Consider the following 55,072-nt stretch of genomic DNA (forward strand, 5'->3'; position numbering starts at 1 on the left):
TTTAAAGGACTTACCATCGACAGTAGCATCAATCATTTAGGATTTACCTCCCCTCGCTTGCAACCTCCGCACCAGGTTATCTCGTTCGGTCCAGAAAACCTTTGCTGCCGATTCGTCTTCAATATAAGTATCGCCAGTTTTTATTACGAACTGGTTGCTGATTTGCTGCGGATTTGAACCGCCCGAAGCCATTGGCATAGAGAAGTCTGGCATGGAGAAATTAAGCGCTGGCATTTTGAAATTGATAATTTTGAACAAGTTGCTTTGCTGTTGATCATTTAGATACATTTCTCCAGCCCGAGCTATTACTGGAACCTCTGCACCTCGGTCCCCTTCGACAACGCCACCTGAATGGAATTTTTGAAGCTTTCCTGTATCCTTTTTAATGCCATACTTATTCCGCAGAGCAGCATTTTCCTCATGCAGTTTTGCTTTGTCGGCGGTGCCTGCCGAGTACCATTTATCTATGTTGGAATTGTATCGTGCCAGATCGCTGTCCTTTTCAGAGATTGAGGAACCTGTATCCAAAGAAGCAGACAACGAGGTTGCATTAATCTCGGCCATCTTCATCTGATAGTCAGCGATAAACTGATCTAATTGTCGCAAAATTTCCGCGTTCTTCTCAGATTCCTTACTGATTTGCGTGTTTTTTAGATCTTCGGCCTTGGATTCAACACCATCTGAATACTCATCATATCTCTCGGCTAGCTGATCATAATGCTGCTTGGCAGCTTCAATCTGGTCATTGTAATCCTTTTCTCGCTCAGTCTTCTCATCTTGAAGCTTTTTCTTTTGATCCTCCAAGCCACGCTTCGCCAGCGCCCGGTTATGTTCCCGTTGCATATCCTCAATGTCTTTTTCAGTCTGCTTACGTTCGGCAATGCCTTCAGGACCGACAGCAGATTGTAACAGGGCAAGACGAGCTTGCTTCTCCGCCATAGCACGATCATAATCCTCGTCTTCATTAGCTGTCTGCATTTTGGCAAGCAAGTCGTCTATGGCCTTAATTTTAGCGTCCTGAGCCTCGATAAAAGCATCCCGTTCTGCCTCGATACGCTTTACTTCCTCATCCCGAGTCTTTTCAAGCGCTTCCTTTTCCTTCTTGGCAGCTTCAGCAGTAGCCTTCCTCTGGTCCTCCAATAGTTGCTTCTTCAAATCATGGACCTGTACATCAATCTCTATCCGCTGTTCTGATCCTTCTTTATAAAGAGCCTGCATTTTTGTCCATAAATTGAGCTGATCGGAAACAGATACGGCTTCCATACTCTTTTGGTAATTGATTCTTTTTTGGAAGTCGGATAGGAACTCATCTTCCAGAGCTTTACGTTTCTCATAAATCTTCTGTTGCAATTCAAAACTTTGTTCGGCGGTACGATCCTTTGCTTTACTCATACGCATATAAGCGTCATATTCCATTTTGAGGATATCAATTTGGGTTTGCCCTGCCATTTCCATTTTGGAAGTTTCTTTATCAATCCATTTTTCCGAGTTTTGGTATCGAAGCTCGTTATACTTCACGGTCAGATCATAAATTTGCTTTTGGATTTCACGCCTATTTGCTGGTAGCAAGTAAGATTTAGATTGTTCCTTCTTGTAAAAATCCAGGCTGGTTTTAACCATCTCGATTTCCTGTTTATTGGCCTGCCGCATGCGCTCGGTTCTTCGTTCAAGATTCTCGACATCTTCCTGAAATCTGGAATCATTCAGTTTATGAACATCTCGACTCCATTGCTTCATTGCGTCCTTATCTTCCGATAGGTACTGCTTATGTCGCTGAGCCAATCGTTTGTATCCAGCAATTTGCTGGTCTACAGACCATTCATTTCGTTCAGCGATGTACTTAAAATTATCAAGTTCGTTATCATAACTATCTTTTCGTGCCGCAGATGCGTCCTTAGCTGCTTTTTTAGCTGCACGTTCCGCATCGCTCTTTCCTTTTTTGCCCCCGCTTCCCTTCGATTTTTTTGAACCAGAAGAACTCACACCAAATTTAGGATCATTATATAGCTTGGTTAAAGCATTAATCTGAGTGTCATACTGTTTCATATCTTTCTCGTATCCGCTATATATCTCGCCTATATCTTTTTTGCTTTGCTCCATGTTTTTCTTATCTTGGTTTAACTGGTTCTGAAAAGGAGTACTTAGGAAAGATTTTACTCCAGTCATATTGTTTAGTTCTTTTTGTTTATTAAAAACGTCTAGTGAACTTTGAGCCATAACTCCATTCAATCTAGCTTTTAACTCAGCAAGACTTTTAATCGCTCCAGCCTCTTTGATGTAAACTGCGATACGATCATCAGACTCAAGTTTTGTACTTAAACTGGACGCTTTTTCAGACTTTAGATCATCTATAGCCTTTTGTATTTTAGCTTTACGAACAACTTCGAGTGCATTCTTTTCGAAAGCCCATCCCTCAGATGTTTTGTAAATCTCCGAAGCTAATTGAGGGTATTTGATGATTAACTCTGCCGCAGCTTCGGCGTTCATGGACTGTTTATTGGCAAGATCATTTAAAACAGTGTTCATCTCAGAAATAGCCTTGCCGTTACCCTGAATCTGCTCTCTTAAATCGGCAAGAGCTTCCTCCTGTGATTTAACGCTTTCGGTTGCTGTTCCAGCTTTCCCAGCAAATTGGTCAGTTTCAATAGTTGCTTGGCCTAAAGCTACTCCTACTTCTGTTACAGATAAAGTGAGTTTGTTATTCTCTTGTTCTAACGTTTTTATTTTTTCTTCTAACTTCGCAGCATCTTCCTTAAATTCGCCTGTCCCTAAAAAATTTCCAATTGGATTAGCAATGATCTTTTTTACTCGTTCCAGTTCTTTTGTAGCTTCTGTGATTTCATTTATTTTTTGTTTTTGTTGTTCGATTAATTGCGCTTGCTGATCTTTCAATACATTTTTCCGGGCTTCATTCTGCTTCTCGATGAGTTTGTTCAAGGCATCAACTTGCACCTGCACAGCTTCATCGGTATAACCAGCAGCTTCAAGTTGTTTGGCTCCCTCTTTTCCAAGAGTGATGACCAGCGCTTTAGAAACCTCTTCGAGTTGTTTTTTTACTTTTGTTTCCTTTTCTACTGAACCACTGCTTTGTTTTAACGACTGTTCAAGAGAACGATGTGCATTAGCCAATTTCGGTAACAATTCTATCTGTCGTTGGTACTGGCTAACCATTTGTTGTGATGCTGATTCCTGATCCTTTAAGTTTTGAATCCGATCCCTCGCAGCCTTTTCTTCCTTACCACTATTCATCGCTACAAGCGCTATTGCGCCAACAAGTAAGCTCAATCCTGCTGTAGCGGCTGCTGTTGTGACGGTTGCCGTTGCTTGGGCGACAGACAATGATTTCGTAGCAACTGTAGCTCCCTCGGTTGCTACCGTTAAAGCTCCTTGTGCTACTGTAGCTCCTTCGGTAGCGGCAACTCTCTGAACTGTTGAAAGAGTTGCTCCTTGTGAGGAAACAATATTAACGTTGTTAGCTATCGTATTAGCGCCGATAGCAGCGGTTTCCGCTGCCTTCGCTGTGGTTAACACTTTCACAGCAGCAATTACATTCATGATCGGACCGCTTAGAGCTTTATAAGCAAGCAGTAGCCCACCGATAGCAGCCGTTCCCTCAAACACGCCAGAAGGTACTTTTGTAAGCCCGATCAGCAATTGGTCAATAGTGTCCAGTACATTCTTGATCATGCGCCGTAGTCCATCATCACCAGCGTTATTGAATATTTCCAGTAAAGAAGCCTTAGTTTGCGCCGCTTTACGCTGAATGGTATCCATCTGGACTTTAAGATACTCCATTGTGGAGCCTGTAGATCCGATGGATGCTGCTGTACCGAGCAAAATGTCCCCAGCATTCAGAGAAGCGGCTAATTTAGCGTATTGGTACACACCGCGCGAGATATCTGCATAGGACTTTGTGAGGTCATAATTCTTGTCAATCACTTTCGTCGACAAGTCCAACAAAATATCTTCGGCTTTTCTCCATTGCTCTGTGCCATTTACAACTTCTTTTGTTTGAACGCCTAATCTTTCAATCTCTGCAACCGCTTTATTTGTGCGGATCGTACCCAGTACCGTCTTCCACATGTTGCCCAGGTTCTCTCCGCTCAGTGCCGTATTACGTACACCGGCTGAAATAAGACCATTCATGAAGTCAAAACTTACGCCTGTTTCGGCGGCGATCTTACCTGTACGCTCGAAGGCTGCTCCCAGGTCCCTAGCCGGTGCCATGGTATCATGGGCAACCTTTGACCAAGAATCCAAAACACGTCCACCAAGTACCATGGCATCATTGCTGTCCTTAATCTGTACACCGTACTGAGCAAAGGTAGACTCCATAGATTTCGTAGCGTCTTCCAAGGATACAAGGTCAACGGTGCTGAGCATTGTGGATTTACGCACCATTTCCTGAACAACGCCTGCATCCTTATACATCCGACCCCAAAGTCGAGCCGATTCGGTAACGTCCATGATTTCAGATCCAAGATCATGAGCCGTCCGGATAAACTTGGTTGTCTCGTCGTGCAGCTTCTCGGTGTTCATAACCATTTCCTTGGTGCCTTCGTTGTACTCAAGGAAATAATGTTCATTCGTTTGCACGTAGCCTGCCATATTGGATTCAATTCCGACTAATCCCTGTTCAAGGGCTTCCTGTGTTTTATGCATAGCTGCATACGCTGTATTAAATACCAGGGCATGTGTAGCCATATCTCCTACTCGGCTAATCCAGTTAGGAGTTGTATTAAAAGTCTGCTTCATTTGCGCTTCGGTTTGGCTCAAAGAGCGCCGGATCTTCTGTTCTTCCTGAATGACTTTCTCACGGACTTGTGCCTCTTTTTGCTCCCTGGCACGTAATGCATTCACCCAAAACTTTTCGTAGTCCTGTGCGTTCTTACGTGCCTGCTGTGCTTCTTTCTCTGCCAGTTGAGATATCTTCATCCGTATGGACTGTTCTTCCATTAAGACACGTTCACGCGTCCTGTCGTCAGTCCCAGCCCCTGAAACCTTTGCCGATCTCTGACCCGTCAATGAAGCTTTATTCTGCAAAGCCTCCATACGCTTCAGGTGTTCACGTTCCTGCTGCTCTATCGCGTCTTCGCGCTTTTTGACAATGGCTTGTTGCGCCCTAAGCTTCTCATCAGTGATTTTATTAACCTGATCTAATTGATTCTTTCGGGCTGTATTCAATTCGGCTTGCGCGGTTCGCTGTTTAACAAGAGCTTCGGATTCAGCAAGGATCTTCTTTCTTCTATCTTCTGCGCTCAAAGCGAACTTATCTGCGCTGCTGGCTAAAGATTTAAAATTCTTCTCGCTAAGCCCCAGTTCGGAATTTAGAACTTTAAAGGATTCTGCATTCGCCCTTGCCCCGTTATCTATAGCCTTGAAAGCAGGCAAAATCTTGGTTGTATCCAAGCTTATCCGCGCGCCCACTACATCTTTACTCAAATCTGCCACTTTGCTCACCTCTCATATGGTTCAGGAAACTTTTCCTGCCCTGAATACAGAAAAAGAGGCATCCTGCATAATTGCGGATGCCTCTTAAAACAATGATATTTTACTTGGCGAAGAAACCAAGATCAGATAACGTCTTGACCTTCTTTGGCTTTTTGTTTTCCACATTGCCACCGTGAAGAATAATTTCAAATTCCCGGTTTCTGTTCTTGGCTTTCATGAGCGCTCTAATCTTTGGTATGGTCATATTAGGCCATTCTGAATCAGAAATACCATTACTCACGCATAAAGCCCAAAGTTCTATCCAGTCCGTTTCCTGATCATCCTCAGGAATCTCTTGGTCTTCTTCGTCGTCAGGCTCATAATCTTCATCAGGCGGAAACGACTCCTTATAGAAATCGTTCCAAGAGTCCGTCCAACTTCTTAATGCCCTCTTCGTCTACTTTCTCGTATTCTTCCTCCGCCAGTCCTTCTACCAACACAAGATTAAAGGCTTCCTTATGCAATGCCTCAACTTTAGGCCAATCGACCTCGGCCCGTTCTTTTGTAGCTTCCCATTTCTCACGACCGATTGAAAAAGAAAATTTATATTCATTTCCGCTCATGAGTTGTCGTACTTGACGGATCAAAGCGATAGTTCCGATTTTTACATGCTTTACAATTCCTTCACCAAGCGTGATTTCATCTCCGATATTAAGCGTTTTATCCAACTGTTTGTCTGTACTCATTAAATTTCCTCCTCAATGTATGTAACCCCCCTACCTTTAGCGGTAGAGGGCTATGTTTTTTTATTTAGATACCAAAGATCAATTCAGCAGCATATCCTTCTGGATTATCAGGGGTGATGTCCGGTTCCATGATTTCCAACGCCAATGAGTTACTAGTTGGTTTTTTACGTTCTTGAGATACGTCCAATGTACCTCCGCCTAGCGCTTTCCAAATTGTCAATTGGCAAGGTACCTCCCCGCCATTTCGGTCATCAGTCAATGAGAAACGGTGAACAAATTTAAACGGCTTCGGACGGCGCTTACCACTCAATCCGCTTCGTGTGCCATTCTCTTTTGTCCATTTAAATGTAATAATAATCAACTTGTTGTCATTCGCTGTGTCGGATGTGATCTTACCGTCGGCAGAAATAACGTACTGCTCTGCTGTTGGTGTGGTTGCCACACGCGTTAGTTCCGTAAGTTTTCCTGTATCTGTATCTTTCAAGTAAACTTTTTCGCTAAGGGAAACTAAAGTCCCGCCGAATTTCGAAAGAGCTTTGATCTTATAACCGTTCGTTACATCTAAGAATCCTTGCTCTGTCTCATCAAACGTAACTGCTCCCTTTTCTGACTCTGCGCCCTGAGACAATTCAGCCAAAATATCTGAGTAACGGGGAATTTCGATACTGGCTTTGTCAGCCAGATCCTTCGCTGTGTAGTGGAATGCATAGCCACTATCTCCACCCATGACTTTGTCCCAATCAAATTGGAGTTGAAGCGTTACCTTTGTGATTTTGTCATCCAAAAATTTAAGTTTTCCTCCCGGCTCGTACACCTGGATAGTGCCTACTCCATCAAAAACTAATGGTTCCATGATTCATCCTCCTCATTTGTGAAAACAAAAAATAACCAGCCAGATTATTTGACCAGTTCCCATAAGCGGTTATCTATTTCGTTGATGCGCCGATATTCATCGGTGTCGCTGTAACCCTGAATCTGCTCCAAGTTACCCATGATGCCCAGTTTTTTAGCAAGGTTGACCTTCTCCGAAATTAGTTTGTCCAACTCTGGCAATGGTTTTTCGATATTAACCTGCGCTACCGCTGGTTGTTGAGCTACTTCATCAGCCATTATTCTCACCTCAATTCATTCTCAAGTAATCAACATCAAAAATTGCCTTATAGCCCTTTGCACCCTGTATGCCTGTTGCAAAATCAGAGTCATAAGCCAGCACACAAAGATAAGACATAAATTCCTGTGCAAACAACCTTTTCTCGTGCAAAGTTTTGAATGCTCTTTCGAATAGAAGCTTTGCTTCATATGCCGTCTTACCATAAAAGTCGATACAGAACTTACCTTCGAATACCAATGGATTAGCTGCGTATCGTCCCGGCATAACGTATTGACAAATATGTGGAACGGTATCCTTGCTGACTGTTATCTCAGGTTCCATGCCTTTCGTAAATCGCTTCACGACCTCGGCAGATGGCGAAGAAGGAGTAAGCTTCAGCATGGACATAAGCTCTGTATCTGCCTTCAAAGCACTCTGAACAGCGTCAATTAACTGTAAGCTCACTCCTTAACCTCCTTGAAGTATCTGTGATACGGAAACTCAGTTATGACATGGCTAATACCGTCCAAGATACGCTTGCGGTTGGATTGGATTGCAATACGCAGGAAGTAGGTCGGCGGTGTAGCTTTGAATGACGCATCAATATCGCCGCGTTCCGCCAACTCCTCTAAATCCACTCCAGCATAGCCCCCGCCTGATTCCTTCACGGTGCCGTCAATTGCCAGGTACTTTCCACGGGAACGACCTACAATAATACGATCACCTTTGGACCTCAGACGGTTCCACGCTTCGCTGTTCATGTAGGTTATAAGACCAGGGTTTTGACTACTGTCTGCCATCTTGGAGCCTTTGCCAAACTGTTCAAGCCATGCTTGCCAATAATCCGCGGTGATATCTCCTGAAATCATTTGATTAGCAAGCACGAACATGTGCATCTCTAAATGATCCCGTACTGCTGGATAATACCGAATACCGCTTTTAGCTGCCAGCATGACCAGTTTCGTTAGTCCAGTGATTTCTACAACCAACTTATTCTCCAAATCCTTGGTTGCCCGAGCCGCATCATAGCCCGTAATCATATCCGGTCCTCAGATAGTTGCACATGCAGCAGATTTGGATACTTAATCCTATCAACTACATCTACCTGGTATGTCTTCCCGCCCATTACGATTCGGTCAGGAATGGAAGTACTTGTCTCCTCTGGCCTCTTTACATCAACAATCGTTTGCATCTGCAAAACAAAAACGGTACTCGGTAGTAATCCCGGTTCCTGCTGCCGCAGTTGTGCTGTGACGTACTGTGCGAAGCAAACAACATTAGCAGCGACCGATGTAAATTCAGCATCGCCCACCGGATTATCGTTTGCATCGTATGCTTGCTGGTATCTCTGAACCTCGATTAAAGCGTTCGTTTTAATCAGAGAGCAGTACTTGTCCTTCTCAGTTGTTGTACGTAGAGTCTGTACCAAATACGACGATTCGTTCTGAACTATATCTCCCGGCTTTACAAATGATTTCGAAGAAAACAAACCATTATACATATACTCTTTTCCGATAACCGTTGTGGCTTTCGTTTCCCTAGACAGTATAACGACATCGGGCTCACCACTGACAGTACAAGGTGAATGCCTATGAGCGAAGTCTTTAAACATCAGTGACACCGCCTTTCTCTCGCCCGGGTCGGCCCAGCTACACTGAGTACCGGAACATCTGTCCCATGCTGTACTGTTGATATGGACTCGATAAACTCAAAGGCTTCATCAACAAGCTGAACAGCGTACTTTTTCCAATCAACAATCTGATTTTCAAAAAAGAAGTCAAAGTCCTTTTTAGACTTCTTGATTCTCGCTGTCATAGAAGGGGCCAGTATGGCAGCAACCATACAAACGGCTGCTGCATACACATAAGTTTGATCATCACCAGTTAACTCAGCAAAATTAGGAACGGCTTTTACAATCCTCGATTCTCCAATGGGTAAAACAGAAAGAGCGTCTATGTCAGCATCGGATATTACATCCTCACCAACTCCTAAACGCCCTCTAATTTCCTCATGATATGTTTCAGTAATGAGTATCTTATTTGCCATCTGCTGCACCGCCAGCAGCACTGATAGCCTGTTTCAATTCTTCAATACTCATTTTGGTGTATCCAGGTATTTTCAATTCCTTAGCTGAGGCTTTCAATTCTTTCAATTCACCGTCGGACTGAAGAATATCAATTTGCTCAAGTAATTCAGCTTCTCGCGCTTTGGACTGTTCTAATTCAGCCTGAAGTTGCAACTCTCGTTCTGAAGGTGAACCGTCGACAGCCCCGTTACCATCTACAATTTCCGCAAGCAATTGTCCGGTTGCCGCATTGCGAATTTTTTTCTTTGCGATATCTACAAGACCGTCAGGGGCATCTGTTACGATGTCCCCGGCATTGTATTGCCCAACAGCATCAACTAATACTTTTACAGTTGTCATAAATTGAGTTCTCCCCCTTACGCCACTGTAGCGAAGATATGCCAGTTGACGTATTTCAGTCGCGGCAGAACAGTAGCACCGTTAATCACTTGCCATTGATCGGGGTCACCTTGAATTAGCTTGGTGAGAGCAAACTTCCCTGTATGGCCCGTGAAAATGTCTTCATAGTTATTCGGGCTTGTAACAAGATCCATAATGGAGCCTGTCATGCCTTGACCGATGATAATTACGGCATTGTCAGGAATGAAAGGATAGAACGTTCCGGTATCGTCAATGTAGCCACCATCGTACACTTCGTACTGAAGGCCACTCAAGTTTTGGCTGACAATTTCAGAAAGTGAGCCATCCGTTACAACATCCTTGCCATATGTGTATCTGATCAATTCGCGAATTTTCTCATTTTGCTTCATGTAGCTGTCTACCTTTTTATTTGCCAGAATCTTAACTCCTCTTGCACCACTTCCCCGGAATAGAAGGAGCCACTCATCCAAGTTTTTCAGCGGATCAGCGGTTGCCGTATTGCTCCAGAGCACATCTGCCGTTGGCTTGTTAGTGGCAGGGACGCCGTAATCAATCGTTCTGGCAGGTTTGTTTGCAGTTGCTGGAACGATAAGATTGCCGGTCAGGGACTGCCAACGCATCCACTCAAAACGTGTCTCAAGCCTCATGTTCAAGTTGACCAATTGATCCACCATATACTCCTCTGCCCACTGTTGCTGCAAGTTATTACCTGGCTTTCTCAAAGTGGCAATCTTTTCACGATCAATAATGGACTTTTCTCTCCATTCTTGGTTCGTAAAATTCATATGTTTCACCACAGGAGACGTATGAATTGGTGAAGGATCATTCAGCCCGGTAGCAGGTGTCATCCCCGTGTCATCATAAGTAATGTCATATTCGATGGTGAGTCCAAGTTCAGGTTTGAAGTCAGCGCCATTTGTCAGTAGTTGAGCCCCGCGAAAACTGTTAATATCCGTCCGAATGTTCTGAACGACTTCCGTAAGGAAATATGGATCAAGTACGTTTGCCATTTATGTTTATCCCCCTTATACAAAGTAGCAAAGCTTCAGCGCTGTCTTAGCCGCTGCATCAATGCCTGTCAATTTAGATTCATGGAAAATGCCAGCGATCCACGCCGAAGCGCCAACATCTGAGATTGTTGTATCATGGTCGTTATCCAAAATGCACAAGGCTACTTCGGAACCATTGGTTGCCGATGCGCTATACGCCACCGCTTTATCCTTATCCGCCCCAGCCGCTGTTATTTTGCCGATAACTGTCCCTTTTTTCAGGATTCCTTGTCCTTGTTTCAGCAAAATACCTCCGGGAAGCTTTGCCTGAAGATCGGTAGATGCAAGAACCTCTGTAAACTCTTGAGTAATAACCTGACCGGGACCAGGAGCGCCATTATACTGAGATTGCATCATAATTATTTATCCTCCTTCAACAGATTACCCCTGCCTGTATTCTTAAGTGCCGCCCGAGCTTCTTCACGAGCTAATACTTTAAGTTGTTCTGGCGTTTTCTCGCCACCATCATTTTGTGAGTTAGTTGGTGGTGTTCCATTCAGTGCTCCCTCAGGAAGGTTTACATCGTCACCTTGTGTATGGCGACCACCGCCACCCAAAGCAGCTTGTGCCTGCGCCTCATACGTTGCGCCGATCTTTTCAATTTCAGATACTGGCAGATGAGATAATGCCGTTTTCATGGCTTCTACATTAAAAGCTTCACCAAGAGCACGGACACCAGCTCCACATGCTTGTTCAGTAACTTTGATCTTGTATGTCACTCCATCAGCAGCCTGAGCGCTCAACGATGTGAGTTTGCTCAAGATGTCAGTATCGTTTTCCACACTTAGCGCTGCCCGGATTTGTCCAAGTACATTATTAGCCGCTGCCAACGCAGTTGCTTGGGTTTGCGCTGCTACTAAAGCAGCTTTTTGTTCTTCGTTCATAGTGTCATCTCCTTGGGCCAATGTCTCGGCCTGTTCTTTTGTTTGATGCTGTTTAGATACAAAAGCAGACATGCCACCTTTGTTGCTAAAAAAATAAAAGATGCGTCCATCGCCATCAAGCGACTTCGCATCTAAAGGTAACGGTTCGTATTCAGTTTGTTTCGGCTGTTCAGATTCACCATGTTGTTTCATTGAGAGAGATTCACGTGTAATTCCAGCTCCTTCGTAACCTCCATCAAACACGATAGAGTTCTCCATGATGTATCCGTCATCAGCTAGAACAAGACATTCTTTGTCGTCATACATTTGTCCACGGATGTGAGAGCATGCTGAAGGTCCGTAGTAGTCACCCCCACAAATACCACAAATATGTTTCGTTGTTACAAATCCTGCCGAGGTGTCAAATATAGTTCCTGAATCAATACCGGTAGCCAGTTGATCCGTTGAGATTCCATTGGCCTCTAACCCTTTTGCCATATAATGATCACCGTAGAGTTCCAGTTCCCCTCCCTCTTCGATAATTCGACTGTCAAAAGTTCTGCCATATGGGAAAGATAAGGCTTCCCACTTCTGCCACGGATGGTCAACCAGCAAGGCGACTCCTTCTTTAACCTGATCTGCCATTTTGCGTAGAAAGTTTGGGGTAATTTTCATTTTGTACTTATCAATACGCTTGGTTCCTATGATTCTTGCTTGAAACACATGAGTTTGTTCATCGGTTAAAGGGACCAATGCTTTTTGATTGATTTTCGCCAATTGTTCGGGTGTAGGTTTAGCCATTTTTTTATTCACCTCCCTCCGATGGAGTATTTTCTTCATTCGAATCAGATTCATGCTTCTTTACAAGCAAAGGAAGTAATTCAGCAGGTATTTTGGCATTAATACCAAGTGTCCAACGTATTTCCTCAGCAGCTTCCAACGGTGTGATGTAGAAATTCTTCTCCGCTGTGATGTAGTTGTCGATCTTTGAACGTCGGTCACGTTCAATCTCATTTTCTGAGCGTAGATCAATAGGGAGATAGTCAGCTTCAACTTTTGTTTGAGTCCCCTTTACTCTTGCAGACAACGAAAAAGACCGCTGCCAGAAACGTTTGGTTACGCTCCGCGCGGACTCTACATTTTTGATATATATTTGAGTGTCAATCGAACTGTATGTTTCGGTTGATCCTTGATGCCTGGAAAGGATGGTGAGCAGCGTCTTGAGTGAAGTCGCCATTTGGGTATCAATAATGTCGATGAGCTTTTTAATATCAATCATCGGCCCTGAATTACCGCCTTTGAGATATTCGACTTTTACACTATCCCAGTGGACAAGGGCATCGTCTGGATTGAGTGAGTTGAAATGGTTTATCATCTCTTCCATTCGCTCTTTAAGCCATTTCTGTTGACCATCGGGATTACTTTTCAAGTTGTTTGGCATGTTCTTCAGCATGATTTCTTCCAGCATAGAGATATCAAGCCTTGGATAGCCTTGGTTATGCACTACTGCTTTCAGGTCAGCCAACACTTGAAGATGAAAGAACACTACTTGCAACACTGGAAGCATGGGCGTTCGTCCATAAGGATCATCGACCATCGGATCGAACTCTTCATAGATGAACGTTGGTGTGTCAATCTTCTTGTAATTACCGAACCACTCCTCATTCGCGTTCCTTCGCGGGTTCTTCACGTATTGCCACGGTGTAAGGCGATTAGTCTCCGGCTCCCTACGAAACCAAATTAAAGCCGGATCAACTGGAACAATATCAATCACATCATTGCACTGTTCATTCAAGACTACCTCTCCAGCACACGCACCACGGACCATAATCATCATCCGCTGGATCGTGTCCAGTTTATCTAATGAGCGTCCGTGCTGGTATCCCGGCGAAGGTAGCGGTGTGTTTAGCATAGCTTTGAGTTCGTCCAGTACCCGTTGTCCACCCTTATCTGCATTCCCGTTTGGCTTCTTAGCTGTAAATGTTAATTCGGTATCTCCCATACGTAAGTATGTGTATAGGGCATAGGAAACGTCTGGATGGACAGATATCAATAGCTCAAGTAATTCCTCTGCGGTGTAACTCTGTAGTTTAGTAAGGTCAATATTGTGGACCTGTTGATACTTTTTAGGCAACCAATTAAATATCCCCCACGGGTTGGAGTTCTTGGGAACTGTCGTTCTGCCTATACCCATCATCTGCCGCTTTACCGTTGCCGGAAGAACTGCATTCGCAAATGAATATATGGCTTTATGATACCATTTCAAGATTTCACCGCCTTTCTTGGCAAACTTCTATGAATACAGGATAACACCTGTTTTATTCGGATTTACTACTGATTTTCGACCACTTAAACATCTTCTTTCAATCCCGCAATAAAAAAGAAGGTAGGAAAAGTTTCCTGACCTTCTTAATGTTCATATTTCTATGTCTGAATAATATCATTGGTTTCATTCGGTGTTACTACGGTTTTTAGCTAACATCCAAGTTTAAAATTAGACTCTTTTTAGTTAAGTGTTTTCTTCCAGAACCATCATCTACACCAGCATCTAGATGTACTTTTCCGTTATATCCGTTAGTAAACAATGTCTCTTTTAACTCATTCAATCCAATCCAAATAGTACAACTACTGCCTGCTTCAAGTTTATGTGGATAACTAACATTAGATTGTGGTCGAGGAAAAACTAGTGTTTTATTATCTGGAAGAATCAGATAAGGTATGTTTATTACAACGTGTTGGTATCCGGGATTGGAGACTGTAACAATTACCGCGGCATCGCTTAACCCATTATAGGTATCAAGAAAACCGTAAGAAAATGCGAGGCTAACTTTTCTCGATTTTTCATTTTTATTCACAATAAATGTAACTGTAGACATAAAGGCGGCATATATTGCAACTACGGCAGTAACTATTTGTGTCCATGGAATACTATTTTCCAAGTATATCTACCTCCCTACTTTCTTCTACCGTTACTTGTCCCAGAATTCAAAGCTACTACAGCAATCAAAGCTATGATTGCGAGGACAAACAACAAGTAAACTCCGTAATAAAGAAAGTACAATGAAGCTAAACCTGTTAACAGTCCAACAATTATGATGAATACTCTATATAAATTCGAATATTCTGCTTCATTCGATATGGCGGAAACCAGACCTATAAAACAACCAACAAGAAGCATTAGTCCGGTGATTAAGGACAATGCAGTAGCCCTCAAGTAAGCTGCTGTATCAGTGAAGTAATATTTCCCCAATTCCAAAAATGTTTCAGGCTTAGGGAGATTCAATATCATTTCCCACGAAAAATACCCAGCTGTTAAAGCCGTTGCAATAAATAACCAATAAGTCCACCTGATTTCATGTTCAATCGCTTGATAGTATATTGATTTTAATATAAAAATCTCCTCCACCATATAGAATGTATGTTCTTAATACCTTTATATCACTCGTTGTTATATGTTGTCAATTTGTGTAGTTACGTGTTTGAAAATGTTCCTCGAAAACTTAGCACTTTATGAGGACAAAAGAAAAAGCACCCATCATGGTGCTTAATAATATTCTTGCCTTTCAACTTCAACTTCGATTTTAAACAATGCCACTAAGTTGGATATTGCTTCAAATACCGCTAGAATAATAACGAAACATTGAGACAATGAAAGAGATTCAGGCATTCCTGGTACTAACTTTCCATCCTGATAGGTCAAAAAATACGCGCCTAGAGCAAGCCCGGTGTACCCTAAGAATTTTAAAAAAATCAGGGCTTTATCAAATAGATCACTTCTCACCTTGAAGATGTACCTCAGAATTATCGCACTAATTAAAACAAATCCGAGAACTTTAAAACTCTGGAATAGCATACCATTAAATTCATTAATGGGAATTTGTTGTCCTTCCATTTCTTCTTCCCCTCCTAAGCATCAAATTTCGACATTCAGGAAGAATTATCCTCTTTAACACATGGGCGTGGCCGTAAGCAAAACTGCGCTATCCCATCCCATCTACCCCAAACACAACCTTTGCATTTTTTCGGCTGTTTTGGTGGGCCTTTCATGTGTAGCAAAATTCCTTTCTTCTGCTTCAAACCAAAATTCCTTTCAAAAGGCAATAAAAAAAGCCACCCAAATGAGTGACTTGTATCTGCCTATGTTATTTACAGCACCAAATTGACACAGGCGCTTATTTAAAACCCGAAAAAATAAACAGCGATAAGACCTATTCCCGCAAGCGGGATGCAAAACGCTGCGCTGTTGCATAAAAGCATTTGTACTTAGTAACTAAAGAAGAAGAACAAGACCATTTTACTGATTACCGAAAATGGCCGTCAAAGAACTAAGACCGAACAATACCGGAAAATGGGCAATTAAACCATTATAAGCTGGCTTTTGCTCACTTTCTCGATATTACTCGCTATTAAGTAAAAATAAAGTCTTAGACTGCCACTGTTATCATCCAACTAACGTTCTTCGTTAGCGTAACGCATTACTTGACCAAATTCGATATGTTGCCGGTCAGTAACCTACGTTTTCGTATGATTACTCAGCATAGTGATGTGTAGCTGCACTAACATATCAACAGTCTCTTAATCAAAAGCTTCTTCAAGTGCAGCAGTATCTTCGAAGATTTGAAAAAACCTTATCTTCTCCTGTTCTACTTCGCAAATAATTGCCCAATCACTCTCGAACACTTTCCCGGTTACATTGACTTTGATGCGGAAATTCCCCCATGCACACGCTGCTTCCTGATTACCGATGAGTTTGTGAAGGACAAAACTCTCTATTTGTTCTGCTTCTTCTAATAAGCTTAAATAATTTCTTACACCTTCTTTTCCATGAAATGTGCCGTATAAAGGAATTCTATTAGAAGGCTCTTTTTTAAGAATAATAAATTTCGCTTCATCATGAACCAATTCGATCACTTTATCAATCTGTTTGCTTCCTAATGCTTGAAAGTAATTTGTTAGCACCTGTTGAGCACTTTGCATTTCTACTAATCTCCCTTCGAATAGGCGGAATAAGCTTTGCACAATCCAATAATAACATATTTTATCTACCATCGTGTCCGTTGGCTTAACGCCGCCGCTGCCAGTCTAGAACTATATTTTCACGGTCAAACACTTTATTTCCATCAAACACTCGTCCCAGACAATTCTCTCACCTAGTTTATCCTCATCACCGGACTTCATGGTTTCTCAGCACGTATCACAAAAGGAAGCACCGAATGTGGTGTGAAATTCTGGATTCGGATCATTGCAGATCAAACATTTACCTTTTATAAAGCGTTTCGTTTTTCCTGTTTTCTGATCGTGGAACAAGGTCAATCCCTCCCAACAGAAAGAAAGTAATAAAAAAACACAAGCATCGCGCTTGTGTTTTAATGCAGCATATCAGATTACTCTTGAATTTTTTTTGCAATTTCCATCAATTCGTCAAGAGTGGAATTGAAAGAAGAAACAGTATAGAAGTGGTCTTTCGTAATCAAATGAACAACCCTTCTTTCTTGCCCGTCAACATAAGCTACAGTATGATTGTTGATTTTAGTCAACTCAACTTTTTCCATATTATATGTTTTTTTCACATAATCAATAGTAGTCTGTTCATCCATTTGGGATTCTGCTTGAGTAACCATAATTTCAGTGCCGTCACTGCCACGATATGACTGCCTGATTACCAAACCATCCTCGCCTTTCAAAGCTGTTGTGTTTAATGGCTTCAAGCTGTGCTTTTCAAGCGTTGCAATTCTAAGCGAGGCTCCCTGCGCTAGATTAGGAATATGGATATCTTCTGCCGGTACATCAGATATATTTATGAGACCTTTGATATCAACTCCTGTCTCTTCTGGTGTTTCAGTCGGCGCTTGCACTGTTGAAGCATCAATCGCTTCTGCTTTCGTTTCAACCGGAATCTGTGCAGGCGTTTCTGATTCGGCAGCATATGAATTATATGCATATGCACCACCACCTATTACGAGTGCACCACCTAATGCTACAGCAACTAATTGTTTCTTCAATTTAAACCCCTCCTATTAATCGTAAAATACTGTGCCTTCAGTAATGGCCTTATTATTGGATTTGTACAAAACAGAGTATCTCAGACCTCTATTATTATCGTTTCTCCCATAAAACACGTAATAAGTCGAACTGTCAGACGAAGATAAGGTGAAAGATCTTCCCGGAACTTCAATAGAAACATTATAGGTCATTCTATTCCAAGTCCCCGAACCAGCTGTTCCGTCTGCCGGCAGCCCTTTATTTCTTTGGAAATTTTGGAGCCCTGTTTTCACACCGCTTCCAAAGCTCCCATCAATCTTTCCCACGTCACCCTTTTGTCCATAGGCCCATAAATTTGCTTGCAGCGCTCTCACATATCCCCCACTGTCACCTTGGCGCAATGTAGGGAAACCAGTAAAACCATCGTAAGCATAACTGGCACTTGCTATGCTTGCAAGCCCGAGACTACCTACTAACGCCACAGATGCAACAGCTAGAGACATTACAGATTTAAGGTTTCTTTTCAATACAATTCCCTCCATTAATCAAGCTGATTATGTAAGACTACGGTTTATGTACTTGTGACTAATAAAGCATGTTCAAAAACAGCTATTATAAATTAAATAGATGTTTTTCCCATTTGTTTGTCTCCTCTTACATTATAAGTTTCTAATTGTAATTTTTCAACAAAAACATGGGCAATCCTACCAGTCTATTATGAGGCACGCTGCGGAATTGAACCGCGCAAGGGTTCTGTCCGGGTCTGTATGACGTTTCCGCCGGATATCTGTTGCCTTGCCGCCTGAGCGTGCCATGAATAATGTGGGCGGGGGCCACTCTCCCCCTGCATACAAACTTTGTTATTTACTCCCTTTGTTTGCGTAATGGGATTATCCGTGTCTCTCTTTCGCCACCACATTAAAAATAAAGAGGAAATCAAAAAGGCCGGCACATTGGCCGACCTGATCACCGAGGCTGGAAAGCTGCGGTTCGTTCCTTATTTGATTTTCCATGATACAAATTTACCACATAAAAAGTCCAATGAACGGCAACAAAGCGGCAAGATTCCAGCAAAAAACCGGAACCCCTTTTTACACGACTGAGCTGGTTGGAACTGAGCTCTTAATAAAAACGGTTAAACGGAGCATCCCGGCGAGTGTGTCCAGAGCTGCCTGTTTGATCTCTCTTAACCGGCGATCACTCATGTGCAGTTCCCCGGCAATGATATAGTCAAATTCGCCCTCGTCGTCCAGGTAGCTCCGTCGAATAACCTCCCGCTGAATGCTGGACAGCTTGCTCATCGCCAGTTCCAGCAGCTTATCCTTTGCTTTTAAGCTCCGCCTCTTTATCTACGTTATAAGTGGCAATGTCCTCCGTCTGCTTGCTGATCGCATTGGTGGATTGATGCTCTCTATAAGTATATAACTACGTAATCGCCGCCTTGCGTCGAACAAAATTAATCTGCTGATACCACTGAACTATCTCGAAATATCCTTCCACCACGAGGTTTATTAATTATCATTAATTATTTTTTTACTGCTACACTACCTATTGAAGGAAGCATAATATGTGTATCTGGTTCCATTAAATATTCTCCAAATGTCAAAACAAAAGCGTCAGCTCTGTCTGGTGATTTGAGCCCACGCTTTTTCATATCCTTCTTACTTTCAAGCAGCATTTTACCCTTACTGGTCATGTTCCATTTACGTGCTGTAAGTTGGGTTATAAGAACATCGTCATCAGGCAATTGTAGAACACTCGTATCTCCATTTATAAAATTGCTCATATTCTGTTCTAATTGTTCCTTTATGGATGCCCACATTTCAGTAACCAGGTTCCCATAGTGCTCATCTAAAGATGAAGAACCATTGTTAATTGGAATGATTTCATATGGTAGTCCTTCTTCAGCTAGGACTTCATTTAGTCGATCCGTTACTCCTCCACCTACACCGCTATCATCTACTCTTATTCTGATTCGATTTAAATATGGATGAGCTTTATGTAGCTCTTTAGCCAGGCTGATTACCCAACCAGCAGTAACCATTGTGTCTTTCTTGAAATGATGGTGTTCTCCTACAACTCTTGGCCCTATGCCAGCAAACATTGAGGTCTCATCATCACCAAAACGCGCAACGTCAACGCCTATAGTTAGCATGTCTCCGGCGGGTTCCATCCTCACTTCTTTAGCTGCAAATTCAGCCACTTCCAATGAAATAAATGTATCCGATTCTCCACGGGGGAATTCACCTTCAACCCGGACTCTCCATACATCACTGCCTTCGCCATACTTCCGCTTGAGCATAGCGATATTATCCTTGCTGGTTCTTGGGCTGTCTAAGCATGACACCTTGCGTGTTTTATAATCCGCTCTATCCTTATTGTGCGAATCATAAAAAACACCCGACGTTTTTGTCGGGTTGCCGCACATCAATATTTTATTGAACTCACCAGACAACGTACCCAAGATAGCCTCCATAATTGGATCGGCAACGCCTGATGCTTCATCCACAATGAAAAGCATATAGTCCTCATGAAAACCCTGCATATTCTCAGGCTTGGTTGCTGTCCGAGCTGTAGCGAACCATCGTTCCTCATAATTCTTCATGTATATTTTGGTCTTAGTCCACTTAAGGATTCGTTTCAGCACCGGACTTTTAGATTGCCATTTATTAATCTCAGCCCATAATACGTCATGTAGCTGCTGTCTTGTAGGAGCGGTACAAATTACTTTTGGATAAGGGAAGCAGGACAGAAACCAAAGGGCTGTTGCAGCTTCCAGCCCAGTTTTTCCTACGCCTTGACCTGAACGTACTGAAACGCGCGGATTATTAGCTAAATCCATTAGAGTGCTTGCCTGCCAATCATCAGGATAGAACTTAAGCATCTCTTGGCAAAACAATGTGGGATTCTTACGATACTCAGGAATCCGTTTCTTGAATGCTTGAAGTCTCCGTTTCGTCTCCGGCGAGTCCTTCTGCTTCATCACCTACCACCGCCTCTACCCAGTCGTCAATTAGATCGTCTTCTGTATTGCCTTCTCCCGTAACCTTTGCCCTTTCAAGCTCAAGTTTCTCACGTTGCATCTTAAGTTTCTCGTCTTCAACCATCCGTTTATGTTTGTCTGGAAGCAGATCCATGTATTTAGTTAGCACATCCAATGCTTTGGTTTTGTCGTGTAGCTTTACACTCACTCCGTCCTTACCCTGCTTGACTTCTGAAACCAGAGTTCCATCAATTTCGTCACTATTTTTAAAAGAGACATAATTATATCTGTACTTCTTCGTTTCTCCAGTGTCAGGATCAAACACGGGATCTCCTTCTAAGCCAAGAACATCCTCTTCCTTTTGACCGAATTCTACGTAATCCGTAATGTCTGCAAAAGCAATCTTCATGTACTCCATTAGAACCCGCTGAGCATTTAAACCAACCCCATCCATCAGGGATTCGTTGTAATTCTGTATCGCAGCCTTAATTTCAGGTTTCCTCAATAATTCCCATCCAATTGAATATGCTGTTTTCTTACTATATCCAGCAGCCATTGCCGCCCTTGTGGCGTTGAAATCTCTGAGGTATTCCATTATGAAGATCCGCTGTTTCGGCGTTAACCCCTCTTCGTCCGGAATTTCCGGCTCTGGCTTCTCCTCGATTACTGGAATGTTCTTTTTTGTTTTGGAACGCTCCATATCATTAGAGCGTTTCGGTATTTTTTTCGGAACGTTCCGTATTTCTGGAGCAGCGACTTTTAGCTCTTTAGAGAGCGCATCAACTGTTAGCAGGGTAGCATATACCTCTCTTGGCTTATCACCTTGATATGTACCGACAAATTTACGCCGTTCCATTTCATCAATCAGTCGGGCCGCTCTGCTATAACCTATCCTCATTCTTCGCTGCAATAAAGAAACCGAGGCTTGTTTGGCCTCGGCTACAATTTGGACAGCTTTTAGAAAAAGCTCATCCGAATATGATGTTGGTTCTTTATCTTCATTTGGAGGTTCCTTTTTTTGATCAGTTCCATCTTCATCGGAACTTTCCGTATGTTCCGCTTCTCCAGCAATCAAACTCTCCCACTTATCTTTAGCCTTCCATCCTCTTACCGTACCTTCAGATACACTAAGTTGAGAGGCTATTTCTGTGAGACGTATGTTGCCGGAACTGGCTTTGTATAATTCAAATGCTTCATCCCGTTTAGGATCTCTCTTTCGTCCCATATCTTATTATTCACCCCTTTTGATAATGTATCTGAAGCTAAGGAAAAGTTTCCTGACATACAAAAAGAAGCCGCCTATTGGCGACTACTAAGTTAAATTTCAGTTTCAGGCGGCTTCGGCTTCAGCCATTCGCCTTTTTCATTAATGAATGCATCTTTGTAACGACCTGATTCTAACTGTCTTATTATCTCCTCTTCTTTAGCCACCAGTATTTTAGATAGCTGAGCAACAGTATAGTAATCACTGCTTTTGTAGTCTAACTGTATTGGAACCGCCATTTCGTACAGCACATCCAGAAATTCATTAAACGTCAACTTGCCCATATTACTGATCCCCGAATAATAAGACGGTTTATAGTTAGCAAATTCTAGAAATGATTTTCCTTGAAACTCTTTTGCCAGGGCGTTACTAAGCCGTACGGACATTAGATTATCGAACCGTGTCTTGAAGTTCATTTCTTCTATTTTTGCGTATTTTGCTTTGAATGCGATTATTTTTACAAGAGGCAAGTCTTTGCGATTACCCTCTTTCAAACGCATTCTAAATTGTTCACGATCCATTATCATCGGCTGTACCATCCTCTAAGGTGTGTTTAACCGACATTTTACATCACGTTTCTTATAATCGTAAACAGCTATTAAGACACACAGCGGAATCGAACCGCTGTTTTCCTGTATATGTCATATTCCCGGACTAAGCCGGGAAAAGTTTGCTACTGACGTGGCGGCCAGTTCCATTGCTCCAGCCCGTCTCCTTGACAAACGTTCAATGCGTTGAATTGCTTACCGAATTCATTCCACACGGCCAAATTCACCATTCCTGTCGTATCAGGATTTACGTAAACCACTACCGCAGCAAGTGTCTTACCCTCCGTGTCCTTGTAGTGGACATTGCGTCCTACTGTTGGTTTCATTCGACAACCTCCCAATCTTCTGCAAGGATATCTGTCTGTGAAGCAAGCCAGCCCGGTTGCCATTGTTTTGCAGCAGTCCACATGGCAATGTAGGGTTGGGAATCCAGTGGTGTGTCTACGCCAATATGCTTCGCTGTGCGATCGTTTACTTTCGGCCCAGGTTTCTGTGTGGAGTGTGGCGGTAACTGCAAGGATGGCATTAGCACTACCCACATACCTTTACCATTCCATCCAGCACGTGCTACCTTCTTCCCTTCCTTCAACGCTTCAATCGCTTGCCCGAAATTCAGCATTTATCTTCCTCCTCATCTCTATAAAACAAAAAGAGCAACGGTTACCCGTTACCCTCTCTGTACAGATATCATTTTTGATTTGGACAAGGGACCTTCACCCTTACGACCCTCACGTCTCTTTAGGTTGTTGAATGGCTGCCAACCCTTTTTTCACATCATCTCGCGTTAAGCTCCTCGAATCATTCATATAATCCTGAATTTGATCCGTTGTATTATTCTCGGTCAGCATCTTGCCCCAAGTCATGGAATACACCCATTTGGGCTGAGCCTGCATTACCTCGGAACTGGGCATCTCGCCGTGTTCCCCAATGGCAATCGGCTTGCTTTGTGCCAGTCCGAGCAGTCCTTCGTAATGACTTTGTTTAAAATCATTGTTGTAAATATCCATAGCCAAGATATCCACTTTGTCATCCCCCGGATATTTAGGGGGATAAGGGAAGGTGTACGAATTCGGGGCGTTCGGGCTCCATACCCAAAGCAAGTTGTTCAATTGGTGTGTGTTTACAAAGCGGTCATACATAATGTTCCACAGTTGAGTGAAATTGTTTTTGTTTCCCCACCAGAACCAGTCCCCATTCATTTCATGGTAAGGTCTCCATAACACTGGAACACCTGCATCACGGAGCTGCTTTAACGATATAGCGACCTTATCCAGATCGGCTATAAGAAGATTATTCTGCGTAGTATCCGGCGTCACATATTTATCGAACTCCGTCTGACTTAATTTCGTCTGCACATTGGCCCATGTCAGCGGCCTGCCCGGCAGCGCTTCATGAAAAGTCATCGTCACAATGCCGCCGGCCCTGCTCCAACGGATGGCGCTATCGACGACATTTTTACGTTGTGCCGCCTCCGTAGCGGCGGACTGACCGGAGATGGCCCCCATCTCGTAGCCATGTACACCTACATAAGCCTGACTTATTTTTTGGACCTTGTTACTTAATTCATCCGGGCTTTCCAAATAATCATGCTGACCTGTGATTATTTTTTCCCCTGAGATGCCGAGTAAATAGCTGTATAGTTCCCGGGCCTGAGCAGAAGCGTACGTATTAACAGGTTGCAATGTAGAACCCCCCTTTTTGAATGCAAAAAAGCGTCGGTTTCCCGTCGCTCTCTCACTTATATTAACGGTAATTATTTCACAGCGATTACCGTTAATCGCTATAGTCCGCATTACGTGCGGAACAATCTGCCGCCCTTATTGATGGGGTATTATGACCCTCTTTACGGCTGTCTCCAATTTATTGTAATTAGTTCGATGTGGACAAGGGGCTTCCACCCTTGCATATCGGTTCTCTTCGGGCGTGTGGGACATACCGATAAATCCATGGGCCTTTCACCCAAGCAATACCCCGACAAAGTGCGTCTATCTTCCGCCACCACATTTAAATATCAATGATTACAGAAGCTGACTGGCTAGTGCCTTAAGTCCGCTTGGTACAGCGATTTGTTTACCATCGTGTTCATTTCCGTTTACATAAGCTGTGTCTTTGTCTACATAATAGACTACACCTTCGCCGCCGATAACCGGAAAGCCGCTTTCGTCGTAATCCAGATTTGTACCTACATACTTGCCATGCTTGGCTGCTTCACTTTCCAAGGAATGAAGGTGTAAAATCCCCGTGTTGTCTAAAAATGCATAACTTTGTGCCATGTTTGTTGCCTCCTAGAATTGATTTAATTTGTTCCTGAATAAAGTGTAAATCCTTTCTACTCCGTACCTACTACGGATTTCCCTTTGGTTCTAACAACAAGCAAAGACCGCAAAGGCTTAAGCCCTTACGGTCTAATTTACTTCTGGCATCCTAAGTCCAATTTCACCTTCCCGGTTACGCCCTCTCCCGTAGTCTATAACCACAAGATCCAAAGTGCGGTTTATTTTCAGACTGTTTGCTATATTGGCAATGGCTCTGCGCCGCTTGTCCGCAAAAGTAGTTTCTGAAATACTTGGAATATCACTGCGATAACCGTTTTTCATGTACTGTTGTGCTTTGAGATATTTCATGCCATCTAGAAACAACAGTTTGGCTATCAATCCCTCGTGCTTGTCGCGCATATTGTTTACTGCAAATTTAACGTTATTTGTGATGAATTTATAAAATTTATAGTTCACGTGACGCTGATCCTTGAGGATAACCGTATTAGCTGTCACATCTGCCGTTAATTCTTGCCCAGTTACCCGTTTAGCAACCGATCCTTCAGCCGCGAGTATATCATAGGCCGACATTCCATTTTCAATCTGTTGGAGGGAATATTCATAATTTTTTATCACATCGACTAAATCAGCGTATTTGCCCAGCAACCATTTCGTTTTTCGAATATCATCTTGTTCAAGATCATCGAAAAAATTTACCTGGATTATCTTCTGAGTATCGGCAGAATCATCTTCTTTGCTACGTATAATTACAGACTGTTCGTTATCCATATTTGTTCACTCCTTGCAAAACTAAATGTATCCGGTATAATCTGCTCAATCAACATATACCTATCTATACTGACCACACCCACATATAACAGTAATGCTGCTAATATAGAGGTATAGGCTCTTATCATGGGGTGTCTCCTTCATCTTGCAGGAGAGAGTTAAGTCGATTTAGCTCTGCATTCAGGCGCTCTTCTGTTTCATCTCCATGTGTAGAAGCATCGCTATATTGCGACTCCCAGAATTCAGCCAGGCGTTTTAATTCGGCTATCTCTGCATCCTTTTGTTGTATAACCTTTTGTAATCTGATCATTTCCTTGCCTTGTTGTTCTATATCGTCCCCTAAGCCCTTAGCAACCTCTGCCCAGCGCTTACGTCCTCTCAACTCTATGTCATATTGTTGGAGCCAGTAAGGAAGAGCATTAGAAAACTCAGATGCGTTATATGGAATATCGCTATCCCCATACCTCTTTAACAGTTTCATATCCTCTTGCCAGTTACGTGGTTTATCTGTCATTGTTCTTCCTCCCCATCCTCTTCACCTTCGTATTCATCATCCAAAGACTCTACATACCGTGTATGATCGTCTTCCGAATCGCCTACATACTCGTCGTTAATGTAATAGCTGTACGATGTGTATGGATGGGCAGTGACGCAATCCGTGCAGTATACTTCATCATTAATTTCATAATGCGCCGTTTCTGGCGGCAGGTCTGTTTTACAGTTGTAGCAAACTCTTGCCATATCTATATATCCTCCCTATCTGGGTACATGTAGTCTAAGCATTCCGATACTTCCTCAAACTTGAATTTTTCTGAAATGGCTGGATGCGTGTACTCAGTCCAGATCATCCAGTATGACTTCTCGAACATCTGCGCCATTTCATGAACAACTTTTGCTACATTATCAATCTCCATTTATATCCTCCCTTAGTGGGTGTAGGACACCCTGTATTGGTTTAATCCTGACTGGATAATGTCATATAAGCAGCCTCTGCCCTCTCTCGGGGGCTGGCGTTAATTAAATCAAATGCTACCTTACCACTAATCTTTGGAAATATTTTCCCCCATTTCACGATTTGTAGATTGTGCACATATATCTCTCTATCTATCTTTCCTGCCTTTGCCTGTACCTCCAGAGAGGCGACAGGGTCGGATGATGGTTGCCAATCCGTAACCTTACGTCGAAACTCTTTTGTGGCTCCATCAACCCATATAAGTCTCACACCATCCCACCAATTTACCCAGCCTAACAAACCAGCAAGAGCAAAATCTAATTTCTCGTCTATCATATCCAACATATCTATCATCCTTCCAACGCTCAGAGCGTATTGTATTGGTGGTTACTCTCCTAACGATTTACGAGCACGACGCCCTCCATCTCTAATAACTGGTATTTCTGGACCCCAACCAATTATATGTTCGAGGTAATTGCCATCTTCCGCGTAAAATTCCAGTGTCTCCCGTTGTTCGGCTATTGTCTGAGCCCTCTCTGCTAGCTGTTGCTGAAGTGAGTCTACCAAAGCGGATACATCTACCTTCTGTAGAAACTCGGTTGAAAACGATCCGCTAAAACCCTCAAGAAATATAGAACCGTAATCGTGTCCTTTATGCTGGAATTCATCCGATCGGCATGTCCAAATCTTGCCGAAGTTGTCCGGGTGGTCATGTTCCATACAGGTATGCATTACAACCTGATCGCCCTTTTGTAGCTTATATGTCCGTTCACTCACCTTTACCGCCTCCAGTCAGTTTTTTAATAGCTTCCTCGATTTCATCCATGTTGGTCGGGTATGCATCCACATGCTGCGCGGCATCTTCCCATATCTCCGCGTCTATCAATGCCCGAATCTCTTCACGCGTCTTGCCTTCAAAATCTTCATCATCTATTTCTATTTCTCCCTCCCGACATGCGGTAGGATAGCCGATAGACATTTTCCATTCAATTAGCATTTTCATTCACTCTCCTTATAGATGGTATATAGGGGTATAGGGTAAGAGGCTATGAAGCATCAAAGTGCATCTCAAATTCCCGTTCACAGTCCTCATTTTCACATCTTAATTTATAAGTCGTTCCGCATTCGTCCGTATCCGGCTCCATCCACTCTTCACCGCAATAAGGGCATTTTACAGATGTAGATAATTGAGTGACTTCGGTATCAGCATAAGTTCTGTATATCCGTTCCATGTTGCTTTCTCCTTTCTGTTGGGTAGGGTAAGAGGCTGTTATGCCTCAATCCTCGATAAAGTTGCCGTGTTTATCCATATATTCCGGCCATTCATCCTTTACATTTGAGCAAACCCAAATCCGCGCTTCTGCCGTCCCACTCTCGGGCATCCTTCTGGACATTTCACCCTCTGGACTAATGATTAAATGACCAAAGTTATAGCCTAAATCTTCATCAGCGTATTTGATGTCAAACGTATAGTCAGGGAAACGATTATACAGGGCTTGGAATATCGGACCCGGCGCATTCCAAGCAGTGTCAAACCGGATGACATTTTCAGTAATAGAGATATCATAGGCATTCCATTTGGTCCCCCAGTTGTCTAGGCTCCATTGGTACCATGCTGGTCTAAGTCCTGATTCTCCATAGGATGCTTCAATTGCTTTTGGCATAGGAACCAATGTGTTGAAATCAACATCTCTTTCAACTGACTTCAAATGGTTCAATACTTCTTGATATGTGCGTCCCTCTGGGGCATGGATTGTAACGACATTAGTTATGTGATTAGGCATTTTATATCTCTCCTTTATAGGTAGTAGGGGGTGTATCCCCCTTATGAAGGGCTAACCCTCCTAAATTAAGCCGTTTGAAAATACTTTTTAATCGCCTTTCCAACCCATCTGCCCATCGGCACAGCGACGGCATTACCGATCTGCCTGTATGCATCGTTATCGCTTCCAGAAAACTTGAACCAATCCGGGAACCCTTGTAATCGGGCATATTCTTGCACTGAGTAAGGTCTGATTGAAACCCCATCGTTGACAAGACGTGTCGACCTGTCCTTGGCATAATGAGCCACACAGGTCGGCGCTCTGCCGTCCAAATCAGTGATAATGGGTAAATCCCTGTATCCGCCATTCAATCTCTTCTGGACGTACTCAGGGGCGTATACTTCTGCCCCGACATCTATGATATCTCTCATGGCTATTGGGTTCTCCTCTGGATAGGGCAAGTGGTTAAGAGGTTTCTTAGTGCCTATTACAATCAACCTTTTCCGCTCCTGCGGTAGCCACATGTTTGCATTCACCGGGCATTCAACCCTGACATAATAGTTTGGTAGTTTGGTCAGGCACTCCATGACCACTTGAAATTTCTTCATTCCTGGAACATTTTCGACGACATATACCTCTGGCTGTGCCAGCGCCACATGCCGAAAGAAGTGGAGGAATAAGTCGTCTCCAGTCCGCGTACCATGGATATCCGCAATTGTGCTGTACTTGGTGCAAGGGAATGTTCCTATATACACATCTGCGTCATGCTGATCCAGAACAGTGATTTTGGTTATATCAGCCTCATTTACTTGATGATCAAAGTTCTGCCGCAATGTCTCACAAGCAATTCTGTCTATTTCAAAAGACTCTATGACATTTATCCCTGCCTCGATCATTCCAAGGTCCAGGCCTCCGGCTCCGCTAAAGTAACTCTTCGCTGTAATCACTCTGTTGCTGTTCCCTCCTAAATAAATCTATCTAAAGTACAAGCTCACTGGTCACGCCGCATTTATTACACTCCACCGTGTGGATGTAACGACCTCCGCCTACTTTACCGTCGGAATAGGCTTCACATGCTACCGTCTTATAACCTGCACCGCCATATAATTCGTGTTTATTTCCGCATTCGCACGTACATTCTTCATCGCGGAAGCATCCTGTGCGTTTAGGAGTCATGCTGTTCCCTCCTTCTTATCCCCTATGGGGCTATATTTTCAGCCGCAGTGTTAACATTTTTTGTCCATCTTTCCCATGCTTCTTTTCCGGGTCCAATCGGATATATACATTCCGTTCGGATAGGGCAGCGGCCACAATTCTTCTTGTAGTTGTCCTTGCATATCTGCAAGGCCTTGTCACTCAAACCCATGTGTTTGTCCTCTCTGCCCTTGGGGGCTATATATTTAATCCTCAAAGCGCTCTCCGTAACCATACGATGGAGCTGGTCTACTGTAGTTGTTCAAGGCGTCGGATATCATAACGCTAAATACGCTCATTTGCTTAGTATCCATAGACTCTAGCAACCGAATCTCCTTGCTTTTCAATGAGCGTCCCGCCGCTGTAGCAAGCAATTCCATGACTGGCTTTATAGATTCCAATCGTTCCTGCTTTTGGGCTTCTAAACGCTCCTGTGCCGCCTGCTTGCGGTTGAACTCTTCCCAATCTTGCTCGTCAAACCAAAATCTAGGACCGTGAATCATAGAGTATGTTGATATCCATCCTTGAAGCTCTTCCTCGTTTGTCTGGATACGATCATGACAGGTATCGCAAACACGCATTGCATTTGTCTTTACACCGCGTCCGCTTCTGCCTCTTGGCATGACATGATGGGTTTGAGTGGATTTACGACCACATCCACATTGGCAGAGGCCTTGTGTCTCATCTATTAATTCAGAAATTACTTCGAGTGGAAATTCTGCTCGGTCAGCTCGTGACGGACGTGATTGGTGATGAGCGAAAATGTCTTTCTTCCAATCTGGAATCGTTTTTTTGCTTTTCTTTCGCTGTCCAAGGCTGCTATACGACTTTTTCTCTTTAACTTTTTTCTCCGGTTTCCAGAATGTTTGATGAGACATTATCCCTCGCCACCTTTCCAACAGATTGATTCGTATTCCCTATGCTTATGCTTATATTTTGTACCTAATCTGCTACCACCCCATTACGGTTTCACTACGGATTTTAGAGGTTCAAGCAGTCCAGCTTCCTCTAAAACGGAATAATATCTGTACCTCTCTTTCGTTGTTAAACGCACTTCGTTTATTGTATGCGAGGCATAAAAGGCTACGGCCTGCTGTACTTCGATAGGTTCTTCATCGAGCTTGTTCAAGTCGAGCTTTTTCACATACTACTCTCCCTTACAAGGTGATCATATTTTTCTTCAAATCCACGCTTTATATCTGGCGGCAAGGTTTCAATAACATCGTCCCATAAACTTAGCAATTCATTGTTATAAGAATTATATTTTTGAATCTGAACGTAACGTTCTGATAAAGCTGTGGTAAATTCATCAGCCTCTTGTTTCGTCATATCCACCCCTCCTGTATGTTTTTCGGTTCCAGTACAATGTCGCTCGTTCGGATACAGTGTTGCGCTATTTATCAATACGATGATTTGTTATAGACTTCTCTGGCTTCCCCTACTGAAGTAAGGTCAAATACCCCATACATGGATCGGACGAGCTTTCGCGTCTGCTCTTCGCTGTACTTTAGTTTTTCTGCCCCAAGGATTGCGTATCCAAGGCAGGCGTTATTACTCCATTCTTCTCCACCAGATAACCGAGCTTCATTAAAACCCGCTTGGTAAGCTTGCTTGAAAAGATTCTCTGCTTGGTCCAAAATTTTGACTTGTTCAGCGGTCAAGTCTTTAGGAAGAACTTTCTCTAATTCCCTTCTCATTACTGTTGCGATACTGTGATTCTTCATTGATATCCCTCCGTTGGGTTCAGGAAAATTTTCCTTCGCTGTTTACTTGGCTTGTGCCAACCTCACCGGATGATCCCGGTGAACGCTCTGAGCTTAATGGCCTGTTTGCGTTCGCTCAGACGAACTTTTAAAGCAGTTACCCAAATGGTGAAGGGGATTAATTCTATACACCAGTCATGAAGTTCCCAACCTCCAAACAATATTTTGATGTATGTTATTTTCATCTTCATTACCTCCAATTTTTATTTGCAGCTTACCGCTATACACACCGCTGAAGCGGAATGTATTTCATCGGGTAGCTATCCCGAATCATCAGGCGGTTATAAACTATTGCGCGTTTCAGCTTGCATTTTAAGGTAAGCGTCATTAAAAGCTTCTGTCACCGCTTTGCGTGAAGGTCTGTATATCTCCACACCTTCCATATCTCCAAAACCCTTTATCGTATGCGGTATGGACTGTCAACAGTAAATCAGACAACTTTTTTAAGGGCTGCAGCTTTGTACTGGACTGGCGTCATGTATCTTAATGTGCCGTGAATACGATGCTTGTTGAACCAGTTCACATAATCATATAATTCTAGTTTTAGATGATGAAGACTCTGGAAATTCATTTGGTTTACAAATTCTGTTTTCATCACTTTGTAGGTGGCTTCGGCCACGGCATTGTCGTAGGGACAGCCTTTCATACTTAGGGAACGGCCAATGTCAAAGGTCTCTAGCAGTTCGTCCATGGTTTGGTTCCTAAATTCGCTTCCACGATCCGTATGAAACCACTGAATGTCGCTCAAATCGCCCTCTACCGTGGCAAAGGCACGGGAAATCAGAGCAGCATCTTTGTTGGGACCTGCACTATGGCCAATGATTTCACGATTAAATAAGTCGATCAGTACGCAAATGTAGTGCCACTTGTGCTGAACTTTCACATAAGTTAGATCGCTGACTACGAAACGTTTAGCTTCGGTTTGATCAAATTCACGCTTCAACACATTCGCCGTTGTTGCTTCGTTACAAGCGGTCTTGTGCGGCTTATACTGCGCTATCGTGTACGTGGACACGAGGCCCTGCTCTTTCATAATCCGTCCAATTCGACGTCTGGAAACGGTGTATCCTTGCTCCTGAAGTTTGACTTTCAACTTGCGCGTTCCATACGCCTTTCGATTGGTATGAAAGATCTCTACGATAGCCGTAGTTACTTCGTCTTCGTTGTCTTTTTCTTTCGCTTCATAGTAGAACGTGCTTCTAGCGATTTGCAGGACTTCACACAATGCTGATACCGAGTATTTATCACTGTTTTGCTTAATGATTTTTACTTTCGTCCCATGATCAGCGCGGCTTGCTTTAAAATATCATTCTCTATCTTGAGTCGCTCATTTTCTTTACGGAGCGCAAGGAGTTCATTCTCTTCTGCAGTTCGGTTATCTTTTTCAGCGAATGAACCTGAGGTTTGAGCCTGCTTGATCCAGCGATCTAGAGCCGATGGGCTAAGCTCATACTCTCTCGCAATGGCTGCTCTCGGCTTTCCGTTGTCGTATAACTGAACCATTTGTTTCTTAAAATCTGCTGTAAATGTACGTCTTTGTCTTGGCATAGTAGATCCGCTCCTAATTCTAATGTTTTCATTCTACTAGCCCTTATTTTTTCTGTCCAACTAAGAGTAACCGATCCAGTATGCTTCCGTAATACCCTACAAGAACTCCACCCTTTTTCGTTACGACTCTGTAACCAAGACCTTCTACAAATTTTCTACTTATTGAAATTCTCATTTTTCCTCCAAGGTTAAAGCCCTACGGCTATAATTTAATTACGTTATTTCGCTTCTTCGTTATTTCATATTTCAATTATAATTACGCTTCTTCGTAATGTCAACAATAAATACGAAATTGCGTAATATTCTAGTGTATGTTAGTATTTTTAATACGGAGGTGCAAATCAATGTCAGAAATATATATCAGAGTTCAAGAATTACTTGATGAACGAGGTTGGACCCAAAAATATTTAGCAGAAAGGACTAATCTTCGTACCGCTGCTATAAGTGAAATATGTAATAATATGAGGCGTTCTATAAATCGTGACCACTTAGAGAAGATAGCGGATGCTTTCGGTTTAACGGATGCAAATCAATTAATAGAGTTAAGGACGGAGCAAGAGGAGAAATAACCTCTATGCTCCTTTTTGTTTCCCGCTTAGATTGGATTAAGAAGCCTTTCGAGCCGCATAACCTCTTTCTGGAGGTACTGAATCAAATCAGTTGCCTCCTCCAGCGCCATGAGCTTCCAGTCATAGGCCATATCTGATACCTGGTCTATGGTGGTTCCATACTTCTTTAGGCCTTTCTCATTTTGTTTATCCAGCAATTCTATGATCCGTCGTGTTACTTCTGGACGTACAATTTCATTTTGGGAGTGTTTCATTTTATCTCCTCCTCCGCTTCCGCAAGAATAAGCGCATTACCCTCAAATTTCATCTCCGCTTGATTTGAGTCACTTATTGGCCCCCAATGGTTATTAGCTTGCATGATACGAACAATATCAGTGGCATATGGTTCGTCTGTGTTAACTACCAGATAGGTATTAAGTGGAGGCTTTCCGTCCAGAATCCGCAACTCCTGAATCTTCCAAAGAATACGAGATAGATCACTTTTCTCACGTTCATCAAGGTATATATTGATATCCTCATTTTTTAATACGGTGAATTTGACTTGCATTCCGGTCAGTTCTGGCATGTTTCATCTTCCCTTCTGCTTGTTTTAAAAGTTTATTGATAGCTCGTTTCCGATCCGCTTTTTCTTTCTTAAACTGCTTGATCGGAATAAATTCCCCTCGTTTTTTTATGAGTATATCTATGGGTAAAGTTGGATATTTTGCTTGGAATAGTTTCAGTTTGACACGGAATGTCGGTGTCTCAATACCCTTGATATCTATTACTCGCTGAGTATCGTCCAGATTAGTGACCAAAAAATCAGCAATGTAGGTCACTTTTGGTTTCTCCTGTAGTATAAATACAGGATGGCACTTGAAGTCTTTGATTTCTCCATACTTGCGCTGCCGAAGGAGTTCTTGGCAATACTCTCCCTCTGCTTTGCTATCAAAGAGAGTACCTATCACATCTAGTTCATACCTTTTTACGATCCATTCCTCAAATAACGTTCCATCCTCCGTGACAATGACCTTTTTAGCATTATATTTACTCATGAATCTACCGTCCTATACGGCAGCACCACATGGACGCTTTGCTTGTCCTCTCTACTCAAAAAGAAAATAGGCTGCATTTTCCCAGAAAAGATCAGCATTACTCTTTCTCCATCCAAAGCTTTCAGAGCGTCCATTGCATATTTGGCATTCAAAGAGATTACAAAGTTCTGTCCAGTAAAATTGATAGGAACAATACTCTCACTCGCTTTGCCAGTTTGCTTACCTTTACCTCGAATGCTTACTTCCTTTTCGGCAATGTCAAGTCTAATCATATTGCTCTTTTCTTCTTTTGCTAAAGTATAGATAAGTTCAATGGAATCCAAGAATTCCTGTTTATTTACCTCGACTTTTGTAATACCTTCAGGAACAACACTCATCCGCTGCGTGTCTGGATAGACACCTTCCAGAACACGAGAATAAAATGTGAACCTCTCCGTCCGTGCAAATGCATATACCACTTGACCATCATCAGACTTTGAGAATCCGAATTCTACATTATCCTTATCTGTTATGATCTTTTGAAGCTCCACAAGCCCTCTTGCCTCAATTACGGCATTTCCGAACTCGCCTGACACAATTTCCTTTTCGGTTTTTGATAGCCGATGCCGATTAGTAGCTTGCATTCCTACTTTCCCATCTTTGAGATAAACATTGGCTCCTGTGATGATCGGCATATCTTTCCCATCTATATTTGCTGCAAAAACAACCTTTTTGAATAACCCCTTTAAGTCTTTTCCTGTAATTTCGATATGCTCGTTCTCAATAATAGTAGGCGGTGAGGGGAACTCTTCTGGATCTAACCCGGCCATTTCAATTTCTTTATTCCGAGACGTGATAATCACATTCATGCCATCTTTAGACTCTATCCGAACCTCGCCATTTATTTTCTTGAGCATTTCTAAGAACAATTTAGGCAAAACTACCTTTCCATCTCGTTCTATTTGAACATGTTCCTCGAAAATATATGACTGTATCGTTGCTCTATCGTCAGTACCAGTCACAGTTAAGCCCTCTTGATTGGCTTCGATTAAGAAACAACCAAGTATTGGCATAATACTTTTAGCTGAAATAGCTTTACTGGCATCTTCCAGAGCTTCAACCAGTAATGCACTGTCCACTACTATATTCATAAGGTTTGACCTCCTTTTTCGCATTAGGATTGCACTCCGGGCAAGGTCCCAGCATTACGATGGAGCCTTTGAACTGATATGCTACCTTACTGCCGCTGCAAGTTCTACACATACCCTTAATCCCTCCGTCTATTTCTACCACCCACCGGCAGTATCTTTACAAATGGTTCTATTCGCTCAAAGATCCGGGCCGCTTTTTTGTCATTCTGTTCACTCGGCTTGCTGTCTTTCACATTCGCCAAGTGCTGTTTCAGCTCACTCATGGTTAAATTAGATGTGTAGATCGTCGTTAGGCGTTCCATACGTCGCTGAAGTATCGGTCCCAGCACTTCATCCCTTGTCCAAGTCGTTAATGACTCGGCTCCAATATCGTCCAATATCAACACAGGAACTGTCCTCAAAGCATCAAGTTTGCTTTCAACGCTCTCTGTCTTTGATCCAATCGCATCCTTGATCTCCAGTAGAAAATCAGGAACATAGACCATCAGTACGCTTACGTCACGCTTAGCCAACTCTTGGGCAATGGCTCCAACAATACGACTTTTGCCTACACCCATTTGACCGTAAAAGTACAAACCTTTTGTTGTTTCACCTGGTACAAATTCATCACAAAAGTTTATTGCCGCCGCAATTGCAGATATCCGCTGCGGGTCAGGTTCAATGTCTTCGAAGGTGGCATTCAGGATGTGATCCGGGATGTAATGGCTCTTGATCCTCTGACCTATTCCTTGTTCTCTTTCGTGAGCGACCAACAATGGACATTTCCGAAGTCGGAAGACTAGTTCGTCACCTTTGGTTGGATTAGGTTCCGCAACGCTTGTATGTCCCTTCTGTTCGTTCTGGCAAGCAAGTAACCCTGGACACTCGCTGCATCTATCGCAATAGGATATATGCTGCGACAAGTCTCTATATCGTTTTGGTTCGGTCAAATCCTCGGTTTGTTCAGGGAATTCACTTTTTAATCGCTGAACCTCAGGATGGTTTGCTAGACGTTCCAGCACCGTAGCCTGTCTTTTAGCAAAACCAGCGGGTATTAATGCCTTTAGTTCTTTGCCGAAGCTCTCCATATGGCATCAACCTCCCTGTTTAGCCCTTAGTTTTGCAAGCATGCTCTGAATGTCCTCTTCGGTATATTCGCTTGGAGGGACTTCTATTTGTGGTTCCGCTTTATCCGGTGAAGGTGTTTCAACCTTCTTGCTCTTGCTGACAACTTCTCGCAATGCATGCAAGGAGAAAATGATAGTCGTGCAATAGCTCAGGCTCCGTATCTCATCGCGCCGATGCTTTGGTTTAAATTTGTCAAAGGACTGGTCAATGCCATCTAAAGCGGTTTGGAGGGGAACGCCCGCAGCCTGTAACTCGTCAATGCTTGTTTCGTCGGCTGCTGTAATGTCCAATCCCTTCCCCCTGCGCTGAAGGTATTTGTTGGCAACAGCGTTGCGATAATCAATATCCGAAGATGATATTTCATCCTGTCCAGAGTCAGTATCTGTTTCAGGAGTGGCAGGATCGGCACCTTGCCGGGAAGACGGTATCCCCTCATCTTTGGAATTGATTTCAGCCTCAGGCGTTAAACAACAACTACTTTCTTTTTCTTGTTCTAAATCTAGTTCTTTATCTGTTTCGTTACTGCCCGTTACTGTAACGTTACTTGTAGCGTTTCCTGTAACATGGTGATTTGCTTCACCTGAACCAAGCTGCTTCTGCTTATCCCGATATTTCTGAACCCTCTTTTTAGTTTGTTCCCTGACCTTCTCCATTCCGTCTACATTCTGATGCTTCTCCCAGTTAGGTAGAAAGAAAGCTCCTTGCTCAGATACTTCCAGCATCCCAAATCTTTCAAAGATGGATAGAGCCATTTTTATAACCGGCAGTGGCCTCTTGATCACTGAAATCAACATATCCTCTGTATATGGAATGGTTTCGGTCAGCATGATGTAACCGCCCATATTGGATCTACCAGTCATAGTCATTAGCTTGAGCCATATAACAATGATCGTGTCAGCTTCGGGCATATCTTCGATGATTTTAATTTTTTCGTCGTCAAACATGCCAGTACTGAGCTTGATCCATTTTATTTCTGCCATGTTTCAACCTCTTCTCAGCTTTTGAATCATAAACCTACCTGTTTGCGCTGGCGTTGTTTCCAAACTCCGCCAGCAGCACCTTTAGGCTGTATTTTAAAGAGTTTATTACCTGGTCATTACTTTCTACAGCATTACTCCAGCGGACCTTATCAGCTTCTGCGTCTGCTTCTTGGAGGCGAAGTTCAATTACCGCTAATTCCGCTCGCTGCTCCCTAAGATTCTCTGCCGCTATATATGCTTCAGCATAAACGCGTTTCCTCTCAGCATATTTCTTCTTATAATCCCTTACGGCTTCCGCTGCCTTGCGCCCCAGGATAATCTGGACTTCGGTCAGCAATTCAATCTTGCGAGCCAGGGTAGCAGGGTAATCATGACTGCACTGATCCGCAAGACTATAAAGCTCTCCGAGCGTATATTGTTTTTGTAGAGACAATGCAGCCACTTCCTTCTATGGACATTTGCAATAAATTCAAGATATGATATAATTCCGCTAGTTGTATTAATCAGATCGTGCTACCAACACGATTTTTTTCTTGGGCTTTTCTAATTTTTCTATTGCGGTCACGGCAATAGTAATTACAGAAAAGCCCTTCTTCTGTTTGAATGGGGAACTTTTGAGCCGAAAAGACTTCTTTCCCGCAATGCTCACAGATCCCTATTCCTTTCCCGGAAATTTTGTATCCCGATGGCTTAGGGGCCTCTAGGCCTTCATATTCTTCGTTTTTGCCTATTGATTGTTCCAACTGTTGCAACTGACTACTAAGACGAATTATCTCGGCATGGATTTCGTTATCGGGCAGCCCGAAGTTAGCAGCGTCAATGCTGTCCTCATATAATTCCCGCAGTTGCGCTCTCAACGCCCTACTTTCTTTTTGCTTGTCCAACTCTCTCAGCTCCATATCTCCGCTTCAAGTTCGGATATTCTAGTTTTTAATCGCCTTTCTTGTTCCTTTAAAGGCTTCATCTTCTGAACACAAACATGATTAGGCCATGGACTATCTGTAATAGCATATTGAGTTTTATAAATGGCCTGAAGCTTTTGTTCAGTAAGTTCTTTTTCCTTTTGAAGAGAAAGCTTTTTCTTATCCTTCTCTGTCAGCTCTAGCGTCTCAATATCTACTGAATGTTGACAATTCAACCAGCGGTGCATGAGTAGTACAGCGGATATAAGTGAATCTGCTGGTTGATCCAACGTAAACTTTTGGCCCTCATCGTCGATGATCGGAATTGAATAAATGGTTTGCGTCTGGCTGCTCATTTCGATTTCGCCTCACGCTGGATATTACGGACGATAATGGCATGCTGTAATGGATTACTAAACCATAACCGAGCCAGCTCAGGCAGCGTCATAGCTGGTCACCTCAATTCTCAGATATAGTCTTCTGGACGAAACTCTTGGACGAAGTAAATTGCATCGTCAAAATCAATTCGGCGGATGTGGCTATACTTTGCCACAGAAAACAAAACTTTCAACTTACTCCAGATCATGCGTCGATATTTCCCAACTGTTTCGTTAAATTTGCCATCCGCTTCCTTGTAACGATCCTTTGTGAGCGCAATGGAACGGGTTCTAACCCCTTGTTGCAATTGATAGCACTCGGTATCAGTCAAAGTAACACTGTCCCGAACCTCTTGGACCATTAGCTGGACTTCTTCAACCTTTTCATTAACATCCTGCTGCATCTTCTTCATTCCGTCCCACAGGCCACGAATGGCAATCCCTTGAGACTCTGTAAGTTGAAGTTGCTTTTCCACCAGCATCATGTAATCCGGTTGTTGATTATTGTTTATCAATGTCATATACTTCTACCGCCTTTCTGCCGTTTACAGCTGGTCTAACTTGGTCTATAAAACGTTGTAACATATCAAGGCTTTCCCCCAATCTCTTTTTCTCACCCATGCTTGCGGCTCCAATTGCGCCTAGCATAAATGATGTGATTCCAACCGTTTCAAGAAATCTTTTTACATGGGTATTTAGTTGTAAGGCGTTGATATTGGACTCGGAGCGAAGCTTCTTCATTTTCAATTCCGCTTGCTGCTCATCAAAATCATCTGTCTTCTGCAATTTCATCGCTTCCAACTCTTCTTTTTTCTGTTGGTAGCCTAATTTCAATTGTTCGATCTTTAAACGTTCTTTTTCCAAATCTTCATTGATTTTGTTTTTCCAGTATTCATCACGTTGTTTAAGCTGCACCTCAGCCTCTTTTTCCTTCTGCCGGATGAACACGGTGGTTTCTTCCTCATGACGCTCTACAGCGGCAGATACGGCCTCTTCAAGTTGGTCCGCAGGAATGGCATCTTTGTACTGTCTTTGCAGCTCAAGCTTGTCAAGTTCTGCTTGCTCTGCTCTCTCCTCGGCTTCACGGACAGCGGCCTCCAAGCGGGCTTTCGTCTCCACGAACGCTTTGTGAGTGCTAATCAATCCCTCATCAAGCTGCTGGATAATCTCAGGCGTGGCATTTTCAGCGATAAATTTTGCCTTGTCATATTGCCTACCAGAACCAAAGCCTGCTTGATCTGCTACAATGTCCCGTACTTGTCCGGTTGGTTGGTCAGGCAAATTTTCCTTCCCCCCAGCCATCCGTTCCTTCGCTTTCATTCGCTCGACTTCCTCAAGCCGTCTGGCCCACTCGACTCGCTCGCTAAACGTGAATTCCTTGCGATGTTCGTTCTCGCTGATCTCAAGCTGGAGTTGATGTTCAAAATCCTTTATTTCCATGACTCTGACCGTTACTTCCGTTCGTCCGAGAAATTGGTGCGCTCTCAACCGCCGCTCTCCTGCAATCAACTGATAATCTGGTGTTACTACAATAGGGTTAATGAGTCCGTTTTGTTCTATATCTTGAGCCAGTTCTTCAATTCCACCAAAATCTTTGCGGATTCGGTCATTGACTTTGATTTTGTTAATGTCAATTTGCAAGTTGGATTCTCCTTTCTTTACATCCCCTCTGTGATAAAATGAAAGTTGTTGAAGCTTATCAACTCATCAAAGGAAAGAGGTGTTATTTTGAATAGGTATTCTCGTTCGTTAGTTGTTGATGGAGTAGAAATTCCTTGGACGTTTAAAATTTGGTTATCTAATTTTAAAAAAGCAGAACTTCCCATAGGATCTTTAGCAGTAGATATATTGAGAGATAAGAATTTTCCTGATAATGATTCATTTAATGAAATATTTGAGTATTTACAATCACAAACAAACGATCCTGATATATTGGAAACATTCAAACTTGTTTGGAATTTCTACCAAGCAAGTACGTAAATTAATTTTTAATAACTAGAACTTCTTTTGCTTCCACATAGACATCATCATTAGATAATTGATTTTTATGGTATTTCCTTTTAAGTTCGTAGGGTTGATACAGCCCTACGGATATTTTTTTGACTCCTGGTCTAGTTGCCAGTTCATTGATCAAATCATCCGCGCTTACATTCTTTAAATCAGGCAGTCTGTTATCCAGTTGTTCTATATTGGGTGTAGTCATATTGTCTCTCCTTTCAGTAGGTTTGTTCTTTGAGCCACGCTTCTAAAAACGCTCTTGTTTCCTTGGCCGGAAAATACCATTTTCCGCCGATTTTCCTTTTCTTAAAACGTGAATCATGGAAGAAAGTAGACTGAATCGTATCCCAACTCATGCAAGTACGCTTCTTCAGTTCCGCCGTGTCCCAGAATACAAATTCTGAATCGACTTCCTTTACCAATTCTGTAATTTGCTCACGTGCAATTTTTTTAATCTCAATTTCATCGACTTTAACGGAAAGCATGTCTCAATCCCCCTTCTCTCGAATCAACTACAGATTTTCTGTAGTTTCTTATCAAAAAAAATAATGTCCTGCATGTTCAATTTTGTCAGCTCGACAAAACGAGCGGCTGTGTTCATCCTAAATATCTTACGGTATTTTTCGTATTGGATATAGGTTTTTTCGGACATCCCGAGCTTAGCCGCCATTTGAACCTGTGTATAGCCGCCTAAAATACGAGCCTGCTCGATTGTAAATTTCATAACATCACCTCCGTGCTATCAATCTACTACAGATTTTCTGTAGTTTCAAGTCATAAATTCAGATTTTCTGTATTTTTGTATTCTTTTTTTGTTTTGTATACAGAAAAACTGTACATAATTACAGTATTGGTGTATGATAATGCTAAGAAATAGCGATCACGCTTGGAGGTCAATATTGTGAAGGTCGGAGATATCATTAAAAGTTTAAGGAAAACCCATAAAATGACACAGGCCGATTTGGCGAGAAAGCTGAGTGTCGCCCCTACAGCCGTGTCCGCATGGGAAAGGAACGAAAATCGTCCATTGATGGACAAGCTAACTGTACTGGCTGAAATTTTTAATGTGCCAATCACAAGATTTTTCGAGACCGAAGAATACGATCTCCAACCAGTCAAAGAATCGGATATGGTCGAGCTGCCTATTGTCGGAAAGATATCCTGCGGCGCCGGAGAGATTGCATACCAAGAGATTGAGGGGTATGAACCGACGTTGAATCAATGGGTTCAAGGAGGTGAGTATTTTTATTTGAGAGCCAAGGGAGACAGTATGACAGGCGCAAGGATTTTCGAGGGCGACCTACTTTTGATTCGGAAGCAGGAAGAGATTGAAAATGGAGAGATAGCAGCAGTGCTTATAGGAGAAGAAGCATATCTTAAACGCGTTTTTAGAAGCAACGACACTTTGATTCTGCAGAGCGAGAATCCGAAATATCCACCAATCGTTTGCCCGCCTGCAGAGGCTAAGATTATCGGTAAATTGAAAACCATAATCATAAAACTTTAGGAGGATTTAAAGTGGCAAGTTTCAAAAAACACGGTACTGGATGGGAATATCGGTTAAGGTACAAAGACCCTTTCACGCAGAAGTTTAGAGAAAAGTCAGGGCGTGGATTTAAGACGAAAAAAGAGGCCGAGCTTGCCGCGCAGGAATTCGAGCGTCAATTAGCGCGAGGCTTGGAGATTGCAGACGTTCCGCTGATTGATTACCTGAATGCCTGGATGGATAAATACAAGGAAGGCTCTGTACGAAAGAACACTATCAAACTGCATTGGAACAACATTAAAAACCACATTACCCCTTATTTTCAGAAGCTTATGTTACGAGACCTTAAACCCGAGATGTATCAGACGTTTTTAAATCATCTGCTCAACGAAAAAGAGTTAAGTAAACGAACCGTTGAAATCGTTCACTCAACCATGCATAATGCCCTGCAGAAAGCAACAACGATCGGTAAGGTAGAGAAGAATCCGTGTATCGGGGTCGAGATTAAAGGTGAGAAGAAAAAACGCGCTGTTAAATTTATCGATTCCACTCACATACCGACGTTTTTACGGCAGGCCCATAAATATGGTTATGTGTATTGGATATTTTTTAAGGTTCTTATCGAAACCGGCATGCGAAAAGGGGAAGCAGCCGCGTTAAAATGGTCTGATATAGATTTAAAGAATCGAACTATCACGATTGACGAAACACTGGATTTCCAACCCGAAAGCGATGAAGAACTATTTGGCGATCCTAAAACATTCCGCTCGGATCGTATCATCACAATCAGTCAATCATTGGCTAACGATTTGAGATATCATGCCAATTGGCAGAATCAAAACAAAATCAGCCTGGGAGACGGACTGTATAGACACGATTTGAATTTGGTCCTTTGCCGGAATGATGGTAGCCCGATGCCCAAATCTAGCTTATTTAATGCCTTTGAGCGCATCTGCCCGCGTGCCGGTCTGCCGAAGTTGCCAATCCATTCCCTAAGGCACACATACACAGTTCTTGCCCTAGAAGCCGGAATGGACGTGAAATTCGTTCAGGAGCAGCTCGGACACGGCAGCAGTCAGATAACGCTTGACGTATATTCCCACATTTCAAAAAAGCTCGAGGCAAAAAATATAGATCAGTTCGAGGAATATACAAAAGGCATTCTTGGTAAATAATTTGTGGGCATTTTGTGGGCGCCCTCCTCTTCTTTGATGAATAATTCAAATCACCCACATAACAGAAAATCCCTCAACACCAGATGTGTCAAGGGACTCCAAGATTAATAAAGCGTCAGATATTGATCACGTTCCCACTGGTGAACCTGTGTGCGATACATGTCCCATTCAATTTCTTTAAGCTCGTAAAAGTAAGCCAGAGCATGGTCGCCCAGTGCGTCGGAGATAACTTCGCTCCGAATGAGCTCAGACAAAGCTTCCTTCAAGTCCGCGGGCAGGCTTGGAATGCCTTCTTCGATACGCTCTTCCTCGGACATAACATAGATGTTACGGTCAATCGGAGCTGGCAGAGGCAACTGGCGCTTGATGCCATCCAAACCAGCTCTCAGCATCACAGCCAAGGCCAAATAAGGATTTGCAGCCGGATCAGGATTACGAACCTCGACACGTGTACTCAGGCCACGAGATGCAGGAATCCGAATCATCGGACTGCGGTTACTTGCAGACCAGGCAACGTAACAAGGCGCTTCATAACCTGGTACAAGACGCTTATATGAATTCACTGTTGGATTCGTGATTGCGGCCATTGCACGTGCGTGCTTGAGAATACCAGCCATATAGTGGCGGGCTGTTTGACTCAATCCGAGTTCGTCCGTTTCATCATAAAATACATTCTCATTTTCCTTGAACAACGACTGATTACAGTGCATACCGGAGCCATTCACACCAAACAATGGTTTTGGCATAAAGGTAGCATGCAGACCATGCTGACGCGCAATCGTTTTGACAACAAGCTTGAACGTTTGAATCTGATCGGCAGCTTTGATTGCATCCGCATATTTAAAATCAATTTCATGCTGACCAGGTGCAACCTCATGGTGGGATGCTTCAATTTCGAAGCCCATTTCTTCAAGCTTAAGAACAATTTCACGACGGCAGTTTTCGCCCAGATCCATCGGTGCCAGGTCAAAATATCCGCCTTGGTCATTCAGTTCTGTGGTCGGCTCGCCTTTTTCATCTGTTTTAAACAGGAAGAATTCCGGCTCAGGTCCAACATTCATCGAAGTATATCCCAACTCTTCCGCTTCCTTAAGTACACGTTTCAAAATACCGCGTGGGTCACCTGCAAATGGAACTCCATCAGGTTTGTAAATATCACAGATCAAGCGAGCTACACGATCTGAAGTTACCCAAGGGAACACAACCCAGGTGTCCAAATCTGGATATAAGTACATGTCAGATTCCTCGATACGCACATAACCTTCAATGGAAGAACCGTCAAACATCATTTTGTTATCCAATGCTTTTTCGAGTTGGCTAACCGGAATTTCAACGTTTTTAATTGTGCCCAGCAAGTCTGTAAACTGCAAACGAATAAAGCGAACATTTTCTTCTTTCGCAATCCGAAGGATATCTTCTCTGGTGTAACTCACACTAACCTCTCCCTTTCTGTAGCGACAGTATTCAGCTATTCCATAAATTTCTTAAATGATAAGTTCAAGATGCAAGATATAGCATTATCTTTTATTGAAAAAACGTGATAATTCACCTTGGATCAGGGATACCTGTCCCGGTCTTTTGCCTGCCACAAGCTGTTGCTTCAGCAAGCGGTGAAGCTGAGTATCGGACATTTCACGACGTTTGACTTCCGTGTCTGCCGTAATAACCGTAGCCTCCTCCGATTCTTTGGTAACCGGATTCATGACTTGTTTAATTCCCGCAATGTTAACACCCTTTTCAATCAACGCCTTGATTTCAAGCAATCGCTCTACGTCATTAAAAGAAAAAAGACGTTGGTTACCCGATGTACGGGCAGGAACTATCAAGTTATGCTGTTCATAATAACGAATCTGACGTGCTGACAAGTCCGTTAGCTTCATGACAATACCTATTGGAAACAAGGCCATATTTCTGCGAATTTCGTCGCCCATTTGTCATCAACCTTCCAGTGATCTTTTATTCACCTTATTGTACATTTAGCTGATGCAAAGTGTCAATGACATGTTAGAAAAACTCACAATAATTTACGTTCTTTCATTGTTTGCAGGGCCATAAGTACTCCATATTTCACATGAGAGTAGGTTAAGCCCCCTTGCATGTAACCAATATAGGGTTCACGAATCGGTGCATCTGCGGATAATTCCAGACTTCCCCCTTGTATAAAGGTACCGGCCGCCATGATAACCGGATGCTCATAGCCTGGCATATTCCACGGCTCAGGTACCACATGGCTATCCACAGCGGCAGCACGCTGAATTCCCTGCACAAAAGCGATGAGATGCTCTGGTCCGCTAAAAGAGATTGCCTGAATCAAATCTGTGCGCTCCTCATGCCAAGCCGGCTTAGTCTCAAAGCCCATTTCTTCAAAAACCGCAGCTGCAAATACACTGCCTTTAATCGCCTGCCCAACCAGTGTTGGAGCAAGGAATAAGCCCTGAAAAATACCTCGTGTGGTGCCCAGCATCGCTCCTACTTCTCCGCCAATTCCAGGTGCTGTTAGTCGATAGGCTGCCAGCTCTACATACTCTTGTTTACCGCAGATATAACCACCCGTTTCGGCAATGCCGCCACCGGGATTTTTAATCAGCGAACCTGCCATCAAATCGACACCAACCTGAGTAGGCTCCAGCTTTTCGGTAAATTCTCCATAGCAATTGTCTACAAAGACAATGACGTCAGGTTTTATCGCCTTTACACGCGCTGTCATTTCCTTGATATCGGCTACACTAAAGGAAGCTCTCCAATCATAACCACGTGAACGCTGGATACCGATCACCTTGGTATTGGCATGAATTGCAGCCTCCACCGCTTCCCAGTCCACTTTTCCTTCCGCTGTTAAGGCTGTTTCTCCATAAGTAACACCAAAATCCTGTAATGACCCTGTTCCATCGCCGGGCTTGCCAATCACCTTGTGCAGCGTATCATAAGGCCGCCCGGTGATATACAATAGTTCATCCCCCGGACGCAACACACCAAATAGAGCTGTTGCGATCGTATGGGTTCCCGATGCAAAATGCGGACGCACCAACGCTGCTTCCGCACCGAATACATCGGCATAAACCTCTTCCAGCACCTCACGCCCCCGGTCATTGTAGGCATATCCCGTAGAACCTGCAAAATGAAAATCACTCACTTGCTTCCGCTGGAAAGACTGAATAACCTTCCACTGATTTGCATCAACGATATAATCTATGTGCTGTATACGTTCCTGTATTTTTCGTTCTACCGATTCCTGAATTTGCTGAATTTCCGGACTAAAAACTACCATTTTACCTGCTTGACCCTCTCTCTTACCCAGACTTAGGCTATTATTGTTATATTACTGCTCGCTTTGAACGATGATCCATTCTAATCATTCATTGAGCCAAAAACGTCATCAGATGTTAAGCTTCTGTGAACTCGCTAAGCGCATGACCATACTTTTCATATTCGCCTCTTTGAATTTCTACCTCATATATGACATCATTACCGTCATACTCTGTCAGCAGCACGTCTCCGATTCGGTACAGCACCGATGTCAGGTCGCCACGTCCCGCAGGAATGCGGAATCTCAGTGTATCTCCACTCAAATGCTCTTGAACCAGCTCACGGATACGCAGCAAATCTCCTTCATCGAAGGAGCTGATTTTCAAATAGCCTTCCCCTGAAGGAAGCATTTCCAATTGCTCAGGGGTACAAGCGTCCTTTTTGTTAAACAAGACAATCTGAGGCTTGTCCGCAGCACCCAGCTGCTGCAAGATCGTCTCTACAACTTTCATCTGTTCGTCGCGCATGTCCGAAGAGGCGTCCACGACATGTAAAATAAGATGAGCTTCATTAGCCTCCTCCAGAGTAGCCCGGAAGGAAGCTACCAAATCATGAGGCAGATTTTGAATAAATCCGACCGTATCTGTAAGAATAACCTCCTTGCCACTTGGCAGTTCCATCGTTCTGGAGGTAGGATCCAGCGTTGCAAACAGCTGGTTTTCAATATATACGTCAGCTGCCGTCAGTTGCTTTAACAGCGTTGATTTGCCTGCATTAGTATAGCCAACCAGCGCTACCTGCACGATACCACTCTTCTGTCTACGCTCTCTGTGTAAATAGCGATGTCGGGTTACCTCTTCCAGCTGACGTTTCAGATCACTGATACGGTCGCGGATATGACGACGGTCTGTTTCCAGCTTGCTTTCACCAGGACCACGCGTTCCGATTCCGCCCCCCAGCCGTGATAGGTTTTTACCATGTCCAGACAGACGCGGCAGCAAATATGACAGCTGTGCCAGTTCAACCTGAATAATACCTTCACGTGTTTTCGCACGCAGGGCAAAAATGTCCAGAATAAGTTGTGTCCGATCAATAATTTTGAGATCCAGGCTTTCTTCCAGATTTCGTACCTGGGCCCCCGATAGCTCTTGGTCAAAAATAGCTGTATTTGCCCCGAGTTCCTCGGCCACCGCACGTAATTCCTCTACTTTCCCTTTACCAATAAACCATTTGGAGTCTTTCGTCTCCTTGTTCTGGGTCAGGACGCTAAGCACTTCAACCCCCGCTGTCTCAGCCAGCTTCACCAGCTCATCCAGCGAATATTCCGTATTGATGCCAGAACGTTTGACTTCGTCCGTAATCAGACTGACCAGTACCGCCTTATCCTGTATTTCGGTTTGTGTATCATGAGTGGAGTTCGCCATTTTGTTTGCTCCTTTATTTTCATATCAACCCTCGAACAGAGACCGACCTGATATTCAGGCCGGCCCCGTTCAATGTCGTGCAATTCGATGTGATTTAAAGATTCAGATTCCCATTATCGCCTATCTTTTGTCCAATTTCAAATCCTCTGGACGCAGTGTCATCAATTCCTGCTTTCCGGGCTGCCCGCTTCTGTACTGATTGAGCAGCCTGACAGCCTGATGACGAATTGCTTTTTCAATCACGTTACGGACATAACGTGCATTACTGAATGCATGAAGACTGTCATTGCGCTCGTTTAGCAAATGCTCCTTCATTTTGAGTATGGATTGGGGCATAAGAATATAATCCCGTTCCTTAGCCATCATCTCGGAGATTTGAATAAGCTGATCGACGGTATAGTCAGGAAAATCCAACTGGATCGGAAAGCGAGAAGGCAAACCTGGATTTGTTCGCAAAAAAAAGTCCATTTCCCCCGAATACCCAGCGAGAATCAGAATAAATTGATTTTTTTGGTCTTCCATAGCCTTTACCAGGGTATCAATCGCTTCTTTGCCGAAATCCTTTTCCCCTCCGCGTGCCAAACTGTAGGCCTCATCAATAAAAAGCACCCCGCCGAGAGATTTCTTCACCAAATCCCGTGTTTTTTGCGCAGTGTGTCCAATATACTCCCCTACCAGATCAGCTCTTTCTACCTCAATCAGATGACCTTTGCTCAGCACTCCCATTTTTTGCAGCATTTTAGCGATAATGCGGGCTACCGTCGTTTTCCCCGTACCAGGATTCCCTTTGAAAATCATGTGATATACGTGTGCATTACTCAGCAATCCCGCATCCGTGCGCATATGGGTAATTTGCAAAAAAGCATATACTTCAAATACCAGGTCTTTGATGTTATCCAAGCCAACGAGATGATCGAGTTCTTTCTGAATTTCCTGATAAAGACTGAGATACTGCGGTAGCGCCTGCGACTTGGTTGAAGCTGCTGCTTCCTTCTCGTCCACAGTCACCGAAGCTATCGGCTCCGGGCTACGCAGCACGACATTGATTTGTCTGGAAGGTCTCTCCTCCGACCGCTTGCCCGCGGCGATTCCCCGTCCGTTCATGCATCCATCACCTCAACATTTCTTCAGGCACAGCTTACCCTATTAATGTATTCGGTCCGGCATGTCCTTATTAGCACAAAAGCAACGGGAATACACACAAGCATTTCTGCCCGCTCAGGCCAGCCAAGTTTGAACGCTGGTCCACCACCGTTGCAGCGTCCATTTAGCGTGAGCCAGTACTTCTCTCGATTGATGAAGCGGCATGTTCAGAACTTTGGATTCCGTCAAAGCCAGCTGAGGATGGTCGAAATTCAAAAATTGAGCGATCTCCATCGCGCGAGGGCCATGATAGCTATGGGTAATGATCACAGTCGAGGTCCAGCCATACTCATTCATAATTCGCTGGCTGTACAGCAGATTTTCAAAGGTGCTGGTCGCATGGTTCTCCAGTACAATATGCTGGGCAGGGATACCCCTATCTACCAAATAGCGTTGCATGCCTTCGGCCTCTGTATATGGAAAATCGGGCTTATCCAGCCCTCCACTTACAATCAGACGCTTTACGGTCCCGTTGCGGTATAGCCGCAAGGCTTCTTCCAGCCTCTCCTTTAATCCGGGGCTGGGCTCTGCTCCCCACATGGAAGCCCCCAGCACAATTCCGATTTGCGCTTGCTGAAGCGGACTGGTGGAGGCGGCTGTATTCATTTTCCAAACTTGGGCGCCTGCCCATACCAATCCGATCAGCAGAACAATCAGTAAGCAAAGCACAAGGCGCTTGAGTAGGATAAATCTTTTCCTCGAGCTTCTTAGCCTGTTTGGAGGATCAGCGCGTTTTGGCCCGATATTACCATTCCACTGCAAAACCTTCACCGATCCCTCTTGAAATCACCGTTGTGAAACCATTCTGCACGGTGTTTCAATGACATTTTAAAATAGGGGAACATGTGGGCATCTATCCGACGCAGTACATCAGCCGCTGTACGATTAGCCAATTCTGCCTCTTGCGTTGAAATATGACCACGTTGCAACGCTTCCTCAAGCTCATCCTCATCCACCAAAAAGATTTCACCATTTTTAAGCACTACGACATCCAAATACAAATCGTCAAACCAAGGCACACCCTGGTCGGTTACACCCTGATTTCGGCAGGTATCAATGTACCATTCCACAATCTGATCCCGATTGTCAAACATAGCCGTCACTACATAATGCTCACCTTTTGGATAATATTGCAGCCAGGAATAACCTTTATCGGCTATGCAAAACGTATGACCACCGTAGCTTTTCCATAACGGCTCCTTGAGACTCAAAATGGTATACAGGGTCACATATCCTGTAAACGCGTCACTTTCAACATACCGGCAAGCAAACTTGCGATTCGTTATTCTGCGCCAGTTGGCCCGGTCTCCGAATTTGCGCTTCATAAATGATGTTCCTCTCCAACATTGGTAAAACCAGCTTACCATATTTAAACTTTACACTCAAAAAAGATAATCTTGCTACAACAAAAAAGGTATTCTCAGACCTTAAAACGGTCCGAAAATACCTTTAGCTTAAAACAAGTCAACTTACATCAAGCATAGCTTAATCATTTCGGTTGCGATGCCCACGATTGGAGTTCGAATGACCATTGGAATTATTTTCCTGGCTTCCGTCCACCGGGATTCCTGTAGTAGATGTACCAATATCATTCGGATTAACCGTCGTATCACTATTGGTAGTCCCTGTATCCGGTATAGTTGTCTGACCATTCCCTTGGTTCATATCACTTCCGTTACCAGGGCCGCCATTGCCTGTGCCCCCAGTACCATTTCCACCGGTGTCCCCAGGAATCGTTGGAGTTTGATCCGTGCCGGTGCCGTTATCATTACCACCAGGAAATGTATTTCCCTGATCCGTGCCATTTTGGCCATCAGTAACTCCACCGTTGTCCGGTAAGGATTCCCCCTGACTGGGATCGGTTCCCTGATTTGGATCTACCGGGGTCGTCTCTGCAGGCACTTCCACACGAATCGTATTGGAAGCTTCGGATTCTTTACCATCCGCCCCATAGGCGACTACATAATATTCATACGTATTTCCAGGTACAGGAGAGGTATCTTCACCGCTCGTACCTTTCATAGCCTCCATAATCGGCGTAAAGCCTGCATCGGAGCTACCTTTACGATACACACGGTATTGTACATTATCTCCAGTCGCTGCAGTCCAGGATAGAGATACAATTTGCGTATCCTGACTATAAGATCCGTTCAAACCGCTTGGGGCAGTAGCCTGAACAGTCTCCGTCGGTTTCTCCTGGACTGGCGGTTCATATCCCTTCGGCTGGGAGAATTGCGTAACCGGATGTCCTTTGAGAGCTTCACTCATGACCCTGCCAAAGAAGGCTGCAGATTGTCCGCTGTAGTTTCTTAGCATATGCCTACTATCCGGCTTGTCATATCCCATCCATACGGCTCCGGTATACTCTGGTGTATAACCGACAAACCAGATGTCCCGGTTGCCACTGTTGCCGCTAATTCCACTTTGGGTCGTACCCGTCTTACCAGCTACAGGCCAGTCAATACGCGCTTTGCGTCCTGTGCCGCTATTAACTACATTTTGCATCATTTGTGTCATTTCATAGGCCGTTTTCTCACTCATTACAGGTTTAGTTTGCTCTTCGTGAGTATAAACCACTTGATCATCACTATTGTTGATTTGCTTAATGGAGTAAGCCTTTTGGAATTGTCCTTTATTGGCAAAAGCGCTATACGCCTGTGCCATTTCAAGGGTATTGGTCCCTTTGCTTAATCCACCCAATGCAATAGCCAGCGAGTGATCATTCTTATCCATCGGAATGCCCAGGCTTTCAGCGAATTGAACCCCTTTTTCCACGCCGATTTGGTTCAGCAGCCACACTGGCGGAATATTTTCAGAAGTTGTAATCGCATCGGTCATACTGATGGTCGATGAGTAACCGTGCAAGTTTTTCGGGCTGTACCCGTTAAAGCTCTGTCGTTCATTGCTTAAAGGGGTATCCATGGTAAATTTGCCGGATTCAAGAGCCGGCGCATACGCCGCAATAGGTTTAAAGGCCGAGCCTGGCTGCCTACGGCTTTGCGTTGCGCGGTTAAAGGTTCCCTTTTTGTAATCCCGTCCGGGTGCCATTGCGGCTATTCCGCCCGTTTGGTTGTTGATAATCACCATAGAGGCTTGAACAGGCTGATCGTCCGGACTTTTTTCGAACATATTATCATCCGCCATCGCCTGATCCAGTGCATTTTGAGCCTGGGCATCCATGGTTGTATGAATTTTATAGCCCCCAGTAATCAGATCATTTCCGCTAACTCCTGGCAGAGCATCCTCTGCCTCATTCATCACATACTCCATAAAATTCTGATACTTCTGCACTTTTTCCGGCTGCTTGTAATCGTAATTTACAGCCTTTGCCTCTTCCATCTCTTGCTTGCCAATCATTCCCTGTTCGAACATCAACTGGAGAACCACCGCACGCCGGGCCTTAGAGCTTTCCGGATTACTGATCGGGTTGTATTTGGAAGGCCCTTTAGGAATAGCTGCCAATGTAGCGATCTGCCACAACTTTAATTGATTTAAATCTGACACTCCAAAATAACCTTCTGACGCTGCTTTAATTCCTGAATACGAGCGTCCAAACCAAATCCGGTTCAAATAAAGCGTAATAATTTGATCCTTATTCAAATTCCGCTCCAACGCCATTGCAATGGATACCTCGGTCGCTTTACGGAAAAAGGTTTTGTCACGCGACAGAAACAGGTTTTTGGCCAACTGCTGGGTCAGCGTACTACCGCCCTCCACTGCTGAACGGGCTACGATATCCTTAACAGCCGCCCGCCCAATAGACCAAATATCGACACCCTGATGCTCATAGAATCGTTTATCCTCAGTGGCCACAAAAGCTTTTTTAAGCAAATCTGGAATTTCTTCACTTTTGACAGGATCGCTTTTTTGTACAGACAGCTCACCCATGAGCACATTGTTGCGATCATACACCTTCGATGTCTCATTCACTGTAATTTTATCCTTGTTGGCTTTGTAAATCTGCTCGCCATTGACCATGACGAACAAGTATCCGGCAAGTGCGCAAAATATGGCTAACGCCGCCGTAATAAACAGCGTCCACCCAATTCGCTTACCTGTAATTTTCTTTTTCTTGCCCTTCGGCTTCTCTTTAGGTGTGTTTCTATTGCGATTGCCGGACCTGGACAATGAATCGTTTGGCATTCCCCTGACTCCCTTTCGCGAATAATCATACGTTGCCGAACGTGTACCTTTCTGTCGGCAGCATCAAATCAAAACGGAATGAAAAGAACAACCCTGTTCAGGTTGCTCCCGGTCACATTCCTATACAGTTAGACGAGACGGACGCTCGAAAAGTTTCATCAATCCCGGCGACCGTCAAGCCCTAATCAGTTTTCGCTGATATTATCCTGTTGCTGTACAAGCGATACATTCCGTTGCGGTGAAAAGGTGGATATAGCATGCTTGTAAATCAGCTGTTGCTTCCCATCGGAGTCGATAACAATTGTGAAGTTGTCAAAGGCCTTAATGGTTCCCCGCACCTGAAATCCATTGATGAGGTATACCGTGACAGGTATAGAATCCTTGCGCAATTGATTCAGAAACGTATCTTGGATATTAATAGACTTGTTCATTTTAGCCGTACCCCCAATAATCATTTGGATTGTTTTGAAGTATATTCAAGGTCTGTCCGGAACTTTCCTGCTATGATTTCGTGTATTTGGGCTGCATGAGCAGAAAAATTTCCGAAATCAGTGACATCTACCCACTGGATATCCTTCATATGGCGAAACCACGAGAGCTGTCGCTTCGCAAAATGACGCGTATCCCGTTTTAGCCAAGTCACCGCTTCTTCCAAAGACACCTCTCCCCGCAGGCAGGAGGATATCTCTTTATAGCCTAGACCTTGCATGGAGATGGCATCGCTTCGCACTCCCCGTTCCATTAAGGAGGCTACCTCAGCTACAAGCCCTTGATCGAGCATCCCGTCGATTCGGTCTTCAATACGTTTATAAAGCATTTGCCTATCCATTGTCAAACCTACGATGCACAATTGGTAGGGAGATTCCTTTTTTTGACTGGCCAGTTGCGAGCTGAGTGTCGTTCCGCTAACATGGTAAATTTCCAATGCCCGAACGACACGACGACGGTCATTGGGGTGCAAACGACGTGCACTTTCGGGATCAACCGCCTGTAGTCGGGCATGTAGCGCTTCGGCTCCAAACTGGTCGGCATAGTCAAGCTGTTCCTGACGAAATGCTTCATCTGCACCCACCTCGGAAAACTGGTATTCATAGCAGACCGATTCCACATATAAACCTGTTCCGCCTACGATAAACGGCAATTTTCCTCTAGCATGAATATCCGGTATGAGACGACGGCAATCTTCCTGAAATGCAGCTACTGAATATGGGTATTCAGGCTCATGAATATCAATTAAATGGTGCTTGATTCCTTCCATTTCCTGTTTGGAAATTTTGGCTGTTCCAATGTCCATATGACGGTACACCTGCATGGAATCGCCGGAAATAATTTCCGCATCAAATTGTCGTGCCATCTCAATGCTTAGTTTCGTCTTGCCGACTGCCGTCGGGCCAACAAGAACAAGTAGTTTAGGCTTAGATGCCGCTGTCAATATCAATCACTCCGTACACTGTTTTCGTTGTGCCCCGTTGCTCCACATGGAAGCCGAGGCGGGTAAATTCCCCACTGCCCCGTTTTTCCTTCAATACAATTGTTTTCCGTGCAATCCGCTTGGCCTGAACAATACTTTCCTCATCTAGCGCGTCTGGGTTAGCCAATCCTCTCAAGGGACCGATTGCGCTGGAATCGAGCAAAGGATCGCGGAACATCGGGTCAAAATAAATAATATCTATACTGCGATCCGGCAAGCTTC

General features: G+C 43.6%; 74 protein-coding genes and 1 pseudogene (2 of these 75 running past the window's edge). 4 read left to right on the forward strand and 71 right to left on the reverse strand.

Going from position 1 to position 55,072, the window contains the following annotated elements; translation table 11 throughout:
* The 46 genes and pseudogenes from GCU48_RS25330 to GCU48_RS25545 form a co-directional block, all read right to left on the reverse strand.
* A protein-coding gene (locus tag GCU48_RS25330; RefSeq protein WP_152381871.1) for a phage tail domain-containing protein crosses the window boundary here: on the reverse strand, positions 1-36 show its start. The gene continues 519 nt to the left of window position 1, outside the view; only the first 36 of its 555 coding nucleotides appear in the window; its start codon is at positions 34-36; its stop codon lies beyond the left edge, outside the window.
* Positions 37-5,451, reverse strand: a complete 5,415-nt coding sequence (locus tag GCU48_RS25335; RefSeq protein WP_152381872.1) for a phage tail tape measure protein — start codon at positions 5,449-5,451, stop codon at positions 37-39. It abuts the gene before it with no gap.
* 100 nt (positions 5,452-5,551) lie between these two features.
* Positions 5,552-5,695: a hypothetical protein gene (locus tag GCU48_RS27230; RefSeq protein ID WP_167518779.1), complete on the reverse strand. Its 144-nt coding sequence runs from the start codon at positions 5,693-5,695 to the stop codon at positions 5,552-5,554.
* A 142-nt stretch (positions 5,696-5,837) separates the two neighbouring features.
* Complete coding sequence (locus GCU48_RS25340) at positions 5,838-6,176, reverse strand: hypothetical protein (RefSeq protein ID WP_152381873.1); 339 nt, start codon at positions 6,174-6,176, stop codon at positions 5,838-5,840.
* 64 nt (positions 6,177-6,240) lie between these two features.
* Complete coding sequence (locus GCU48_RS25345) at positions 6,241-7,029, reverse strand: hypothetical protein (protein WP_025717263.1); 789 nt, start codon at positions 7,027-7,029, stop codon at positions 6,241-6,243.
* Positions 7,030-7,073: 44 nt separating this feature from the next.
* Entirely contained in the window at positions 7,074-7,286 is a 213-nt protein-coding gene (locus GCU48_RS25350; protein WP_152381874.1) for a hypothetical protein, read from the reverse strand.
* 10 nt (positions 7,287-7,296) lie between these two features.
* Complete coding sequence (locus tag GCU48_RS25355) at positions 7,297-7,731, reverse strand: hypothetical protein (protein ID WP_152381875.1); 435 nt, start codon at positions 7,729-7,731, stop codon at positions 7,297-7,299.
* On the reverse strand, positions 7,728-8,306 hold the full coding sequence (locus GCU48_RS25360; RefSeq protein WP_152381876.1) for a hypothetical protein: 579 nt from the start codon (positions 8,304-8,306) through the stop codon (positions 7,728-7,730). The genes GCU48_RS25355 and GCU48_RS25360 overlap by 4 nt, the downstream gene beginning before the upstream one ends.
* Positions 8,303-8,878, reverse strand: coding sequence for a hypothetical protein (locus GCU48_RS25365; protein WP_152381877.1), 576 nt, complete (start codon positions 8,876-8,878; stop codon positions 8,303-8,305). Before GCU48_RS25365 ends, GCU48_RS25360 begins: the two co-directional genes overlap by 4 nt.
* Complete coding sequence (locus GCU48_RS25370; RefSeq protein WP_152381878.1) at positions 8,878-9,312, reverse strand: hypothetical protein; 435 nt, start codon at positions 9,310-9,312, stop codon at positions 8,878-8,880. Before GCU48_RS25370 ends, GCU48_RS25365 begins: the two co-directional genes overlap by 1 nt.
* Entirely contained in the window at positions 9,302-9,691 is a 390-nt protein-coding gene (locus GCU48_RS25375; RefSeq protein WP_152381879.1) for a hypothetical protein, read from the reverse strand. Before GCU48_RS25375 ends, GCU48_RS25370 begins: the two co-directional genes overlap by 11 nt.
* A 17-nt stretch (positions 9,692-9,708) precedes the next feature.
* Entirely contained in the window at positions 9,709-10,722 is a 1,014-nt protein-coding gene (locus GCU48_RS25380) for a major capsid protein (protein ID WP_152381880.1), read from the reverse strand.
* A 15-nt stretch (positions 10,723-10,737) separates the two neighbouring features.
* Entirely contained in the window at positions 10,738-11,118 is a 381-nt protein-coding gene (locus GCU48_RS25385) for a head decoration protein (RefSeq protein ID WP_090738476.1), read from the reverse strand.
* A 2-nt stretch (positions 11,119-11,120) separates the two neighbouring features.
* Complete coding sequence (locus GCU48_RS25390; RefSeq protein ID WP_152381881.1) at positions 11,121-12,425, reverse strand: hypothetical protein; 1,305 nt, start codon at positions 12,423-12,425, stop codon at positions 11,121-11,123.
* A 4-nt stretch (positions 12,426-12,429) separates the two neighbouring features.
* A complete protein-coding gene (locus GCU48_RS25395) occupies positions 12,430-13,890 on the reverse strand; it encodes a hypothetical protein (RefSeq protein WP_152381882.1) in 1,461 nt (486 codons plus the stop codon).
* Between the two features lie 205 nt (positions 13,891-14,095).
* The gene (locus GCU48_RS25400; protein WP_152381883.1) at positions 14,096-14,563 is read right to left on the reverse strand and encodes a hypothetical protein; all 468 of its coding nucleotides are present in this window, start codon (positions 14,561-14,563) and stop codon (positions 14,096-14,098) included.
* A gap of 14 nt (positions 14,564-14,577) precedes the next feature.
* A complete protein-coding gene (locus tag GCU48_RS25405) occupies positions 14,578-15,033 on the reverse strand; it encodes a hypothetical protein (RefSeq protein WP_152381884.1) in 456 nt (151 codons plus the stop codon).
* A gap of 135 nt (positions 15,034-15,168) precedes the next feature.
* On the reverse strand, positions 15,169-15,516 hold the full coding sequence (locus GCU48_RS25410; protein WP_152381885.1) for a hypothetical protein: 348 nt from the start codon (positions 15,514-15,516) through the stop codon (positions 15,169-15,171).
* Positions 15,517-16,199: 683 nt separating this feature from the next.
* A complete protein-coding gene (locus GCU48_RS25420; protein WP_152381886.1) occupies positions 16,200-16,601 on the reverse strand; it encodes a nuclear transport factor 2 family protein in 402 nt (133 codons plus the stop codon).
* Positions 16,602-17,008: 407 nt separating this feature from the next.
* A complete protein-coding gene (locus GCU48_RS25425; RefSeq protein WP_152381887.1) occupies positions 17,009-17,626 on the reverse strand; it encodes a DUF4367 domain-containing protein in 618 nt (205 codons plus the stop codon).
* A 15-nt stretch (positions 17,627-17,641) separates the two neighbouring features.
* Positions 17,642-18,133 (reverse strand): peptidoglycan-binding domain-containing protein, encoded by a 492-nt coding sequence (locus GCU48_RS25430; RefSeq protein WP_167518780.1) that lies wholly within the window; start codon positions 18,131-18,133, stop codon positions 17,642-17,644.
* 564 nt (positions 18,134-18,697) lie between these two features.
* Positions 18,698-18,907: an ArpU family phage packaging/lysis transcriptional regulator gene (locus tag GCU48_RS25435; RefSeq protein WP_152381889.1), complete on the reverse strand. Its 210-nt coding sequence runs from the start codon at positions 18,905-18,907 to the stop codon at positions 18,698-18,700.
* Positions 18,908-19,131: 224 nt separating this feature from the next.
* Positions 19,132-20,589 (reverse strand): DEAD/DEAH box helicase family protein, encoded by a 1,458-nt coding sequence (locus GCU48_RS25440; RefSeq protein WP_152381890.1) that lies wholly within the window; start codon positions 20,587-20,589, stop codon positions 19,132-19,134.
* Positions 20,525-21,814, reverse strand: coding sequence for a terminase small subunit (locus GCU48_RS28735; RefSeq protein WP_152381891.1), 1,290 nt, complete (start codon positions 21,812-21,814; stop codon positions 20,525-20,527). The genes GCU48_RS25440 and GCU48_RS28735 overlap by 65 nt, the downstream gene beginning before the upstream one ends.
* Before the next feature lie 92 nt (positions 21,815-21,906).
* Positions 21,907-22,380 (reverse strand): hypothetical protein, encoded by a 474-nt coding sequence (locus GCU48_RS25450; protein ID WP_152381892.1) that lies wholly within the window; start codon positions 22,378-22,380, stop codon positions 21,907-21,909.
* Positions 22,381-22,526: 146 nt separating this feature from the next.
* Positions 22,527-22,727 (reverse strand): hypothetical protein, encoded by a 201-nt coding sequence (locus GCU48_RS25455; RefSeq protein ID WP_152381893.1) that lies wholly within the window; start codon positions 22,725-22,727, stop codon positions 22,527-22,529.
* A complete protein-coding gene (locus tag GCU48_RS25460; protein WP_152382267.1) occupies positions 22,724-23,017 on the reverse strand; it encodes a DUF2829 domain-containing protein in 294 nt (97 codons plus the stop codon). Before GCU48_RS25460 ends, GCU48_RS25455 begins: the two co-directional genes overlap by 4 nt.
* 124 nt (positions 23,018-23,141) lie before the next feature.
* A pseudogene (locus GCU48_RS25465) lies at positions 23,142-24,089 on the reverse strand (glycosyl hydrolase); the annotation flags it as partial.
* A gap of 330 nt (positions 24,090-24,419) precedes the next feature.
* Complete coding sequence (locus tag GCU48_RS25470; RefSeq protein ID WP_152381895.1) at positions 24,420-24,674, reverse strand: hypothetical protein; 255 nt, start codon at positions 24,672-24,674, stop codon at positions 24,420-24,422.
* A gap of 132 nt (positions 24,675-24,806) precedes the next feature.
* A complete protein-coding gene (locus GCU48_RS25475; protein WP_069289728.1) occupies positions 24,807-25,445 on the reverse strand; it encodes a hypothetical protein in 639 nt (212 codons plus the stop codon).
* A gap of 124 nt (positions 25,446-25,569) precedes the next feature.
* Entirely contained in the window at positions 25,570-25,959 is a 390-nt protein-coding gene (locus GCU48_RS25480; protein ID WP_152381896.1) for a hypothetical protein, read from the reverse strand.
* Complete coding sequence (locus tag GCU48_RS25485) at positions 25,956-26,186, reverse strand: hypothetical protein (RefSeq protein WP_152381897.1); 231 nt, start codon at positions 26,184-26,186, stop codon at positions 25,956-25,958. The genes GCU48_RS25480 and GCU48_RS25485 overlap by 4 nt, the downstream gene beginning before the upstream one ends.
* A gap of 2 nt (positions 26,187-26,188) precedes the next feature.
* Positions 26,189-26,359 carry a hypothetical protein gene (locus GCU48_RS27240; RefSeq protein ID WP_167518783.1) on the reverse strand — a complete coding sequence of 57 codons (171 nt, stop codon included), beginning with the start codon at positions 26,357-26,359 and terminating at the stop codon, positions 26,189-26,191.
* A 41-nt stretch (positions 26,360-26,400) separates the two neighbouring features.
* Complete coding sequence (locus GCU48_RS25490) at positions 26,401-26,742, reverse strand: hypothetical protein (protein WP_152381898.1); 342 nt, start codon at positions 26,740-26,742, stop codon at positions 26,401-26,403.
* Between the two features lie 42 nt (positions 26,743-26,784).
* Positions 26,785-27,174, reverse strand: coding sequence for a hypothetical protein (locus GCU48_RS25495; RefSeq protein ID WP_152381899.1), 390 nt, complete (start codon positions 27,172-27,174; stop codon positions 26,785-26,787).
* A complete protein-coding gene (locus GCU48_RS25500; RefSeq protein WP_152381900.1) occupies positions 27,167-27,394 on the reverse strand; it encodes a DUF7167 family protein in 228 nt (75 codons plus the stop codon). The genes GCU48_RS25495 and GCU48_RS25500 overlap by 8 nt, the downstream gene beginning before the upstream one ends.
* A 49-nt stretch (positions 27,395-27,443) precedes the next feature.
* On the reverse strand, positions 27,444-27,629 hold the full coding sequence (locus tag GCU48_RS25505; RefSeq protein ID WP_152380825.1) for a hypothetical protein: 186 nt from the start codon (positions 27,627-27,629) through the stop codon (positions 27,444-27,446).
* A gap of 45 nt (positions 27,630-27,674) precedes the next feature.
* Complete coding sequence (locus GCU48_RS25510; protein ID WP_152381901.1) at positions 27,675-28,181, reverse strand: DUF1281 family ferredoxin-like fold protein; 507 nt, start codon at positions 28,179-28,181, stop codon at positions 27,675-27,677.
* 65 nt (positions 28,182-28,246) lie between these two features.
* Complete coding sequence (locus GCU48_RS25515; RefSeq protein WP_152381902.1) at positions 28,247-29,107, reverse strand: DNA cytosine methyltransferase; 861 nt, start codon at positions 29,105-29,107, stop codon at positions 28,247-28,249.
* Between the two features lie 31 nt (positions 29,108-29,138).
* Positions 29,139-29,336 (reverse strand): hypothetical protein, encoded by a 198-nt coding sequence (locus GCU48_RS25520; RefSeq protein ID WP_152381903.1) that lies wholly within the window; start codon positions 29,334-29,336, stop codon positions 29,139-29,141.
* 224 nt (positions 29,337-29,560) lie between these two features.
* The gene (locus GCU48_RS25525) at positions 29,561-30,232 is read right to left on the reverse strand and encodes an HNH endonuclease (protein ID WP_152381904.1); all 672 of its coding nucleotides are present in this window, start codon (positions 30,230-30,232) and stop codon (positions 29,561-29,563) included.
* Between the two features lie 83 nt (positions 30,233-30,315).
* Positions 30,316-30,498, reverse strand: coding sequence for a hypothetical protein (locus GCU48_RS25530; RefSeq protein WP_152381905.1), 183 nt, complete (start codon positions 30,496-30,498; stop codon positions 30,316-30,318).
* Complete coding sequence (locus tag GCU48_RS25535) at positions 30,495-30,683, reverse strand: hypothetical protein (RefSeq protein WP_152381906.1); 189 nt, start codon at positions 30,681-30,683, stop codon at positions 30,495-30,497. The genes GCU48_RS25530 and GCU48_RS25535 overlap by 4 nt, the downstream gene beginning before the upstream one ends.
* A gap of 71 nt (positions 30,684-30,754) precedes the next feature.
* The gene (locus GCU48_RS25540; protein ID WP_152381907.1) at positions 30,755-31,078 is read right to left on the reverse strand and encodes a hypothetical protein; all 324 of its coding nucleotides are present in this window, start codon (positions 31,076-31,078) and stop codon (positions 30,755-30,757) included.
* Between the two features lie 62 nt (positions 31,079-31,140).
* Positions 31,141-31,302, reverse strand: a complete 162-nt coding sequence (locus GCU48_RS27245) for a hypothetical protein (protein WP_167518785.1) — start codon at positions 31,300-31,302, stop codon at positions 31,141-31,143.
* Positions 31,303-31,547: 245 nt separating this feature from the next.
* A protein-coding gene (locus GCU48_RS25545; protein ID WP_152378784.1) for an IS3 family transposase occupies positions 31,548-32,665 on the reverse strand; the annotation gives its coding sequence in 2 pieces (ribosomal slippage) (positions 31,548-32,419 and positions 32,419-32,665; 1,119 coding nt in all).
* A gap of 344 nt (positions 32,666-33,009) precedes the next feature.
* Here GCU48_RS25545 and GCU48_RS25550 point away from each other — a divergent pair.
* Complete coding sequence (locus tag GCU48_RS25550) at positions 33,010-33,234, forward strand: helix-turn-helix domain-containing protein (protein WP_152381908.1); 225 nt, start codon at positions 33,010-33,012, stop codon at positions 33,232-33,234.
* Between the two features lie 26 nt (positions 33,235-33,260).
* On the opposite strand, the gene GCU48_RS25555 is transcribed toward GCU48_RS25550, so the two are convergent.
* The 11 genes from GCU48_RS25555 to GCU48_RS25605 all read right to left on the reverse strand — a co-directional run bounded on the left by GCU48_RS25555 (position 33,261) and on the right by GCU48_RS25605 (position 40,405).
* Positions 33,261-33,488 (reverse strand): hypothetical protein, encoded by a 228-nt coding sequence (locus GCU48_RS25555; protein ID WP_152381909.1) that lies wholly within the window; start codon positions 33,486-33,488, stop codon positions 33,261-33,263.
* On the reverse strand, positions 33,485-33,799 hold the full coding sequence (locus GCU48_RS25560) for a hypothetical protein (protein WP_208811922.1): 315 nt from the start codon (positions 33,797-33,799) through the stop codon (positions 33,485-33,487). The genes GCU48_RS25555 and GCU48_RS25560 overlap by 4 nt, the downstream gene beginning before the upstream one ends.
* Positions 33,750-34,268 carry a DUF1064 domain-containing protein gene (locus tag GCU48_RS25565; RefSeq protein ID WP_152381910.1) on the reverse strand — a complete coding sequence of 173 codons (519 nt, stop codon included), beginning with the start codon at positions 34,266-34,268 and terminating at the stop codon, positions 33,750-33,752. Before GCU48_RS25565 ends, GCU48_RS25560 begins: the two co-directional genes overlap by 50 nt.
* Entirely contained in the window at positions 34,265-35,398 is a 1,134-nt protein-coding gene (dnaN, locus tag GCU48_RS25570) for a DNA polymerase III subunit beta (protein WP_152381911.1), read from the reverse strand. Before dnaN ends, GCU48_RS25565 begins: the two co-directional genes overlap by 4 nt.
* A gap of 116 nt (positions 35,399-35,514) precedes the next feature.
* Entirely contained in the window at positions 35,515-36,465 is a 951-nt protein-coding gene (dnaI, locus tag GCU48_RS25575) for a primosomal protein DnaI (protein ID WP_152381912.1), read from the reverse strand.
* 6 nt (positions 36,466-36,471) lie between these two features.
* On the reverse strand, positions 36,472-37,485 hold the full coding sequence (locus tag GCU48_RS25580; RefSeq protein ID WP_152381913.1) for a phage replisome organizer N-terminal domain-containing protein: 1,014 nt from the start codon (positions 37,483-37,485) through the stop codon (positions 36,472-36,474).
* Between the two features lie 34 nt (positions 37,486-37,519).
* On the reverse strand, positions 37,520-37,918 hold the full coding sequence (locus GCU48_RS25585; protein WP_128574146.1) for a hypothetical protein: 399 nt from the start codon (positions 37,916-37,918) through the stop codon (positions 37,520-37,522).
* 70 nt (positions 37,919-37,988) lie between these two features.
* Positions 37,989-38,369 carry a hypothetical protein gene (locus GCU48_RS25590; protein ID WP_244315965.1) on the reverse strand — a complete coding sequence of 127 codons (381 nt, stop codon included), beginning with the start codon at positions 38,367-38,369 and terminating at the stop codon, positions 37,989-37,991.
* Between the two features lie 5 nt (positions 38,370-38,374).
* Positions 38,375-38,743, reverse strand: coding sequence for a hypothetical protein (locus GCU48_RS25595; protein ID WP_152381915.1), 369 nt, complete (start codon positions 38,741-38,743; stop codon positions 38,375-38,377).
* A 110-nt stretch (positions 38,744-38,853) separates the two neighbouring features.
* Entirely contained in the window at positions 38,854-39,285 is a 432-nt protein-coding gene (locus GCU48_RS25600) for an ORF6C domain-containing protein (RefSeq protein WP_152381916.1), read from the reverse strand.
* A complete protein-coding gene (locus GCU48_RS25605; RefSeq protein WP_152381917.1) occupies positions 39,266-40,405 on the reverse strand; it encodes a ParB N-terminal domain-containing protein in 1,140 nt (379 codons plus the stop codon). Before GCU48_RS25605 ends, GCU48_RS25600 begins: the two co-directional genes overlap by 20 nt.
* Positions 40,406-40,492: 87 nt before the next feature.
* On the opposite strand from GCU48_RS25605, the gene GCU48_RS25610 reads away from it, so the two are divergent.
* Positions 40,493-40,744 (forward strand): YozE family protein, encoded by a 252-nt coding sequence (locus GCU48_RS25610; protein WP_167518786.1) that lies wholly within the window; start codon positions 40,493-40,495, stop codon positions 40,742-40,744.
* A gap of 1 nt (position 40,745) precedes the next feature.
* On the opposite strand, the gene GCU48_RS25615 is transcribed toward GCU48_RS25610, so the two are convergent.
* Genes GCU48_RS25615 through GCU48_RS25625 form a run of 3 tightly spaced genes read right to left on the reverse strand, consistent with a single transcriptional unit; the run spans position 40,746 to position 41,486 of the window.
* Entirely contained in the window at positions 40,746-40,967 is a 222-nt protein-coding gene (locus GCU48_RS25615; protein WP_152381919.1) for a hypothetical protein, read from the reverse strand.
* 13 nt (positions 40,968-40,980) lie between these two features.
* A complete protein-coding gene (locus GCU48_RS25620; protein ID WP_152381920.1) occupies positions 40,981-41,247 on the reverse strand; it encodes a group-specific protein in 267 nt (88 codons plus the stop codon).
* A gap of 23 nt (positions 41,248-41,270) precedes the next feature.
* A complete protein-coding gene (locus GCU48_RS25625) occupies positions 41,271-41,486 on the reverse strand; it encodes a helix-turn-helix transcriptional regulator (protein ID WP_152381921.1) in 216 nt (71 codons plus the stop codon).
* A gap of 177 nt (positions 41,487-41,663) precedes the next feature.
* Between GCU48_RS25625 and GCU48_RS25630 the strand changes: the two genes are divergently transcribed.
* Positions 41,664-42,269 (forward strand): LexA family protein, encoded by a 606-nt coding sequence (locus GCU48_RS25630; protein WP_152381922.1) that lies wholly within the window; start codon positions 41,664-41,666, stop codon positions 42,267-42,269.
* A gap of 11 nt (positions 42,270-42,280) precedes the next feature.
* Positions 42,281-43,423 carry a site-specific integrase gene (locus tag GCU48_RS25635; protein ID WP_152381923.1) on the forward strand — a complete coding sequence of 381 codons (1,143 nt, stop codon included), beginning with the start codon at positions 42,281-42,283 and terminating at the stop codon, positions 43,421-43,423.
* Between the two features lie 104 nt (positions 43,424-43,527).
* Here GCU48_RS25635 and glnA read toward each other — a convergent pair whose 3' ends face one another.
* The 11 genes from glnA to GCU48_RS25690 all read right to left on the reverse strand — a co-directional run.
* Positions 43,528-44,856: a type I glutamate--ammonia ligase gene (glnA, locus tag GCU48_RS25640; protein ID WP_007430682.1), complete on the reverse strand. Its 1,329-nt coding sequence runs from the start codon at positions 44,854-44,856 to the stop codon at positions 43,528-43,530.
* A gap of 84 nt (positions 44,857-44,940) precedes the next feature.
* On the reverse strand, positions 44,941-45,354 hold the full coding sequence (locus tag GCU48_RS25645; RefSeq protein ID WP_007430683.1) for a MerR family transcriptional regulator: 414 nt from the start codon (positions 45,352-45,354) through the stop codon (positions 44,941-44,943).
* Positions 45,355-45,437: 83 nt separating this feature from the next.
* On the reverse strand, positions 45,438-46,691 hold the full coding sequence (locus tag GCU48_RS25650) for a methionine gamma-lyase family protein (RefSeq protein WP_152381924.1): 1,254 nt from the start codon (positions 46,689-46,691) through the stop codon (positions 45,438-45,440).
* 115 nt (positions 46,692-46,806) lie between these two features.
* On the reverse strand, positions 46,807-48,093 hold the full coding sequence (gene hflX, locus GCU48_RS25655; RefSeq protein WP_152381925.1) for a GTPase HflX: 1,287 nt from the start codon (positions 48,091-48,093) through the stop codon (positions 46,807-46,809).
* Positions 48,094-48,213: 120 nt separating this feature from the next.
* On the reverse strand, positions 48,214-49,197 hold the full coding sequence (locus GCU48_RS25660) for an AAA family ATPase (protein WP_152381926.1): 984 nt from the start codon (positions 49,195-49,197) through the stop codon (positions 48,214-48,216).
* A gap of 114 nt (positions 49,198-49,311) precedes the next feature.
* The gene (locus tag GCU48_RS25665; protein WP_152381927.1) at positions 49,312-50,007 is read right to left on the reverse strand and encodes a YdcF family protein; all 696 of its coding nucleotides are present in this window, start codon (positions 50,005-50,007) and stop codon (positions 49,312-49,314) included.
* A complete protein-coding gene (locus tag GCU48_RS25670) occupies positions 50,004-50,561 on the reverse strand; it encodes a ribonuclease FAU-1 family protein (protein ID WP_025716322.1) in 558 nt (185 codons plus the stop codon). The genes GCU48_RS25665 and GCU48_RS25670 overlap by 4 nt, the downstream gene beginning before the upstream one ends.
* A 160-nt stretch (positions 50,562-50,721) precedes the next feature.
* Positions 50,722-53,379: a PBP1A family penicillin-binding protein gene (locus tag GCU48_RS25675; protein ID WP_152381928.1), complete on the reverse strand. Its 2,658-nt coding sequence runs from the start codon at positions 53,377-53,379 to the stop codon at positions 50,722-50,724.
* A gap of 185 nt (positions 53,380-53,564) precedes the next feature.
* A complete protein-coding gene (hfq, locus tag GCU48_RS25680) occupies positions 53,565-53,810 on the reverse strand; it encodes an RNA chaperone Hfq (RefSeq protein WP_025718194.1) in 246 nt (81 codons plus the stop codon).
* 20 nt (positions 53,811-53,830) lie between these two features.
* Positions 53,831-54,811, reverse strand: coding sequence for a tRNA (adenosine(37)-N6)-dimethylallyltransferase MiaA (gene miaA / locus GCU48_RS25685; RefSeq protein WP_152381929.1), 981 nt, complete (start codon positions 54,809-54,811; stop codon positions 53,831-53,833).
* Positions 54,795-55,072, reverse strand: partial view of a class I SAM-dependent methyltransferase gene (locus GCU48_RS25690; RefSeq protein WP_152381930.1) — the end only. The gene runs 574 nt beyond the window's last position; only the last 278 of its 852 coding nucleotides appear in the window; its start codon lies beyond the right edge, outside the window; its stop codon occupies positions 54,795-54,797. Before GCU48_RS25690 ends, miaA begins: the two co-directional genes overlap by 17 nt.

Source organism: Paenibacillus brasilensis (assembly GCF_009363115.1).
Lineage (GTDB): Bacteria > Bacillota > Bacilli > Paenibacillales > Paenibacillaceae > Paenibacillus > Paenibacillus brasilensis.

What these genes read in the sequence shown, in the direction of transcription:
- GCU48_RS27230 (WP_167518779.1), bottom strand. Translation starts at nt 5,695, where the DNA reads ATGACCATACCAAAGATTAGAGCGCTCATGAAAGCCAAGAACAGAAAC.
- GCU48_RS25340 (WP_152381873.1), bottom strand. Translation starts at nt 6,176, where the DNA reads ATGAGTACAGACAAACAGTTGGATAAAACGCTTAATATCGGAGATGAA.
- GCU48_RS25345 (WP_025717263.1), bottom strand. Translation starts at nt 7,029, where the DNA reads ATGGAACCATTAGTTTTTGATGGAGTAGGCACTATCCAGGTGTACGAG.
- GCU48_RS25350 (WP_152381874.1), bottom strand. Translation starts at nt 7,286, where the DNA reads ATGGCTGATGAAGTAGCTCAACAACCAGCGGTAGCGCAGGTTAATATC.
- GCU48_RS25360 (WP_152381876.1), bottom strand. Translation starts at nt 8,306, where the DNA reads ATGATTACGGGCTATGATGCGGCTCGGGCAACCAAGGATTTGGAGAAT.
- GCU48_RS25365 (WP_152381877.1), bottom strand. Translation starts at nt 8,878, where the DNA reads ATGTTTAAAGACTTCGCTCATAGGCATTCACCTTGTACTGTCAGTGGT.
- GCU48_RS25370 (WP_152381878.1), bottom strand. Translation starts at nt 9,312, where the DNA reads ATGGCAAATAAGATACTCATTACTGAAACATATCATGAGGAAATTAGA.
- GCU48_RS25375 (WP_152381879.1), bottom strand. Translation starts at nt 9,691, where the DNA reads ATGACAACTGTAAAAGTATTAGTTGATGCTGTTGGGCAATACAATGCC.
- GCU48_RS25380 (WP_152381880.1), bottom strand. Translation starts at nt 10,722, where the DNA reads ATGGCAAACGTACTTGATCCATATTTCCTTACGGAAGTCGTTCAGAAC.
- GCU48_RS25385 (WP_090738476.1), bottom strand. Translation starts at nt 11,118, where the DNA reads ATGATGCAATCTCAGTATAATGGCGCTCCTGGTCCCGGTCAGGTTATT.
- GCU48_RS25390 (WP_152381881.1), bottom strand. Translation starts at nt 12,425, where the DNA reads ATGGCTAAACCTACACCCGAACAATTGGCGAAAATCAATCAAAAAGCA.
- GCU48_RS25405 (WP_152381884.1), bottom strand. Translation starts at nt 15,033, where the DNA reads ATGGTGGAGGAGATTTTTATATTAAAATCAATATACTATCAAGCGATT.
- GCU48_RS25410 (WP_152381885.1), bottom strand. Translation starts at nt 15,516, where the DNA reads ATGGAAGGACAACAAATTCCCATTAATGAATTTAATGGTATGCTATTC.
- GCU48_RS25420 (WP_152381886.1), bottom strand. Translation starts at nt 16,601, where the DNA reads ATGCAAAGTGCTCAACAGGTGCTAACAAATTACTTTCAAGCATTAGGA.
- GCU48_RS25435 (WP_152381889.1), bottom strand. Translation starts at nt 18,907, where the DNA reads ATGAGCAAGCTGTCCAGCATTCAGCGGGAGGTTATTCGACGGAGCTAC.
- GCU48_RS25440 (WP_152381890.1), bottom strand. Translation starts at nt 20,589, where the DNA reads ATGAAGCAGAAGGACTCGCCGGAGACGAAACGGAGACTTCAAGCATTC.
- GCU48_RS28735 (WP_152381891.1), bottom strand. Translation starts at nt 21,814, where the DNA reads ATGGGACGAAAGAGAGATCCTAAACGGGATGAAGCATTTGAATTATAC.
- GCU48_RS25450 (WP_152381892.1), bottom strand. Translation starts at nt 22,380, where the DNA reads ATGATAATGGATCGTGAACAATTTAGAATGCGTTTGAAAGAGGGTAAT.
- GCU48_RS25455 (WP_152381893.1), bottom strand. Translation starts at nt 22,727, where the DNA reads ATGAAACCAACAGTAGGACGCAATGTCCACTACAAGGACACGGAGGGT.
- GCU48_RS25470 (WP_152381895.1), bottom strand. Translation starts at nt 24,674, where the DNA reads ATGGCACAAAGTTATGCATTTTTAGACAACACGGGGATTTTACACCTT.
- GCU48_RS25475 (WP_069289728.1), bottom strand. Translation starts at nt 25,445, where the DNA reads ATGGATAACGAACAGTCTGTAATTATACGTAGCAAAGAAGATGATTCT.
- GCU48_RS25480 (WP_152381896.1), bottom strand. Translation starts at nt 25,959, where the DNA reads ATGACAGATAAACCACGTAACTGGCAAGAGGATATGAAACTGTTAAAG.
- GCU48_RS25485 (WP_152381897.1), bottom strand. Translation starts at nt 26,186, where the DNA reads ATGGCAAGAGTTTGCTACAACTGTAAAACAGACCTGCCGCCAGAAACG.
- GCU48_RS27240 (WP_167518783.1), bottom strand. Translation starts at nt 26,359, where the DNA reads ATGGAGATTGATAATGTAGCAAAAGTTGTTCATGAAATGGCGCAGATG.
- GCU48_RS25490 (WP_152381898.1), bottom strand. Translation starts at nt 26,742, where the DNA reads ATGTTGGATATGATAGACGAGAAATTAGATTTTGCTCTTGCTGGTTTG.
- GCU48_RS25500 (WP_152381900.1), bottom strand. Translation starts at nt 27,394, where the DNA reads ATGCTAATTGAATGGAAAATGTCTATCGGCTATCCTACCGCATGTCGG.
- GCU48_RS25505 (WP_152380825.1), bottom strand. Translation starts at nt 27,629, where the DNA reads ATGGAACGGATATACAGAACTTATGCTGATACCGAAGTCACTCAATTA.
- GCU48_RS25510 (WP_152381901.1), bottom strand. Translation starts at nt 28,181, where the DNA reads ATGCCTAATCACATAACTAATGTCGTTACAATCCATGCCCCAGAGGGA.
- GCU48_RS25520 (WP_152381903.1), bottom strand. Translation starts at nt 29,336, where the DNA reads ATGACTCCTAAACGCACAGGATGCTTCCGCGATGAAGAATGTACGTGC.
- GCU48_RS25525 (WP_152381904.1), bottom strand. Translation starts at nt 30,232, where the DNA reads ATGTCTCATCAAACATTCTGGAAACCGGAGAAAAAAGTTAAAGAGAAA.
- GCU48_RS25535 (WP_152381906.1), bottom strand. Translation starts at nt 30,683, where the DNA reads ATGACGAAACAAGAGGCTGATGAATTTACCACAGCTTTATCAGAACGT.
- GCU48_RS25540 (WP_152381907.1), bottom strand. Translation starts at nt 31,078, where the DNA reads ATGAAGAATCACAGTATCGCAACAGTAATGAGAAGGGAATTAGAGAAA.
- GCU48_RS27245 (WP_167518785.1), bottom strand. Translation starts at nt 31,302, where the DNA reads ATGAAAATAACATACATCAAAATATTGTTTGGAGGTTGGGAACTTCAT.
- GCU48_RS25550 (WP_152381908.1), top strand. Translation starts at nt 33,010, where the DNA reads ATGTCAGAAATATATATCAGAGTTCAAGAATTACTTGATGAACGAGGT.
- GCU48_RS25555 (WP_152381909.1), bottom strand. Translation starts at nt 33,488, where the DNA reads ATGAAACACTCCCAAAATGAAATTGTACGTCCAGAAGTAACACGACGG.
- GCU48_RS25560 (WP_208811922.1), bottom strand. Translation starts at nt 33,799, where the DNA reads ATGCCAGAACTGACCGGAATGCAAGTCAAATTCACCGTATTAAAAAAT.
- GCU48_RS25565 (WP_152381910.1), bottom strand. Translation starts at nt 34,268, where the DNA reads ATGAGTAAATATAATGCTAAAAAGGTCATTGTCACGGAGGATGGAACG.
- dnaN (WP_152381911.1), bottom strand. Translation starts at nt 35,398, where the DNA reads ATGAATATAGTAGTGGACAGTGCATTACTGGTTGAAGCTCTGGAAGAT.
- dnaI (WP_152381912.1), bottom strand. Translation starts at nt 36,465, where the DNA reads ATGGAGAGCTTCGGCAAAGAACTAAAGGCATTAATACCCGCTGGTTTT.
- GCU48_RS25580 (WP_152381913.1), bottom strand. Translation starts at nt 37,485, where the DNA reads ATGGCAGAAATAAAATGGATCAAGCTCAGTACTGGCATGTTTGACGAC.
- GCU48_RS25595 (WP_152381915.1), bottom strand. Translation starts at nt 38,743, where the DNA reads ATGAGCAGCCAGACGCAAACCATTTATTCAATTCCGATCATCGACGAT.
- GCU48_RS25600 (WP_152381916.1), bottom strand. Translation starts at nt 39,285, where the DNA reads ATGACATTGATAAACAATAATCAACAACCGGATTACATGATGCTGGTG.
- GCU48_RS25615 (WP_152381919.1), bottom strand. Translation starts at nt 40,967, where the DNA reads ATGACTACACCCAATATAGAACAACTGGATAACAGACTGCCTGATTTA.
- GCU48_RS25620 (WP_152381920.1), bottom strand. Translation starts at nt 41,247, where the DNA reads ATGCTTTCCGTTAAAGTCGATGAAATTGAGATTAAAAAAATTGCACGT.
- GCU48_RS25625 (WP_152381921.1), bottom strand. Translation starts at nt 41,486, where the DNA reads ATGAAATTTACAATCGAGCAGGCTCGTATTTTAGGCGGCTATACACAG.
- GCU48_RS25645 (WP_007430683.1), bottom strand. Translation starts at nt 45,354, where the DNA reads ATGGGCGACGAAATTCGCAGAAATATGGCCTTGTTTCCAATAGGTATT.
- GCU48_RS25650 (WP_152381924.1), bottom strand. Translation starts at nt 46,691, where the DNA reads ATGGTAGTTTTTAGTCCGGAAATTCAGCAAATTCAGGAATCGGTAGAA.
- hflX (WP_152381925.1), bottom strand. Translation starts at nt 48,093, where the DNA reads ATGGCGAACTCCACTCATGATACACAAACCGAAATACAGGATAAGGCG.
- GCU48_RS25660 (WP_152381926.1), bottom strand. Translation starts at nt 49,197, where the DNA reads ATGAACGGACGGGGAATCGCCGCGGGCAAGCGGTCGGAGGAGAGACCT.
- GCU48_RS25670 (WP_025716322.1), bottom strand. Translation starts at nt 50,561, where the DNA reads ATGAAGCGCAAATTCGGAGACCGGGCCAACTGGCGCAGAATAACGAAT.
- GCU48_RS25675 (WP_152381928.1), bottom strand. Translation starts at nt 53,379, where the DNA reads ATGCCAAACGATTCATTGTCCAGGTCCGGCAATCGCAATAGAAACACA.
- hfq (WP_025718194.1), bottom strand. Translation starts at nt 53,810, where the DNA reads ATGAACAAGTCTATTAATATCCAAGATACGTTTCTGAATCAATTGCGC.